At 62.0% G+C, this 56,403-nt stretch carries 53 protein-coding genes (2 of these 53 only partly in view); 27 read left to right on the top strand and 26 right to left on the bottom strand.

From position 1 onward, the window contains the following. Both AB4Y85_RS05960 and AB4Y85_RS05955 read right to left on the bottom strand, forming a co-directional pair. Positions 1-347, bottom strand: the 5' portion of a protein-coding gene (locus tag AB4Y85_RS05960; RefSeq protein ID WP_441983947.1) for a universal stress protein. It extends 79 nt beyond the left edge of the window; 347 of the gene's 426 nt are visible here — the first part of the coding sequence; it begins with the start codon at positions 345-347; its stop codon lies beyond the left edge, outside the window. 20 nt (positions 348-367) lie between these two features. Further along, a complete protein-coding gene (locus AB4Y85_RS05955) occupies positions 368-688 on the bottom strand; it encodes a 2Fe-2S iron-sulfur cluster-binding protein (RefSeq protein ID WP_441983946.1) in 321 nt (106 codons plus the stop codon). A gap of 317 nt (positions 689-1,005) precedes the next feature. On the opposite strand from AB4Y85_RS05955, the gene AB4Y85_RS05950 reads away from it, so the two are divergent. After that, complete coding sequence (locus tag AB4Y85_RS05950) at positions 1,006-5,916, top strand: hypothetical protein (RefSeq protein ID WP_441983945.1); 4,911 nt, start codon at positions 1,006-1,008, stop codon at positions 5,914-5,916. Positions 5,917-6,318: 402 nt separating this feature from the next. On the opposite strand, the gene AB4Y85_RS05945 is transcribed toward AB4Y85_RS05950, so the two are convergent. From AB4Y85_RS05945 to AB4Y85_RS05930, 4 genes are all read right to left on the bottom strand, one after another. After that, positions 6,319-6,933, bottom strand: coding sequence for an ABC-type transport auxiliary lipoprotein family protein (locus tag AB4Y85_RS05945; RefSeq protein ID WP_441983944.1), 615 nt, complete (start codon positions 6,931-6,933; stop codon positions 6,319-6,321). A gap of 78 nt (positions 6,934-7,011) precedes the next feature. Continuing rightward, positions 7,012-8,349, bottom strand: a complete 1,338-nt coding sequence (locus AB4Y85_RS05940; RefSeq protein WP_441983943.1) for an MlaD family protein — start codon at positions 8,347-8,349, stop codon at positions 7,012-7,014. A gap of 9 nt (positions 8,350-8,358) precedes the next feature. Further along, positions 8,359-9,159, bottom strand: coding sequence for an ABC transporter ATP-binding protein (locus AB4Y85_RS05935; RefSeq protein WP_441983942.1), 801 nt, complete (start codon positions 9,157-9,159; stop codon positions 8,359-8,361). A 4-nt stretch (positions 9,160-9,163) separates the two neighbouring features. Next, positions 9,164-10,276, bottom strand: a complete 1,113-nt coding sequence (locus AB4Y85_RS05930) for an ABC transporter permease (RefSeq protein ID WP_441983941.1) — start codon at positions 10,274-10,276, stop codon at positions 9,164-9,166. 119 nt (positions 10,277-10,395) lie between these two features. On the opposite strand from AB4Y85_RS05930, the gene dgcA reads away from it, so the two are divergent. Next, positions 10,396-11,379 carry an N-acetyl-D-Glu racemase DgcA gene (dgcA, locus tag AB4Y85_RS05925; RefSeq protein ID WP_441983940.1) on the top strand — a complete coding sequence of 328 codons (984 nt, stop codon included), beginning with the start codon at positions 10,396-10,398 and terminating at the stop codon, positions 11,377-11,379. Here dgcA and AB4Y85_RS05920 read toward each other — a convergent pair. The 3 genes from AB4Y85_RS05920 to AB4Y85_RS05910 form a co-directional block, all read right to left on the bottom strand. Next, entirely contained in the window at positions 11,349-12,533 is a 1,185-nt protein-coding gene (locus AB4Y85_RS05920; protein WP_441983939.1) for an MFS transporter, read from the bottom strand. The genes dgcA and AB4Y85_RS05920 overlap by 31 nt on opposite strands. A gap of 273 nt (positions 12,534-12,806) precedes the next feature. Next, positions 12,807-13,814 (bottom strand): glycosyltransferase family 4 protein, encoded by a 1,008-nt coding sequence (locus AB4Y85_RS05915; protein ID WP_441983938.1) that lies wholly within the window; start codon positions 13,812-13,814, stop codon positions 12,807-12,809. Next, complete coding sequence (locus tag AB4Y85_RS05910) at positions 13,814-14,644, bottom strand: UDP-2,3-diacylglucosamine diphosphatase (RefSeq protein ID WP_441983937.1); 831 nt, start codon at positions 14,642-14,644, stop codon at positions 13,814-13,816. Before AB4Y85_RS05910 ends, AB4Y85_RS05915 begins: the two co-directional genes overlap by 1 nt. 308 nt (positions 14,645-14,952) lie before the next feature. Between AB4Y85_RS05910 and AB4Y85_RS05905 the strand changes: the two genes are divergently transcribed. After that, entirely contained in the window at positions 14,953-15,882 is a 930-nt protein-coding gene (locus AB4Y85_RS05905; RefSeq protein ID WP_441983936.1) for a DMT family transporter, read from the top strand. 109 nt (positions 15,883-15,991) lie between these two features. Further along, on the top strand, positions 15,992-16,609 hold the full coding sequence (locus tag AB4Y85_RS05900; RefSeq protein WP_441983935.1) for a helix-turn-helix domain-containing protein: 618 nt from the start codon (positions 15,992-15,994) through the stop codon (positions 16,607-16,609). A 9-nt stretch (positions 16,610-16,618) separates the two neighbouring features. Here AB4Y85_RS05900 and AB4Y85_RS05895 read toward each other — a convergent pair whose 3' ends face one another. The 6 genes from AB4Y85_RS05895 to uraH all read right to left on the bottom strand — a co-directional run bounded on the left by AB4Y85_RS05895 (position 16,619) and on the right by uraH (position 20,913). Beyond that, positions 16,619-17,554 (bottom strand): c-type cytochrome, encoded by a 936-nt coding sequence (locus AB4Y85_RS05895; RefSeq protein ID WP_441983934.1) that lies wholly within the window; start codon positions 17,552-17,554, stop codon positions 16,619-16,621. Between the two features lie 61 nt (positions 17,555-17,615). Next, the gene (locus AB4Y85_RS05890) at positions 17,616-18,050 is read right to left on the bottom strand and encodes a c-type cytochrome (RefSeq protein WP_441983933.1); all 435 of its coding nucleotides are present in this window, start codon (positions 18,048-18,050) and stop codon (positions 17,616-17,618) included. A 141-nt stretch (positions 18,051-18,191) separates the two neighbouring features. After that, positions 18,192-18,512 carry a rhodanese-like domain-containing protein gene (locus tag AB4Y85_RS05885; RefSeq protein WP_441983932.1) on the bottom strand — a complete coding sequence of 107 codons (321 nt, stop codon included), beginning with the start codon at positions 18,510-18,512 and terminating at the stop codon, positions 18,192-18,194. Between the two features lie 57 nt (positions 18,513-18,569). Beyond that, entirely contained in the window at positions 18,570-19,016 is a 447-nt protein-coding gene (gene lysM, locus AB4Y85_RS05880) for a peptidoglycan-binding protein LysM (RefSeq protein WP_441983931.1), read from the bottom strand. A gap of 98 nt (positions 19,017-19,114) precedes the next feature. After that, entirely contained in the window at positions 19,115-20,557 is a 1,443-nt protein-coding gene (gene puuE / locus AB4Y85_RS05875; protein WP_441983930.1) for an allantoinase PuuE, read from the bottom strand. A gap of 2 nt (positions 20,558-20,559) precedes the next feature. Next, a complete protein-coding gene (gene uraH / locus AB4Y85_RS05870) occupies positions 20,560-20,913 on the bottom strand; it encodes a hydroxyisourate hydrolase (RefSeq protein ID WP_441983929.1) in 354 nt (117 codons plus the stop codon). A 199-nt stretch (positions 20,914-21,112) separates the two neighbouring features. Between uraH and AB4Y85_RS05865 the strand changes: the two genes are divergently transcribed. The 7 genes from AB4Y85_RS05865 to ligD all read left to right on the top strand — a co-directional run bounded on the left by AB4Y85_RS05865 (position 21,113) and on the right by ligD (position 30,076). Beyond that, a complete protein-coding gene (locus tag AB4Y85_RS05865) occupies positions 21,113-22,330 on the top strand; it encodes a urate hydroxylase PuuD (protein ID WP_441983928.1) in 1,218 nt (405 codons plus the stop codon). Positions 22,331-22,384: 54 nt separating this feature from the next. Next, positions 22,385-22,819 carry a GlcG/HbpS family heme-binding protein gene (locus AB4Y85_RS05860; protein ID WP_441983927.1) on the top strand — a complete coding sequence of 145 codons (435 nt, stop codon included), beginning with the start codon at positions 22,385-22,387 and terminating at the stop codon, positions 22,817-22,819. A gap of 175 nt (positions 22,820-22,994) precedes the next feature. Next, the gene (locus AB4Y85_RS05855) at positions 22,995-24,581 is read left to right on the top strand and encodes a peptide ABC transporter substrate-binding protein (RefSeq protein WP_441983926.1); all 1,587 of its coding nucleotides are present in this window, start codon (positions 22,995-22,997) and stop codon (positions 24,579-24,581) included. An 84-nt stretch (positions 24,582-24,665) separates the two neighbouring features. Then, on the top strand, positions 24,666-25,586 hold the full coding sequence (locus AB4Y85_RS05850) for an ABC transporter permease subunit (RefSeq protein ID WP_441983925.1): 921 nt from the start codon (positions 24,666-24,668) through the stop codon (positions 25,584-25,586). Between the two features lie 8 nt (positions 25,587-25,594). Continuing rightward, a complete protein-coding gene (locus tag AB4Y85_RS05845) occupies positions 25,595-26,740 on the top strand; it encodes an ABC transporter permease subunit (RefSeq protein WP_441983924.1) in 1,146 nt (381 codons plus the stop codon). Between the two features lies 1 nt (position 26,741). After that, the gene (locus tag AB4Y85_RS05840; RefSeq protein WP_441983923.1) at positions 26,742-28,388 is read left to right on the top strand and encodes an ABC transporter ATP-binding protein; all 1,647 of its coding nucleotides are present in this window, start codon (positions 26,742-26,744) and stop codon (positions 28,386-28,388) included. 98 nt (positions 28,389-28,486) lie between these two features. Then, the gene (gene ligD, locus AB4Y85_RS05835) at positions 28,487-30,076 is read left to right on the top strand and encodes a non-homologous end-joining DNA ligase (protein WP_441983922.1); all 1,590 of its coding nucleotides are present in this window, start codon (positions 28,487-28,489) and stop codon (positions 30,074-30,076) included. A gap of 174 nt (positions 30,077-30,250) precedes the next feature. Here ligD and AB4Y85_RS05830 read toward each other — a convergent pair whose 3' ends face one another. Next, positions 30,251-30,886, bottom strand: a complete 636-nt coding sequence (locus AB4Y85_RS05830) for a glutathione S-transferase family protein (protein WP_441983921.1) — start codon at positions 30,884-30,886, stop codon at positions 30,251-30,253. Between the two features lie 134 nt (positions 30,887-31,020). On the opposite strand from AB4Y85_RS05830, the gene AB4Y85_RS05825 reads away from it, so the two are divergent. The 10 genes from AB4Y85_RS05825 to AB4Y85_RS05780 all read left to right on the top strand — a co-directional run bounded on the left by AB4Y85_RS05825 (position 31,021) and on the right by AB4Y85_RS05780 (position 40,253). Further along, positions 31,021-31,842 carry a polyphosphate kinase 2 family protein gene (locus tag AB4Y85_RS05825; RefSeq protein WP_441983920.1) on the top strand — a complete coding sequence of 274 codons (822 nt, stop codon included), beginning with the start codon at positions 31,021-31,023 and terminating at the stop codon, positions 31,840-31,842. A gap of 73 nt (positions 31,843-31,915) precedes the next feature. Beyond that, positions 31,916-32,752, top strand: a complete 837-nt coding sequence (locus AB4Y85_RS05820; RefSeq protein WP_441983919.1) for a universal stress protein — start codon at positions 31,916-31,918, stop codon at positions 32,750-32,752. Positions 32,753-32,765: 13 nt separating this feature from the next. Then, complete coding sequence (locus tag AB4Y85_RS05815; protein WP_441983918.1) at positions 32,766-33,680, top strand: SMP-30/gluconolactonase/LRE family protein; 915 nt, start codon at positions 32,766-32,768, stop codon at positions 33,678-33,680. 171 nt (positions 33,681-33,851) lie between these two features. Next, on the top strand, positions 33,852-34,787 hold the full coding sequence (locus AB4Y85_RS05810; RefSeq protein WP_441983917.1) for a DMT family transporter: 936 nt from the start codon (positions 33,852-33,854) through the stop codon (positions 34,785-34,787). Between the two features lie 101 nt (positions 34,788-34,888). Beyond that, complete coding sequence (locus AB4Y85_RS05805; RefSeq protein WP_441983916.1) at positions 34,889-36,079, top strand: substrate-binding domain-containing protein; 1,191 nt, start codon at positions 34,889-34,891, stop codon at positions 36,077-36,079. A gap of 9 nt (positions 36,080-36,088) precedes the next feature. After that, complete coding sequence (locus tag AB4Y85_RS05800; RefSeq protein ID WP_441983915.1) at positions 36,089-36,868, top strand: ABC transporter ATP-binding protein; 780 nt, start codon at positions 36,089-36,091, stop codon at positions 36,866-36,868. Then, the gene (locus AB4Y85_RS05795; RefSeq protein ID WP_441983914.1) at positions 36,861-37,586 is read left to right on the top strand and encodes an ABC transporter ATP-binding protein; all 726 of its coding nucleotides are present in this window, start codon (positions 36,861-36,863) and stop codon (positions 37,584-37,586) included. The genes AB4Y85_RS05800 and AB4Y85_RS05795 overlap by 8 nt, the downstream gene beginning before the upstream one ends. Further along, complete coding sequence (locus AB4Y85_RS05790; RefSeq protein WP_441983913.1) at positions 37,583-38,608, top strand: branched-chain amino acid ABC transporter permease; 1,026 nt, start codon at positions 37,583-37,585, stop codon at positions 38,606-38,608. Before AB4Y85_RS05795 ends, AB4Y85_RS05790 begins: the two co-directional genes overlap by 4 nt. Continuing rightward, on the top strand, positions 38,605-39,723 hold the full coding sequence (locus AB4Y85_RS05785) for a branched-chain amino acid ABC transporter permease (RefSeq protein WP_441983912.1): 1,119 nt from the start codon (positions 38,605-38,607) through the stop codon (positions 39,721-39,723). The genes AB4Y85_RS05790 and AB4Y85_RS05785 overlap by 4 nt, the downstream gene beginning before the upstream one ends. A gap of 62 nt (positions 39,724-39,785) precedes the next feature. Then, entirely contained in the window at positions 39,786-40,253 is a 468-nt protein-coding gene (locus tag AB4Y85_RS05780) for a GreA/GreB family elongation factor (RefSeq protein ID WP_441983911.1), read from the top strand. Here AB4Y85_RS05780 and AB4Y85_RS05775 read toward each other — a convergent pair. The 8 genes from AB4Y85_RS05775 to AB4Y85_RS05740 all read right to left on the bottom strand — a co-directional run bounded on the left by AB4Y85_RS05775 (position 40,250) and on the right by AB4Y85_RS05740 (position 49,734). Further along, positions 40,250-41,731 (bottom strand): diguanylate cyclase domain-containing protein, encoded by a 1,482-nt coding sequence (locus tag AB4Y85_RS05775; protein WP_441983910.1) that lies wholly within the window; start codon positions 41,729-41,731, stop codon positions 40,250-40,252. The genes AB4Y85_RS05780 and AB4Y85_RS05775 overlap by 4 nt on opposite strands. Before the next feature lie 115 nt (positions 41,732-41,846). Next, entirely contained in the window at positions 41,847-42,269 is a 423-nt protein-coding gene (locus tag AB4Y85_RS05770) for a RidA family protein (RefSeq protein WP_441984016.1), read from the bottom strand. Between the two features lie 29 nt (positions 42,270-42,298). Continuing rightward, positions 42,299-43,507, bottom strand: coding sequence for an acyl-CoA dehydrogenase family protein (locus tag AB4Y85_RS05765; protein WP_441983909.1), 1,209 nt, complete (start codon positions 43,505-43,507; stop codon positions 42,299-42,301). Position 43,508: 1 nt separating this feature from the next. Then, positions 43,509-44,342, bottom strand: a complete 834-nt coding sequence (locus tag AB4Y85_RS05760; protein ID WP_441983908.1) for an enoyl-CoA hydratase family protein — start codon at positions 44,340-44,342, stop codon at positions 43,509-43,511. Beyond that, positions 44,339-44,851 (bottom strand): MarR family winged helix-turn-helix transcriptional regulator, encoded by a 513-nt coding sequence (locus tag AB4Y85_RS05755; protein ID WP_441983907.1) that lies wholly within the window; start codon positions 44,849-44,851, stop codon positions 44,339-44,341. Before AB4Y85_RS05755 ends, AB4Y85_RS05760 begins: the two co-directional genes overlap by 4 nt. 1 nt (position 44,852) lies before the next feature. After that, complete coding sequence (locus tag AB4Y85_RS05750; protein WP_441983906.1) at positions 44,853-45,620, bottom strand: SDR family NAD(P)-dependent oxidoreductase; 768 nt, start codon at positions 45,618-45,620, stop codon at positions 44,853-44,855. A 1-nt stretch (position 45,621) separates the two neighbouring features. After that, entirely contained in the window at positions 45,622-47,976 is a 2,355-nt protein-coding gene (locus AB4Y85_RS05745; RefSeq protein WP_441983905.1) for a bifunctional salicylyl-CoA 5-hydroxylase/oxidoreductase, read from the bottom strand. A 108-nt stretch (positions 47,977-48,084) separates the two neighbouring features. After that, the gene (locus tag AB4Y85_RS05740) at positions 48,085-49,734 is read right to left on the bottom strand and encodes a benzoate-CoA ligase family protein (protein ID WP_441983904.1); all 1,650 of its coding nucleotides are present in this window, start codon (positions 49,732-49,734) and stop codon (positions 48,085-48,087) included. A gap of 362 nt (positions 49,735-50,096) precedes the next feature. Here AB4Y85_RS05740 and AB4Y85_RS05735 point away from each other — a divergent pair, with 362 nt between their 5' ends. The 6 genes from AB4Y85_RS05735 to AB4Y85_RS05710 all read left to right on the top strand — a co-directional run bounded on the left by AB4Y85_RS05735 (position 50,097) and on the right by AB4Y85_RS05710 (position 55,639). After that, a complete protein-coding gene (locus AB4Y85_RS05735) occupies positions 50,097-51,272 on the top strand; it encodes an ABC transporter substrate-binding protein (RefSeq protein ID WP_441983903.1) in 1,176 nt (391 codons plus the stop codon). Between the two features lie 126 nt (positions 51,273-51,398). Beyond that, positions 51,399-52,319, top strand: coding sequence for a branched-chain amino acid ABC transporter permease (locus AB4Y85_RS05730; RefSeq protein WP_441983902.1), 921 nt, complete (start codon positions 51,399-51,401; stop codon positions 52,317-52,319). A 9-nt stretch (positions 52,320-52,328) separates the two neighbouring features. Beyond that, positions 52,329-53,360 (top strand): branched-chain amino acid ABC transporter permease, encoded by a 1,032-nt coding sequence (locus AB4Y85_RS05725; RefSeq protein ID WP_441983901.1) that lies wholly within the window; start codon positions 52,329-52,331, stop codon positions 53,358-53,360. Further along, positions 53,353-54,108 (top strand): ABC transporter ATP-binding protein, encoded by a 756-nt coding sequence (locus AB4Y85_RS05720; RefSeq protein WP_441983900.1) that lies wholly within the window; start codon positions 53,353-53,355, stop codon positions 54,106-54,108. The genes AB4Y85_RS05725 and AB4Y85_RS05720 overlap by 8 nt, the downstream gene beginning before the upstream one ends. Further along, on the top strand, positions 54,108-54,806 hold the full coding sequence (locus tag AB4Y85_RS05715) for an ABC transporter ATP-binding protein (protein ID WP_441983899.1): 699 nt from the start codon (positions 54,108-54,110) through the stop codon (positions 54,804-54,806). The genes AB4Y85_RS05720 and AB4Y85_RS05715 overlap by 1 nt, the downstream gene beginning before the upstream one ends. A 14-nt stretch (positions 54,807-54,820) precedes the next feature. Next, on the top strand, positions 54,821-55,639 hold the full coding sequence (locus AB4Y85_RS05710; protein WP_441983898.1) for an alpha/beta hydrolase: 819 nt from the start codon (positions 54,821-54,823) through the stop codon (positions 55,637-55,639). Positions 55,640-55,689: 50 nt separating this feature from the next. Here AB4Y85_RS05710 and AB4Y85_RS05705 read toward each other — a convergent pair whose 3' ends face one another. Together AB4Y85_RS05705 and AB4Y85_RS05700 are read right to left on the bottom strand one after the other, a co-directional pair. Then, on the bottom strand, positions 55,690-55,917 hold the full coding sequence (locus AB4Y85_RS05705; RefSeq protein ID WP_441983897.1) for a hypothetical protein: 228 nt from the start codon (positions 55,915-55,917) through the stop codon (positions 55,690-55,692). 117 nt (positions 55,918-56,034) lie between these two features. After that, positions 56,035-56,403, bottom strand: partial view of a hypothetical protein gene (locus tag AB4Y85_RS05700; RefSeq protein WP_441983896.1) — the 3' portion only. It continues 6 nt past the right edge of the window; 369 of the gene's 375 nt are visible here — the last part of the coding sequence; its start codon lies beyond the right edge, outside the window; the stop codon is at positions 56,035-56,037.

The following is a 56,403-nucleotide window of genomic DNA, read 5'->3' as shown; positions in this document are numbered from 1 at the left end:
ATCGTCGGACGATGCGATCCGATGACGATGAGATCCGCGCCGGTCTTCTCGGCCTCGTCCAGAATCTCGCTGTAAACCGAACCGAGACGCACCACCGCCGAGACGCGCTCCGCCGGCAGCTTCACGCTGGCGGCAAGCTCGGCGAGCTTCTTCTCGGAATCGCCCTGCTGCTCCTCGTCGAAGGCAGCCGGCATGAATTCCATGTAGGTCATCGGCACGATGGCGCGCACATAGATAAGGCGGATATTTCCCTCCGCACCTGCGGCGAGTTCCACCGCCTTGTCGATAGCGGGCTGAGCGGCTTCGGCTTCGCCGAGATCGACAGGAACCAGGATCGTCTTGAACATGGAATGCCTCCGGGCAGTGGTTAACCTTGTTTGGTGGGCGTACGAACGACGAGACCATCGAGTTCCGGGCGCACCCGGATCTGGCAGGACAGGCGCGAATTGGGGCGCACATCGAAGGCGAAATCAAGCATGTCCTCCTCCATCGGCTGCGGCTGGCCGGTGACGGATTCCCATGCCTCGTCGACATAGACATGACATGTCGCGCAGGAGCATGCGCCGCCGCATTCCGCCTCGATGCCGGGAATGCCGTTGCGAACCGCCGTCTCCATGACGGTCGCGCCCTCCTCCGCTTCTACTTCGCGGGAAGTGCCCTCGGCATCGATGAAAGTGATCTTGATCATTGCGGACCTCTGTGTGACGGCGCATATTTAAGACACAGCGCGCCGGAAGACGAGAGACGAGCGCGAAACCCGCCGTTTTTTCGCCTCATTTTACCCGGTAGTGCAGGTTACTGAGCCGTTAACGACGTTCGCAAGTGGCAGGGGACATCGGGTTTCCTTCATCATGACCGGCCGCTAAACTCGCTTGGTAAATAGTAGATTACCCTACGGAAGAACCGACTCCGGTTCCTCCGTGCCGGTTGAGGCTATGCGTGTCGTCCCATAAGGGCGGATTTGCCGGGCTTCAATCGTTATCAGTTGCGTCACGAGGGCGGATCATGGCGACCGAAAAGAAGAAGATAAAAGACCCGGCGGAGGCAGCTCTTTCGGCTGTTGAGCAAGCGCTCAATCTCGAGGAGTCGTTTGACATCCCCACCCCGGGTCATACGGAGAGCAAGTCCGCTTCTTCCGAAGACATCCGGCTGCCCGATATCGAGGCCCATGATTTCACGAGGGGTCCCTTCAATCTGGACCCCGAAGACCCGGCGGACCGTATGGAGGAACGCGAGGTCAGGGTGGATGACATGCCCCGCTCAGGCTTCGTCGCCCCCGACCGCACGTCTGTGGCCAACGACGACCGCCAGAATGTCGGCGTAATGCTTCAAGCGCTTCAGGTTCGCCCCTCCCGCAGCGCTTATGTTATGGCCATGCTTGCCTCCCTGCTCTGGCTCGGCGGCGTCGGTGCCTTCATCTATTCGCAGGGCATCGTGACGCCCGAACAGCTGCTCGCGACCTTCTCCACTTCGCAGCTGGCCCTCGGCCTGATTGCCCTGATCGCTCCCCTCTTCCTGTTCTACATCGCCGCGATGCTCACCGTCCGCTCGCAGGAGATGAAGATGGTGGCCCGCGCGGTCGGCGAAGTCGCCGCGCGCCTCGCCCAGCCCGAAAACTTTTCCACCGACGCGGTTCTCTCCGTATCGCAGGCCGTTCGCCGTGAAGTCGCCGCCGTCGGCGACGGCGTCGAGCGTGCGCTGGCCCGCGCCGGCGAACTCGAGACGCTGGTGCGCAGCGAGATCTCGACGCTGGAGCGCGCCTATTCCGACAACGAAATCCGCATCCGTTCGCTGATCGACGAACTCGTCGCGCAACGCGAAGCCATCGTCTCGAACGCCGAGCGCGTGCGCGGCTCGATCACCGGCGTGCACCAGAACCTGATCCAGGATCTCGACAGTGCCAGCGAGCGCGTCGTGGCCGCCGTGAGCGGCGCGGGCGACAAGGTCACCGGCTCGCTGGAGAGCCAGGGCGACCAGATCACGCAGGCTCTCGGCCGCGCCGGCGAGCGCGTCGTCGATGAAATGGCGAGCCGTGGCGTCGAACTCGTGGAGCGCCTGTCCGGCGCAAGCGAGGAGATCAAGACCGGCATCGCCGACGTCGGCACCACCATCACCACCGCGCTCGAGAGCAAGGCTCAGGATATCACCGGCGCCTTCGAGCGCACCGGGGACGTTCTCACACGCCACCTGCAGGAAGGCGCGAGCCAGGTTACTCGCACGCTGGCCGAGACCGGCCGCGGCGTGATCGATGCCCTCGCCCAGCAGGGCAGCGACGTACGTGAGGCCTTCGAGCAGACCGCACGCAGCCTCGAAGAGAGCTTCGTTCAACGCGGCAGCGAGATCACCGAGAAGCTGGCCGCCACCGGCGGCGTCATCGCCGACGACATTTCCGCCCGCACCACCGAAATGCGCGACCAGATTGCCGCCGCCGGCACTGCCGTCAGCGAGGAGATCGTGACGCGCGGCACATTCGTGCGTGAGCAGCTGTCGTCGACCGGCAGCTCCATCGTGCAGGAACTCGCATCGAACAGCTTGGCCCTGCGCGATGAATTCGCGACGACCGCAACCTCCCTCATCGAGGAGCTTGCAACGCGCGGCACCACCCTGCGTGAGCAGCTTTCCACCACCGGCACGGAAGTGGTCGACGAGATCATCGCTCGCGGCGGCGAGTTCCGCTTGAGCATGGCGACGACCGCAGAGGAAGTCTCTCGCGAGATTACCGCTCGTGGCAGCGAGGTGCGCGAGCATCTCGAGAGCGCCGTGCGCTTTGCGGACGAAGCCGTCGGCACCCGCGTCGAGGACCTTGCGGTCCGTCTCGAAACGGCAAGCCAGCGCGTGGCCGAATCCGTTACTGTTCAGGGCCAGGCTCTGGAGACCACTCTCGCCCAGACCGGCGAGCGCATCTCCTTCCTCATGGGTTCCAAGGTCGAGGAGTTCCAGAACTCCTTCGAGGCCCGCGGCCAAGAGTTCTCCGAGAACCTCACCCGCCATGTGGACGAAGCGCAGGTGCGTCTCGCCGATACGGGCAAGGGCGTCGTTCTCGCCATCGCCACGCAAGGAGCACGCGTCAACGAAGTGCTCAACCGCACGGCGGACACGCTCTCGACCACCGTCGACACCCGCGCCCGCGAAATGGAAGAAACTCTCGGTTCGCGCCTCGAAGCATTCGAGAGCGTCATGAGCCGTGGCGGCGAGCTGGCCGAGCGCATTTCCACCGATGTGGGCAGCCTCACCGAGACGATCGGCGGCCGCTTCGAGGAAATGGACCGCCTGATCACCGTGCAGGGCCGCACCATGGCCGAGTCCTTTGCGGATCGTGCCCGCGAGGCGACCACCGCCATCGAGACGCAGCTCACCGCGCTCGAAGAGCATGCTTCGCGCCGCACCACCGAAATCACGGTAAACTTCGATACCATCGTCGAGCGTGTGGACAACGCTCTCAACGCCCGCTCCACCGCACTGAACGAAACTCTCGTCGTGCGCACCGGTGAAATGGCCCGCGTGATGGCGGAAGGCGGACGCGAAGTCGCGAACGCTCTTCAGTCCCGCGTGGACGAAATCACCCAGGCGATCACCGCCAAGACCAACGGCATCGCGGACACGCTCTCTTCCAAGGCCGAGCAGATCGGCGAGACCCTGGAGACGCGCGCCACTGCCCTCAACCAGGTTCTCGGCGCCCGTGCCGGCGAGATCTCGGAAACCCTGGAAAGCCGTATCGCGAACCTGCATCAGGTTCTGGGCGAGCGCGCCGACGAAATCGCCGAGACGCTGGGCTCCCGCGCCTTCGAGCTCAACCAGACCCTCGGCGCTCGCGCAGAAGAGATCAGCGAGACTCTTGGCGCCCGCACGCTTGAAATCAACCAGACCTTGGGCGGCCGCGCGGAAGAGATTGCCGCGACGCTCAGCTCGCGCACCGAGGAGCTTGCCGCGACTCTCGACCAGCGTGTGGGCCAGTTCGAAGAGCGCGTCGTCAACCGCCTCGGCGGCGTGGCGGAAGCCATCGACGAGCGCGGCCAGACGGTCGTCTCCTCGCTCAACAGCCGCATCGGCGAGATCCGCTCGATCTTCGACACGCAGGGCAACTCCCTCATCGACGCCCTCAACGGCCGCGGTGAAGAGATCGGCCGCGAGGTCGCCAGCATCACCGAGACCACGCTTCGCGCCCTTGAGGATCGCAGCGGCAGCATGCTGTCGTCGCTCCAGGAGCGCACCATGGAGCTGACCTCGTCCTACATGCAGTCCACCGAGGCCATGCGCGTTGCCATCGACTCCGGCACGGAGCGCACGGTCGAAACCCTGCTCGGCACCAATGAGCGGCTGCGCGGAGAACTCTCCGACGTGCTCGGCCGCCTGCAGGATGCCGGCCGCCTGCTCCAGCAGGTCGCCTCTTCCGCCGGCAACAACCTCAGCGCCGTCGAGGACGGCCTGGGCGGACGCGTGCAGCACATCGAGGCCCTGCTCTCGGAAATCGCCTCCCAGACCAGCCGCGCCTCGGATCAGGTTGCCGATCAGGTCGATGCCCTGCGCAGCGTCTCTTCCGGCGCGATCCAGCAGGCCATGGACCTTGCTCAGAACCTCGAAGAGCGTGGTCGCGCTCTCACCGAGACCACCTATGAGCAGATGAACACGCTCACCCAGGCAGCCTCTGCCCTGGAGCGCGTGGAAAGCCGCATGACCGAGGCCCTGTCCAGCCGCCAGAGCGCCCTGGACGAGCTTCTCGGTCGCATCGAGGAACGCTCGCAGGATCTCGAATCCGTCACCCGCGCCTTCACCACCCTCGTGGAGGGCTCGCTCCAGAGCGCCGAGACCAAGGCCCGTCAGATCGGTTCCGTCCTTGCAGGCGCCGCCGAGACGACCACCTCAGCCATCGGCGAACAGTTCGAGCGCATCCGTGCCACCACGGGCATCGAAAGCGAGCGTACGGCTGCCGCCCTTCGCGGCACCTACGAGCAGGCCGCCGCCGAGATGGCGGAAGCACTGGGCAACGCCACCTCAAAGTTCCGCGAAACCATGGGCGATTTGCGCGGCATGACCGGCCAGATCCAGCGCGAGTTGGAGGCCACCCGCGCCGAGCTCCGCCGCGGTGTCGTCGAGCTGCCGCAGGAAACCCAGGAGACCACAGCCAACATGCGCCGCGTCGTCGCCGACCAGATCAAGGCTCTCAACGAGCTCTCGTCTCTGGTCTCGCGCTCGAACCGTGTGGTCGATGCGGCTCCCGCCGTTCAACCTCGCCGCGCTGCCGTGAACGAGGCGCCAGTCGCCGCCACCATGGCCGCCGTCGCGGCTGCCGTCGAGCAGCGCATCGCCTCCCCTGCCCCGGTCCAGGCCGCTGCGCCCGCCCCCGCGCCGACGGTAGCCCGTCAGCCCGAGTTACGTCCGGCCACGGCTCCCGTTGCTCCGGCTCCGGTGCGCCAGCAGACTGCTCCTGCCGAGCGTCCGGCCCTGCGCCAGGAAGCCAACGCGCCCCGTGACGCGGGCGGCGCTCGCAGCGGTTGGCTCTCGGACCTTCTGAACCGCGCCTCGCGCGACGAGGATGAAGAGCCCGTTCGCGGCCCGGCCCGCGCCCGCACCAACGGCCTCGAGTCCCTCGACTCGATCTCGGTGGACATCGCGCGGATGATCGACCACGACGCAGCCGTCGAGCTGTGGGACCGCTATCGCCGCGGCGAGAGCAACGTGTTCAGCCGCAAGCTCTACACGGCCCAGGGCCAGCAGACCTTCGAGGAGATCCGTCGCAAGTACCGCCGTGATGACGAGTTCCGTCAGACCGTCGACCGTTACGTCGACGAGTTCGAGCGCCTCCTCGCCGAAGTCTCCCGCGACGACCGCGACTCGACATTGACCAAGACCTACCTCACGTCGGAAACCGGCAAGGTTTACACCATGCTCGCCCACGCAAGCGGCCGGTTCGACTAAGAGCGGGTTTCAGCAGAATTCATGAAAAACGCGGCCTTCAGGGCCGCGTTTTTTGTTGTTTGACAGGCCGCCTCCCCGTCATTCCGGGGCGAGCGATAGCGAGAGACCGACCCGAAGGGCTGCGCCGTAGGCGTGGAAACCCATAACCACAACATTGCAGGGAAGAGCGGCGAGCGTCGCGCTTTCTTCAGAAACGTCGTGGTTATGGGTTCCGGGCTCGCCTGCGGCGCCCCGGAATGACAATGGAGTGCGCTCAATCTGCACACGATCCCGGACCGGTTTCGCCGTCCGGGATGGCTGGGACAGGCCCGGCCATGGCGTGATGCAGTTGAACCCCGAAAAACGAAAGGCCCCGAAAACCTTCGGAGCCTTAAGCATCATGTCAACTAGAGATCCGAACCCTCAGGTCGGAGCCTGTTCCTTCGAAGGCGCCTGGCTGCTTACGTCGCCCGGCTCCTCGCGGCGGGGCAAGGGGCCGCCGCTGACCCAGCGGACCACGTCGAGCATCACGACGGACAGGGCCTCGTCGAGCGCGCGGGCCGCGTTGACGGCGTCTATCGCAGCCGCAGGGACGCGCGCCTGGAAGATGCGGCCTCTCGCGATGCGGCCGGTCTGATCGCTGACGATCTTCACCGACATCTCGACTACCGCCTCGTTGGAAGGCGTCGTGATCTCGAAGCTGCGGAGTTCGGAGATCAGCTGGACATCGCCCACCGCGCCGCTGCTCGGCCGGGAGACGCCTCGGATCTGAGAGGAATTCTCGAAGGTGTTGATGAGCCGCGTCTGGATGAGCCGGGGCAGGTTGTCGGCCCACTGCCCTTCCCCGAGGAAGGAGATGGAGCCGCTCGCGTCCTTCACCAGGATCTGCTGGGTGGCGAGCGTCTGGATCGCCGCAGGCTCGTTCACCAGGACCTGAACGCCGGAGGCGCCCCTGATCCGCGAGGTTGGCGCGGAGAGATCATAGGTCGTCGGAGCCGGCCCCGAAGAGCATGCCGCCGCGAGCACGGTAAGGAACATCACCGGCGCCAGGCGCCGGAAAGGCCGGAATTGATCGGTCGAGGGAGGAGACACTGATGACCCACGCATGAGGCTTACTTAACGGCGTCCATTGTATTGTGGGAGATTAGGTTGGCCACCGAAAATAAACTGCTGTGGATTACGTTCGATGCTGCGGACCGCGCGGCTGATATCGCCCAGGGTCTTGCGGCCTTCCACTGCGAGCGCCTCGTATTCCCGCAGACCCGATTCCGTGAAGCGGCCAACCCCTGAGAGCACGCCCTCGATACCGCTGGTCCGCTGATTCAAGTCGTCGGCCAGCTCGCGGACGGAGATTGCGGCGGCGCGGATCTCGTCGAAGGCTCCCTTGCCTGACTCGCCGGAGGCAGAGCCGAGGAACTTCTCGGCACCGGCAAGCACATTGTCGATCTTGTCGGCGGATTTGTTCAGCTTTTCGGTAATCGAGCGGGCTTCCTGGATCGCCTTGTCGATATCCGGGCTGCGACGGTTAAGCGTATCGGTGAAGTTCTGCACATTGTCGACCGTGCTTCTCACCTTGTTCGGATCGACCGCCTTCGTGAGGTTTGCAATCTCGGTGATGGCCGTATCGAGCTTCGGCGCCGTCGTGTTGAGGCTGTCGATAAGGCTTGCCGCATCCTTCAGGGCGTCGCTGATCGCCTGCCGGTTCTCGCCCAAAGCCTGCGCGAAATTGTCCACGTTCTCGACGATGCGGGTCACCCGCTGCGGCTCGACCGCACGGACCACCTGATCGACATTGGTTGCCAGCGTTTCGAGCTTTTCAGCCAGCGGCCCCACCTTCTCGGCGGCCTGCCCGATCTGGGCCAGGAAGCGGTCGATGCCCTCGGCATTCTCGCCGAGCGCCTGCGAGAACCGCTCCACGTTCTGAATGGTCCGATTGATGGAACCCTCGTTGTCCGTCACGACCCGGCCCACCCGCTCCAGCACGTCATCGGCCCGGCGGGCGATGTTGCGGGCGGTCTCGATGAGATCCTGGAAGTCGGAACGGTCGGCGAAGATCGTCGGCATGGGCTGGCCGGGGCCTGCCGCCAGCGGAGGCGCGCCGGGCTCGCCGCCGGAAAGGCCGATATTCGCGACGCCCGTCAGACCCTGGTATTCCAGGCGAGCGCGGGTATCGGAGCGGATCGGGGTATTGGCATCGACCTGAACGACGGCCACCACGCGGCGCGGATCCTCGGGCAACAGGCTGATCTGGGTCACCTCGCCGACCCGAAGGCCGTTGAAAGACACGCTCGACCCCTGCGACAGGCCCGCGACCGAGCCTGAGAAGACCACACGGATGCTCTGGCGCGTCTGTCCCCGATCGCCACCGGAGAACCAGTAGACGAACCCGAAGGCTGCCGCGATCACTGCCAAGGTGAAAAGCCCGATCAGAGCGTAATTCGCACGCGTTTCCATCACTCAACCCTACGCGCCGCCGGCCATGGCCGCGCGTGCCCGTTTTCCGTGAAAATAGGAGCGGAGCCATGGGTGCTCTGAAGCCAGCAGCACCTCAATGGGCCCTTCCGCCAAAATCTTGCCGTCACCCAGTGCCGCGATCCGGTCGCAGACCGTGTAAAGGCTGTCCAAATCATGGGTTACCATGAATACGGTGAGGCCCAAAGTCCGCTGTAACGTCGCAATAAGCTCGTCGAACTCGCCTGCGCCGATGGGGTCGAGGCCCGAGGTCGGCTCGTCGAGGAAGACGATATCCGGGTCGAGCGCCAGGGCGCGGGCCAGGGCCGCGCGCTTGATCATACCGCCGGAAAGCTCAGAGGGGAGTTTGTCCGCCGCGTCCGGCTTCAGGCCCACCATCTCGATCTTGAGCATGGCGAGCTCATCGAGCAACCGTTCCGACAGGTCGAGGTGCTCACGCATGGGCACCTGTACGTTCTGCTTCACGGTCAGCGCCGAGAACAGCGCGCCTTGCTGGAACAGGACGCCCCAGTGCCTCTCCATGAGGCGGCGCTCGTTGGGCGATAGCTCGTCCAGGTTCTGGCCCAGGACCTCGATGGTGCCCGCCCGCTTGGGCACGAGGCCAAGAATGGCCCGGGTCAGCACCGACTTGCCCTGCCCCGAAGCACCGACGAAGCCGAGGATCTCGCCGCGATAGACATCGAGATCGAGGTCTTTGAGGATGGTCTTTTCCCCGAAGCCGACCTCGACGCCGCGCACGCTGATGATCACTTCACGGTCTTTTGTGGGGTCGGGATGGCGTCTCTCGAGCATCGCGTCAGTACCTGATGGCCGCAAAGAACATGGCGAAGAGGCCGTCGAGCACGATGACCATGAAGATGGCCTTCACCACCGAGGAGGTCACGTGACGGCCGAGCGACTCGGCGGAACCTTGCACCGCCAGCCCCTCCAGGGTGGCGATGATGCCGATGACCATGGCCATGAAAGGCGCCTTGATGAGGCCGACCATGAAGGTGTTGAAGCCAATGGAGGCCCGCAGACGGGTCAAGAATACGTCGGGACTGATGTCGCCGTAGATCCAGGCCGTGACACCACCGCCGAGCAGGGCCGCGATGGAGGCGATGAAGGTCAGGAGCGGCAGGCCGATCAGCAGGGCGAGGATACGCGGCAGGATCAGCACCTCGATGGGGTCGAGGCCCATGACCCGCAACGCGTCGATCTCTTCGCGCATCTTCATGGAGCCGATTTCGGCGGTGAAGGCCGAGCCGGAGCGGCCAGCCACCATGATGGAGGTCAGCAGGACGCCCAGTTCGCGCATCACCAGGATGCCGATGAGATCGACCACGAAGGGCGTGGCGCCGAACTTGATCAGCTGGAAAATGCCCTGCTGGGCGACGATGGCGCCGACCAGGAACGAGATGAGCACGATGATCGGAACGCCGCGATAGGCGATCTGCTCGAGCTGGTTGATGACCGCCGTGCCCCGGAAGCGGCGGGGGTGGAGGATAACCCGAATGAAGGCCGCGACCAGCTCCCCGAGGAAGGCCACACCGCGCACGAGATCCTGGCCCGCCTCGGAAACGGTTTTGCCCACATCGACGAGGAAATCCACGAACCGGGACTGCCTGGGCTTGGAAACGTTCTGGAAGCCGCGATAGGCCACCTCATTCAGAAGGATGTTCTGCTCCGGCGAGGCATTGACGAAATCGGCCGAAAGCCCGCTTTCCCCCAGTTCATGCCGGGTGCGGTCGAGAACCCAGGCGCCGAGCGTATCGAGACGCTTCACCCCGCCCAGATCGATGAGCACGTTGCTGCTGTCGGCTTGGGCCGCAATCTCGCCGACCAGAGCTTCGACCCGGCCGGCATGCTCCGCCGTCCACAAGCCCGTCAGCACGGCGGTGACCTTGCTACCGGCCCGCTCGATTGTCATTTGCGGCTCTTGAGCCATGGTGCTCTGCGCCACGATCATCCTTCCGGCGTTGATTCCGCTTGGTGATAGCGTGTCGTTACGCCACAAGTCGAGATGAAGTTCAAAGAGAAACCTCCAGAATGTGCACCCTGACCGTCTCCATCGACCGTTTTCCCATCGCAGGAAAGTTCACCATTGCCCGCGGGTCGCGCACGGAAGCGGTCGTGGTGACAGCCACCATCACCGAAGGAGCGGCCCTTGGTCACGGGGAATGTGTGCCCTATCCCCGCTATGGCGAGACCGTCGAGGGCGTGGCAGCGGCCATCGAAGCGATCAGGCCACAGATCGAGGCCGGACTGACGCGGGAGGCTCTGCAAAGCCTGATGCCTCCCGGCGCCGCCCGCAATGCCGTGGACTGCGCCCTGTGGGATCTCGACGCCAAGCGCTCCGGCATCCGCGCCCATGTGACCGCCGGCCTGACCCGCTGGCTGCCGGTGACCACCGCCTACACAATCAGCCTCGATACGCCCGAGGCTATGGCGGAGGCTGCCGCGAAGGCCGCTGTCCGGCCGATCCTCAAGGTGAAGTTCGGCGGTCCGGAAGGCGACCTCGAACGCATCCGCGCGGTGCGGAAGGCGGTACCGGACGCGACCTTGATCGCCGATGCCAACGAAGGCTGGACGGAAGAGAACATCGAGGCGCATCTCGCCGCCTGCGCGGAGGCGGATTATGCGCTGGTGGAACAGCCCTTGCCTGCGAAAGCGGACGGTTATTTAAGCCGGATCGAGCGTCCGGTGCCCATCATGGCCGATGAGAGCGTCCATGACCGCCCGAGCCTCCAGCGGCTCGTCGGGCTCTATGACGTGGTCAACATCAAGCTCGACAAGACGGGCGGCCTTACGGAAGCCCTGGAGTTGGCCGATGCAGCGGAGGCTCTGGGCTTCTCGCTGATGATCGGCTGCATGGTCGGCACGTCGCTTGCCATGGGCCCCGCCATGGTGCTTGCGCCCCGCTGCCGCTTCGTCGATCTCGACGGCCCGCTCCTTCTGGCGCGGGACCGGGAGCCCGGCCTCACATACGAGGGCAGCCTCGTCTATCCACCAGAACCGGCTCTTTGGGGCTGAGATCGCAGCATGCGGATCACGACGAGGGTCAGGATGAAGCCCATGGCTCCCAAAGGCGCCATGGCGGCGAAGACGAGCCCGCCGGCCTCGCTGTAGATGACCCCGCTCGCGATGGTGGACGAAGCCGTCGCGAGAGCCGTCAGGGAGCCGAAGATGCCTTGCGCCCGTCCCCGGACGGATTTCGGAGAATGCGCGGCCAAAGCCGCCATCATACCGATATGCGTCGCGGCGAAGGACAGGCAGTGCATCATCTGAAGCACGAGCGTCAGTTCGAGCCCCGGACTGAGCGACATGACCGTGAAGCGGATCACGGCGGCGGCGGAGCCGATGAGGATGAGCCCCACGCCAGAGCTGCGCCCCACCGTGTGGCCGAGGAACAGGAATACGACGATCTCGGCCATGACGCCCACGGCCCAGAAATAGCCGATCGCCGCATCGGTGAAACCGAGCGAACGCCAATAGATGCTGGCGAAGGCATTGAGCGCCCCGTGGGTCCCTTGCGTGAGCGCGCCCGCGATCATCAGCACCCACAAGACCTTGGGAAGCCTGGACGATACCGGCTCAGCCTGATCGGTCGGGACGGCAGCCTGCTCCGGCACTTCATCGGACACTGCATTCAAGGTCGCGGCTACGGCAAGCAGCGGAATGAACGTGAGCATGACGATGACCACATTCGGTCCGAAGCCGCCCACGAGATAGCCCGTTGCGATATTGGTGATGAAGAAGGCGATGGATCCGCTGCCGCGGATGCGCCCGTAATTCAAGCCGGCATGCCGCTGGATCGCATTGGTGGAAACGAGATCGTTGCCCGGAATGACGGCGGCCTGCGCGAAGGCCACGAGGGCGACGAGCGCGATGATCGCGACCTGGTTGTCCAAGAGCAGGAAGATGGGAAAGCACAGCATCTGGCCCAGATGGCTCACCAGGAGGAGCCGCTTTGCGCCGAAGGACCTATCGGCGAGATCCAGAAGAGGAGCCGTGGCGATGACGCGCACGATGATCGGGATCGCCACCACGAGGCCGATCAGCGACGGCGAAAGACCCTTGCTCTGCAGCCACAGGGGGAAGAACGGCAGATAGACGGCGTGACTCATGAAGCTCGCCGCCTGCAATACGCAAAGCCGCAGCTCGATGGCCCTGGTCGAGGAAATCAAAACGAAGCCTTCTCAGATGGCAGCGGAATCGCGGCGCATTCTGGTGAATTACGCCGGTAACGGGCAGGAGCCAATACCTGTAAGCATACCGATGTTGAAGATGGGAAATAGACGGGCGGCTCCAGGTGTCCGGGCGCATTTTTTGCATCTGACCGTTATCGCGCCCCCCACCCCGTCATGGCCGGGCTTGTTCCGGCCATCCCGATCAGAAGGGTGTAGCGCTCATAAGTATCGAGATCACCGGCCCAAGGCCGGTGATGACGTGGGAGAGCGTCACCCCGCCGCGTGCGCGGCCTCGATGTTGGTGAAGAACTGCCTTGCGCTCTCGCGCCAGGTGAAGCTCTCCGCGTAAGCCCTGCACCGGTCGCGGGGAATATCGAGCGCCGCCAGGGCCGCTTTCCTCAAATCGGTATCGAGAACGCCGCAGCCGGAGGAGCCGATCACGTCGAGGGGTCCGGTCACCGGAAAGGCCGCGACGGGAAGCCCCGATGCGAGAGCTTCGAGCAGCACGATGCCGAAGGTGTCGGTCAGGCTCGGGAACACGAAGACATTGGCGGAGGCATAGATCTGCGCCAGTTCCACGCCCGAGCGGGTCCCGAGGAAATAGGCCTCCGGGTATTGCCGTTCGAGCTCGGCGCGGGCCGGCCCGTCGCCGACGATCACCTTCGTGCCCGGTAGGTCGAGGGAGAGGAAAGCCTCGATGTTCTTCTCGACCGATACGCGGCCTACAAAGAGGAAGAGCGGCCTCGGCAGGCCCATGGATTGCCTCTGGCGAGGATGGAACAGCTCCGTGTCCACGCCGCGCGTCCAGCGCAGGATGTTCCTGAAGCCACGCCCGATGAGTTCCCGCTCCAGGGAAGGCGTGCTGACCATCACGGCCTTGGCGTCGCGATGGAAGCGCCTGAGGAATCCGTAGGACCAGGATTCCGGAATTGGCGCCCGCGCCGCGAGATATTCCGGGAACCGCGTATGATAGCTCGTCGTAAACCCCCAGCCCTTCCGCCGGCAGACATGGCGGGCCGCGTGGCCGAGAGGCCCTTCGGTCGCGATATGGATGTGGGTGGGTTCTCTCTCCCCGATCAGCCGCGCCATCTGCCCCGGCATCACCATGGACAGGCGGATTTCCGGATAGCTCGGCATCGGCACTGAGCGGAAGAGCTGCGGCGTCAGGAACATCACTTCGGCTCCGAAGGCCGGTGCCTGCTCGGCCATGTATTCGAGGGAGCGCACGACCCCGTTGACCTGTGGCTTCCAGGCATCCGTCACGATGAGGAGGCGCATCAGGCAACCCGCTGATCGAGGACGGGAGCGGAGATTTCCACCGGGCTCGGCTCGATTTGAGGCGCTACGATCTGCTGGCGAAGCTCGTTCCAGCGGATCAGCTCGAGCGAGCCGTCCCAATGCTCGATGACGGCCGTGCAGGATTCCACCCAGTCGCCGGTATTCACGTAAGCCACCTTGAACGAGTTGTGCATGGCGGCATGGTGGATGTGGCCGCAGATCACTCCGTCCGCCTGCTGGCGTTCGGCTTCCGCCGCCAGAAGCTCCTCGAAGCGGCTGATATAGTTGACCGCGTTCTTGACCTTCATCTTCGCCCAGGCCGAGAGCGACCAATAGGTCAATCCTAAGCGCCGGCGGATGATGTTGAGATAGGTGTTGACGAAGAGCGCCGTCGTATAGGCCCAGTCGCCCAGAAGCGCGATCCATTTCGCGTGCATGACTACGAGGTCGAACTGGTCGCCGTGAATGACGAGATACCGCTTGCCGTCGGCGGCCTCGTGGATGGCGTGCTCGGCCAGCTCGATGCCGCCGAGACTGACGCCGATATAGTCGCGCAGGAACTCGTCGTGATTGCCGGGGACATATACGAGCGAGGTTCCCTTGCGCACCTTGCGCATCAGCTTCTGGACCACATCGTTGTGGCTCTGCGGCCAGTACCATCCCGTCTTCAGCCGCCAGCCGTCGATGATGTCGCCGACGAGATAGATGGTCTCGGCATCGTAACGCCTCAGGAATTCGAGCAGCGCATCGGCCTGGCAGCCCTTGGTGCCCAGATGAAGATCCGACAGAAACAGCGTGCGCACACGGACAACGTCCACATCCCTCGGCATCCGGTGTCCTTTCCTCGGGTACAGCATCGGACTAGAAAGCGGATCTGCACTTTTTGGATCGATCCGATGCTTTCTCTCTAAGTAAGAGCCTCGTTCGCACGCAAAGCCGGGGTCACTTTTGCGCACGATGCTCCGACAAATTCACCAAACCGGATTCGCGTCTCGTCTCCGTGACGGTTGCTTTGCAATTTTGTGACAAACGGCCAAGGTTCCATGCGCTCAGCGCAAGGGCGAAAGCCCCATAAAGGCTTTCCCTCAAGCTCGCATCGTGGTTGTGTGCGATCCTCATTTTCGAAGTGAATCGTCTCGTGAAACCGCTTCTGGGCATCTCACTCAAAATCGTCTCCGCCCTCTTCTTCACGATGATGTCGGCAACCCTGAAGATCCTGACGGCCCGGTATCCCACCGGCGAGGTCATGTTCTTCCGCGCGTCCTTCGCGATGATTCCGCTGCTGATGTGGCTGGCCTGGCGAGGCGATCTCCCGCGCGCGCTGCATACCGAGAACGCCTTCGGCCATTTCAAGCGTGGTATCCTGGGCTCGGCCTCCATGTTCTGCGGCTTCGCGGCCCTGTTCTACCTGCCGCTGCACGATGCCATTGCCATCGGCTATGCCTCGCCGCTCATGGTCGTCATCCTGGCGGCGATCCTCCTGAAGGAACAGGTCCGCATCTATCGCTGGTCGGCGGTGGCGATCGGCCTCGTCGGCGTCCTGATCATGCTCTCGCCCTATCTCTCGCTCGGGTCCTTCAGCGCCGGTCTCCAAAGCGGCCCAACACTTGGTGCCCTGCTGTGCCTCACCGGAGCCACGCTCTCGGCGGGGGCCATGATCCAAGTGCGCCGCCTGACGGCGACCGAGCGAACCGGCGCCATCGTTTTCTACTTCACCATCACGTCGTCAGGGCTTGCCCTGCTCAGCCTGCCCTTCGGCTGGGCCATGCCCACATGGCCGGACCTTGCCCTCTTCATGCTCGCCGGCCTATTCGGCGGCATCGGGCAGATCCTTGTGACCGAATGCTATCGCTGGGCCGATACATCGGTGATCGCGCCGTTCGAATATACGACCATGATCTGGGCGCTCCTGCTGGGCTGGATCGTCTTCTGCGACCTACCCACTTCCACCGTGGTGACGGGCGCGGGCATTGTCGCAATGACAGGCCTCTTCATTGTCTGGCGCGAGCATCGGCTGGGCCTGATGCGCAAGCGTGAGCTGCAGGCGGCCCCCCAGAAACCCGTCTAAGGCTCGAAATCCAGGCAAGCGACACTCGGGAACTTGACCCGCCCCATCACTTACCCCAAAACCGTTCTGAGAAACGAACGTTCGTTTTGTCGGAACAGAGGCAACGGGTATGGGCGTCGAAGGCAAAGAGCGGCATAGAGAGCTGGAAACCGGTGCGCAGGTTTTGTCCGGAAACATGGGCAAGACCATCCAGCGGCTGCGCAAGGCCTATAACCTCTCCCTGTCCGAGCTTGCCGAGCAATCTGGTGTCGCCAAGTCGATCATCAGCCAGATCGAGCGCAATGAGACCAACCCGACTCTCGCCACCATCTGGCGCCTTAGCCAGGCCCTGGACGTGTCCATCGAGCGGGTTTTAGCCTCCGCCGACGAAGAACCCTTCATCGAAAAATCCTCGAAGGCCGATACGCCGATCCTCGTCTCCGAGGACGGCAAGATGCGCCTCGCCATCGTCGGCTGGCTCAAGACCATCGAATGGCTGCAATGGTACGACGTGCAGTCGGAACCGGGCGGCATGCTCGATTCCGACAGCCATCAGCGCGGCTCGGTCGAATGTCTTTCCGTTCTGGACGGCGAGTTCGAGGTCGAGGTCGGCGGCGTGACTCAGCAGGCCAAAGCGGGCGAGACGCTCCGCTATCGCTGCGACCGTCCACACATCGTGCGCTGCATCGGCGACACCCCCGGGCGCGCCAGCATGGTCTGCATCCTCAAAGCGGCGGTCATGGACTAACCCCAGGCCTCAACGCTTGGGGGCCACGTAGCCCTGCTTTCCCGGCAGAGAGAGAATGTACTCAGCCATCGCCTGACGATCCGATTCCGGCAATTGCGCCGTGTTGTGCACCACCGAGCCCATGGGACCGCCGACCGTATCGAAATTCGGCGTTTCGCCGGTGGTCAGGAGCGTCACGAGATCCGCATCCGTCCAGCCGCCGATGCCGCTAGGATGCGGCGTGATGTTGGGGACCGAACCCCTGCCCTCCGGATCGGGCCCGCCCGCAAAGCGGCGACCCTCGATGATCGCGCCGGCTAAATTGCGCTCGCTGTGGCACTCGGCGCAATGGCCGGGGCCGTTCACCAGATAGGCACCCTGGTTCCAGCTTTCCGATTTGGACGGATCGGGCGCGAAGGGCTTGCCATCCAAGAAAGCGAGCTTCCAGAGACCGACGCCACGACGGATGTTGAAGGGGAACGGCAATTCGTGGTCGGGCGCCTTTCCCTCGACGGCGGGAAGCGTCTGCATGAAGGCGAAGAGATCCCCGAGGTCAGTGCGGCTCATGCGCTGATATGAGGTATAGGGAAAGGCCGGGTAGTAATGGCGCCCGTCGGGCGAGGTCCCCTCCTGCATGGCGCGGATGAAATCCGCCTGGCTCCATGAGCCGATGCCGTCCTGCTTGTGGGGCGAGATGTTCGGAACGTGGAAGATGCCGAAGGGCGATTTCAGGGCATAGCCGCCGCCGAGGCGCAGCTTGTCGTCCTGGTTGGGCGTGGCATGGCAGGAGGTGCAGCCGCCCGCAAAGAACATCACGCGCCCGTTTTCGGCATTTGGCGCGTGGTTGGTATCAGGAGCCGGCGCCGGGGAGCGGATAAGGCGATAGGCCGATGGCGATGTGAGCGCCATGAAGCCCAGAACTCCGATGCCGGCGATGGCCGCCAGCCCCACGATCGCTTTACGCATTGCCATTCCTGTCGTGAAGCGGGCAGCCGTTTCGGCCGCCCGTTCTCAAACCTTGGTCAGATCAGCTCTTCTTGCGGAAGTCGTTATGACAGGCCCCGCAATTCTGCATGACCTTGGGCATTTCCGCCTTGAAGCTGGCCTCGTCCTTGATGGAGGCCATGGCGGTCTGCGCATCCTGACCGAACTTGGTCAGGGCTGCATCGAACTTCGCCTTGTTCTCCCAGATGGAGGGCAGGGCTTCCGTCTTGCCTACATCCTTGGAGTTGTCAGGGAAGAGTGTAGTCGCCTTATGGGCGTTGTCCGAAAAAACCTTGAGACCGGCTTGCACCTTCGCGAGATCGAAGGGCTCCTGGCCGCGCAGCATGCCGCCGATGGGACGCGTCTGAGCGCCCATCTGCTTCATCAGGTTCTGGCGCTGCTCGACCACATCGCTCTGTGCGATGGCCGCAGTGACACCCAGCGCCAGAAGGCTGGCGACAAAAATCATAGGCTTCATATAGTGATTCCCCATCTTACCGTACGGTGGACGTCTTTTAGCCTTGTCCGTCCCCGTCAGGAGGGACATTAGCGCATATCTCCTTACAGTTGCGCACTGGACTTTAGAACAAATCTACGTGAGGAGCCGGACGTTCCCGCCTTACTCCACCGGTTCGCCCGCAGCCGCCCAATCCTTGAACCCGCCCTTGTAATGCTCGCGGATATCCCTGCCCGCCCCTTGCGCGAATTCGAGCGCCCGGACCGACCGGACACCGGCAGCGCAGGAGAAAACGATCCGCTTGCCCTCCGGCAGAGAGGCAGGGTCGAAGGCGGACAGGGGGTGCGAGACAGCGCCGGGAATGTGGCCTGCGGCGAACTCATGAGGCTCGCGCACATCCACCACCAGGATCGAGCCTTGCTCAAGGCCTTTCTTGATGTCCTCGCGGTCGAGATCGACGACGTTCGGTGCTGATGCGTTCATGAGCAGTTCCTCCCTGAGATGCCCGATACATACCGGTTTCCCAGGGAGGTGCGCAACTTAAGCCAACGGCGGAATGCGCAGCACCCAGCCGGGCTGAATCATGTCCGGGTTCTTCACCGGCGGCGAGTTCGCCTTGACGATCTCGGTATACTTGGCGCCCTTGCCCTTGCCGTAATGCTTCTCGGCGATCTCCCACAGGGTATCGCCCTTCTGCACCGTATACATGGTGGACTGCGTGGCAGGCTGAGCGATCTGCAATTCGGAGGTGTCCACCTCGGCGACCCCATAGGTATTGCCGAGGGAGAGGATGAGCTTCTCCGCCTCCTCCTGGCTCATGGCCTGGCCGGAAAGCTTCACCTGGTCACCGTTGACCTGGATCCCGAGCTTGCTCGCATCGAAGCCATGCCCCTGCACTTCCTGCTGCAGCTTCTCGGGCGTCGCGGCGTTGGCGCTGCCGCCGAATATCTTGGCGCCCGCTTCCTTGATGAACTTGAACAGACCCATGCGCTCCTCCTTCTTCTCGCATTGGCCATGATGCAGCCAAGCTGAAACGAAGACGCGCATTCGCCGGAAACGGTTCCGCCCGGACGTATAAGGTCTGTTCAAGCCAATGTGGAGAACACGTCCGCGAGCGACGGCAGGCGATCCTTGAGGCGCAGGAGCGCGATCAGCTCGATCTGCACGACAGCCGTATCGAACTCTGTTTCGGGATCATGGTCGACACGCTGCTCGAACGCATCGAGGATTTCCTCCCTCGAGCGGCCTTTGATAGCCATGATGAAGGGGAAACCGAACTTGCGTCTGTAGTGGTCGTTGAGTTCGAGAAAGCGATCACGTTCCTCCTCCGTCAGGCTGTCGAGCCCGGCGGATGATTGCTCGTTGCGGGAATCGCTCGTGAGGTCGGCGAGCTTCAGACGCCCGGCGAGATCGGGATGCGCGCGGATGAGCGCGAGTTTCTGTTCTCGCGTTGCTTCCGACAGCACATGGACCATTGCCGCATGCAGGCCCTCCGCCGTGTCCTGCGCGGTGGTGAGACCCGCATCATATACACGCTCCGCGATCCAGGGCGAATGCTCGAACACATCGCCATAGAGTTCAATGAAGAGCCGCTTGCTCATGGTGCTGGGCTTGAGGCCTGCCGGCCGATGATGGCGCATCCAATGCCGCGCGATATCGATGCGCCGCGCCACCCACACGTCTTCATGCGATGCCACATAATCCAGGAAGCGCGCGAGCGCCGCCGCCCGGCCGGGACGTCCGACGATGCGGCAATGGAGCCCGACCGACATCACCTTCGGCGCTGTCTCGCCCTCGGCATAGAGCGTGTCGAAACTGTCTTTCAGGTAAGCGAAGAACTGGTCGCCGGAATTGAAACCCTGCGGCGAGGCAAAGCGCATGTCGTTGGCGTCCAACGTATAGGGCACGATGAGCTGAAGATCCTCGCCGTGCTCTTCCCAATAAGGTAGCTCGTCCGCATAGGAATCCGCGCTGTAGAGGAAACCGCCCTCCTCCGCCACCAGACGGTTCGTGTGCTCCGACGTGCGCCCCGTGTACCAGCCGAGCGGACGCTCTCCCGTCACCTGCGTGTGGATTCGGATCGCCTCTTTCAGATGCGCGCGCTCCTCTTCCGCCGTGAAGTCGCGATAGTCGATCCATTTGAGCCCATGGCTCGCGATCTCCCAATCCGCTTCCTTCATCGCGGCCACCGCTTCCGGATTGCGCATGAGAGCCGTCGCCACGCCGTAGACGGTGACGGGCATGTCGCGCTCGGTGAACAGGCGCCAGAGCCGCCAGAACCCGGCACGGGAGCCGTATTCGTAGATCGATTCCATGCTCATGTGACGCTGGCCGGGCCAGGGCTGCGCGCCCACGATCTCTGACAGGAACGCCTCCGATGCGCGGTCGCCGTGCAGGATATTGTTCTCGCCGCCCTCTTCGTAATTGATGACGAACTGCACGCAGATCCGCGCCTTGTTCGGCCAGCGCGGATGAGGCGGGTTACGTCCGTAGCCGGCGAGATCGCGGGGATAGGAGGTCTCGGGCATCGTCAGCTTCCTCGATAGGTGGAATAGCTCCAGGGCGAGACGAGGAGCGGAACATGATAATGGCCGTCAGGCTCGGCGATGGAGAAACGGATCGGCACGATATCCAGGAACGGCGGATTGGCCGCCGTCGCTCCGACCTCTTTGAAATAGGCGCCGACCTCGAAGACGAGTTCGTAAGTGCCCGTGCGGAACGCCTCGCCGATCATGAGCGGCGTGTCGGTGCGACCGTCGGCATTCGTGACCGTGCGCAGGACGGAGCGGCGGCTCTCTCCTTCAAGGGCGAAAAGCTCGATGGCGATGCCCCTCGCGGGCTTGCCGTTGACGGTATCCAGGACGTGGGTGGACAGGCGGCCCATGAAACCTCGCATGACGTGATGGTCCGTTAGCCTCTGGAATCTTTAGATCACCGGCTCCTCCGTCAAGCGCTCCCTGGGGCGGACGGCAATGCAGACTGCTTCTGGATCACGCTTCCTGTTGAAAAAGCCACCAAGCGGGCCTTTCGCAAATGGGGGCGCCGCCCTAGGCTATGGGTTCCTTTAGCTTTCAAGTGGCTGCATGATCGACCCGCAAATTTCCGAATGGATCAGCCAGATCCTTCGCTGGACCCACGTAATCACGGCAATCGCCTGGATCGGCTCTTCCTTTTATTTCATCCATCTCGATCTCAGTCTCAAGACGCGGGAAGGCCTCCCCCACGGGGTCGGCGGCGAGGCATGGCAGGTCCATGGCGGCGGCTTCTACAACATGCGCAAATATCTCGTTGCGCCGCCGGAACTCCCCAAGGAGCTGACCTGGTTCAAGTGGGAGAGCTATTCCACCTGGATCAGCGGCTTCTTCCTGATCGTGTGGGTCTATTACCTCCAGGCCAATCTCTACACCATCGATCCGGCCGTCATGGCCCTGGAGCCCTGGCAGGTCCCCGTCATCGGCCTCGGCGGCATCGCCCTGAGCTGGCTGGTCTATGAGGGCCTGTGCCGCTCAGCCCTCGGCAAGAATGGGCTCGTGCTCGGCATTGTGCTGTTCGTCTACATCCTGCTCGCGGCCTTCATCTTCACGCAGGTCTTCAACGGCCGGGCGGCGTTCCTTCATACAGGCGCGATGATCGCCACCTGGATGTCGGCCAGCGTCTTCTTCGTTATCATCCCGAACCAGAAGAAGGTCGTCGCCACCCTGCTGGCCGGAGGCTCGCCAGACCCGAAACTCGGCAAGGAAGCCAAGCTCCGCTCCACCCACAACAACTACCTGACGCTGCCCGTCATCTTCCTGATGCTCTCGAACCATTACCCGCTGGCGTGGTCCTCGCGCTATTCGGTGGCGATCATCGGGCTCATCCTGATCGCGGGCGCGGTGATCCGGCACTTCTTCAACTCGCAGCACGCGGGCAAGGGATCGCCCTGGTGGACATGGGGCGTGGCGGCGGCCAGCGTAGCCCTCGCAATCTGGCTCTCCATCATCGGCAAGCCGGGCAACGCCAACATGGCAGACGCTTCTGCGCCGGTCGAAGTCGCGGCCTCCTTTGACGAGGCCGTCCTCGCGATCCAGTCGCGCTGCTCCATGTGCCACGCGGCCGAGCCGGTCTGGGAGGGCATTCCCGTCGCCCCGAAGGGCGTGCGCCTCGATACGCCCGAGGAAATCGAGCGGCACGGGGAGATGATCCGGGTTCAGAGTGTACTTACCCACGCCATGCCGCCGAACAACATCACCGAAATGACGCTCGATGAGCGTAAGGCCGTCGCCACCTGGCTTGCCGCTAAGGAAACAGCGACGCGCTGATCGCTCGCTGCGCATTGCCGACGTCTAACCACAAGAAACCCACAGGAGGATTCCATGTCCGAACTGACATTGCAGGCTGCCCAAACCATCGTCACGACCACCATCAAGACCGCCCGCGAAAAGAACCTGAAGCCGATCTCGGTCGTGGTCTACGATGAACGCGGCGCCCTCAAGGCTCTCCTCTCCGAGGACGGCACCAGCCTCAAGCGCGCCGAGATCGCCATGGGCAAGGCCTATGGCGCCCTGGCGCTGGGCGTAGGCTCGCGCGCCATTCACAAAATGGCGACCGACCGGGCCTATTTCGTCGCCGCGGCGACCCATGCGATCGGCGGCCAGCTCGTTCCCGTCCCCGGCGGTGTGCTGATCAAGGATCCCCAGGGCAAGATCCTCGGAGCGGTGGGCGTCTCGGGCGATACATCGGACAATGACGAGATCGCCGCGGCCGCAGGAATCGAAGCCGCCGGACTGGTCTTCGACGCCGGAGCCTGATTTTTTTCTCCACATCTCAAAGCCTTGCCAGCCTTGGGTTTCATTGTTACTCAGGGATAGTACTGGACATAAACAGTTGATTGATCAACAAATAGGACAAGGTTACTGCCACGTCGGGTAGAACCGAAAAATTCTCTCAACTACGGAAACGAAAACCAGAAAGGGAACGCATCCGATGTCATCATGGATTAAACGCACGGCTCTCGCAGCCGTAGCCACGGTTGCCCTCATGGGCGCCGCCTCGGCCGAGGTCGTCTACAACCGAGCTAATTCTGGCGAGCCAGAGACGCTCGACACCCACAAGACCTCGACTGTGCAGGAATCCCATATCCTGCGTGACATGCTCGAAGGCCTGCTCACCTACAACGCCAAAGGCGAGGCGATTGCCGGCCAGGCCTCCAAGTGGGAGATCGCCGACGACGGAAAGACGTACCGCTTCACGCTGCGCGACGGCATCAAATGGTCCAACGGCGACCCCGTGACAGCGGAAGATTTCGTCTATTCCTATCGCCGCATCATGGATCCGGCGACGGGCGCGAAATACGCCAACATCCTGTTCCCAATCCTCAACGCTGAGAAGATCAACAAGGGTCAGGCCAAGGTCGAGGAACTGGGCGTCAAGGCCGTCGACCTCAAGACCCTTGAGATCAAGCTCGAAGCACCCACCCCGTACTTCCTCGAGCTTCTAACCCACCAGACCAGCCTTCCGGTGCACCGTGCCTCTGTCGAGAAGTTTGGCAAGGACTTCGTGAAGCCCGGCAACATGGTGACGAACGGCGCCTACAAGCTCGTTGAGTTCGTACCGAATTCGCACATCAAGCTCGTCAAGAACGAGAACTACTACGACGCCAAGAACGTCAAGATCGACACGGTCATGTTCTACCCGACCTCCGACTTCGCGGCGATGGTCCGTCGCTATGAAGCCGGCGAGCTGGACACCACCGACGACGTGCCTGCCGACCAGATGAAGTCGCTCAAGGAGCGCTTCAAGGATCAGGTCAAGCTCGGCCCGTATCTCGGCACCTGGTACTTCGTCGTGAACTCCTCCAAGGCTCCGTTCAACGACGTGCGCGTGCGCCAGGCTCTCTCCATGCTCATCGACCGCGAGTTCATCGCCGAGCAGATTTGGGGTCAGACCATGCAGCCCGGCTACTCGTTCGTTCCTCCGGGACTGAGCAACTACGGCGAGCCGGCTTACCTGGACTACAAGGACATGTCGCCGATCGACCGCGAGGAAAAGGCGAAGGCTCTTCTCAAGGACGCAGGCTTCGGACCCGGCAAGCCGCTGAAGGTCGAGATCCGCTACAACACCACTGACAACAACCGCAACTCGGCCATTGCCATTGCCGAGCAGTGGAAGCAGGCCGGCATCGAAGTTTCCTTCATCAATACGGACGGCAAGACCCACTTTGCCCACCTGCGTGATGGCGGCGACTTCGACGTGGCCCGTTACGGCTGGATTGCCGACTATTCCGACCCGAACGTGTTCCTCTTCCTACTCAAGAGCGACAACAAAGGCTTCAACTACGGCAAGTACATCAACGCCGACTACGACAAGCTGATCGATCAGGCCGCCAAGGAACTCGACCTCCAGAAGCGCGCTGCCATCATGAAGCAGGCAGAAACCATCCTTGCCAAGGATATCCCCTGGATCCCGATCATGTACTACGGCAAGAGCAACCTGATCTCGCCGAAGATCCAGGGCTTCGTGCAAAACTCACGCGGTGTTTATCCGACGCGTTTCCTCTCGAAGACGCAGTAAAATAAATAGTCGGAAAGGGGCGGCCTGAAGATCAGGCCGCCCTATTCTTTTATCCGTTATCGCGTTTCAACGGAGGAGCCTGCCGTGCTCTCCTTCATCTTGCGCCGTCTTCTTTCGGCCGTCCCGACGTTGTTCATCATCGTCACGATCTCGTTCTTCCTTATTCGCCTCGCCCCCGGCGGCCCGTTCGACCTCGAACGCCCGCTCGAAGCGAAGGTGATGGAGAACCTCAATAAGATTTATCAGCTCGATAAGCCGCTCATCGAGCAGTACTGGCTCTATCTCGGCGCCGTCATGCGCGGCGATTTCGGCCCGTCCTTCATCCTGCGGGACTTCTCCGTCAGCGAATTGTTTGCGCGTGGCCTGCCTATCTCGGTGACGCTGGGAGGCCTTGCCCTGTCCTTCGCGGTCCTCGTCGGCGGCACGCTCGGCGCTATCGCCGCATTCCGCCAGAATAGCACCGTCGATTACATGGTCACCGGCATAGGCGCTCTCGGCCTGACCATCCCGAGCTTCGTCGTGGCGCCGGTCTTCCAGATCATCTTTGGCCTTACTCTCGCCTGGCTGCCCTTGGCCGGCTGGGCAAATGGAAGCTTACGCAACCTCGTCATGCCCGTGCTCGTGCTGGCCCTGCCCCAGATCGCGGTGGTGTCGCGCATGACCCGCGCGGCGATGATCGAGAACCTGCGTTCCAACCACATCCGCACCCTGCGCTCGCTTGGCTTGCCGACCCGCGTGATCGTGGTCCATGCCCTGCGCGGTGCGGCCCTGCCGGTCGTCTCTTATCTGGGCCCTGCGGCAGCGGCGCTGCTCACCGGCTCGGTGGTGGTCGAAACCATCTTCGGCCTGCCGGGCATCGGACGCTACTTCGTCGAAGGCGCTCTCAACCGCGATTACACCCTCGTCATGGGCACGGTCGTCGTGGTCGCCGTCTTCGTTCTGCTCTTCAACCTCGTGGTCGATATCCTCTACGCGCTTATCGATCCGCGCATCCGTTACGATTGAGGTGGATCATGGCTGAAGGCGCTGTTCTTCCTATCGAAGTCACAACCGGTCCGGTCGTCACCGGCCGCTCCCTCTGGGTCGAGGCGCGCGGACGCCTCGTCCGCAACCGGGCCGCTCTCACCAGCATCATCGTGCTGAGCCTAGTCGCCCTTGCCTGTATCTTCGGTCCCTTCTTCACCGGGCACCCCTTCGACCGGGTCTATCCCGATTACGTGAAGGTTCCGGCGAGCATCGAGGCCTATCCCAAGGCCGATCAGGTCGAGCCCAACATCGAGCGCATCGGCTCGCGTGTGCGGGCCAAGGCGGAGAACATCAATATCGACGATGGCGTCGTGCACATGACCCTCGTTAGCACCAGCACCCGCCCCATCGACGAGCGGCTGCTCGCCTATTTCGAGCGGTCCGATCTCTTCGGCACGGCCAAGGTGGTGGAGCGGCAGGACGAGGGCCGCAAGCTCATCGTCGACGTGCCCGTACGCCAACAATATTTCTTTTTTGGCACGGACACGAACGGGCGCGATCTCCTGACCCGCACCATGAAGGCGGGACAGATCTCGCTGGCCATTGGTCTGCTCGCGACTCTCGTCGCCATTCTGATCGGCGTGATCTACGGCGCGACATCGGGCTATCTTGGTGGGCGTGTCGATCTCGTGATGATGCGCATCGTCGATGTCCTCTATTCCCTGCCCTTCATCTTCTTCGTGATCATGCTGGTCGTCTTCTTCGGCCGCAATTTCATCCTCATGTTCATCGCGGTGGGAGCGGTGGAATGGCTCGACATGGCCCGTATCGTTCGCGGCCAGACGCTCTCCATCAAACGCCAGGAATACGTGCAGGCGGCGGAAGCGCTCGGCGTCGAGACGAAGGGCATCATCCGCCGTCACGTGATCCCGAACACCCTCGGTCCCGTCGTCGTCTACATGACGCTGCTCGTGCCGAAGGTGATCCTGCTGGAAAGCTTCCTTTCCTTCCTCGGTCTCGGCGTCCAGGAGCCCAATACCAGCCTCGGCGTGCTCATCTCGGAGGGTGCCAAGAACATTCAGGGCGCTACCTGGATGCTGATCTATCCGTCCATCACGCTTGTCGCGATCCTGTTCTGCCTGAACTTCATCGGCGACGGCTTGCGCGATGCTCTCGACCCCAAGGATCGATGACATGATCGCTGACATGACAGAATCCGTTCTTTCCGTCCGCAACCTTCACGTCCGCTTCCGCACCGGCGACGGCATTCTCCATGCCGTGAAGGGCATCGACCTCGACATCCCGCCCGGCGAGACCGTCGCCATCGTGGGCGAGTCCGGCTCCGGCAAGAGCCAGACCATGATGTCGGTGATGGGCCTTCTCGCCTCGAACGGCTGGGCCGAAGGCTCGGTGAAGTATCGCGGCCAGGAGCTTGTCGGCCTCTCGCCCGACAAGCTCAACGCCTATCGCGGCTCGAAGCTCACAATGATCTTCCAGGAGCCGATGACCTCGCTCGATCCGCTCTACCGGATCGGCGAGCAGCTGGCGCTTCCGCTCACCACCCATGGCGGCCTGAGCAAGTCAGCCGCGAGAAAGCGCGCCATCGAGCTTCTGGAGCTTGTGCGCATTCCCGATCCCGCGCGTCGCATCGACGCCTACCCGCACGAAATGTCCGGCGGCCAGCGCCAGCGCGTGATGATCGCCATGGCGCTCGCCAACAATCCGGACGTGCTCATCGCCGACGAGCCGACAACGGCCCTCGACGTGACGGTGCAGGCGCAGATCCTTGAGCTTCTGCGCGACCTTCAGAAGCGCCTCGGCATGTCGATCGTGTTCATCACCCATGATCTCGGCATCGTACGCCGCTTTGCGGATCATACCTATGTGATGAAGCGTGGCGAGGTGGTCGAGAGCGGTCGCACGGCCGACCTCTTCGCCGCTCCCAAGCATCCCTATACGCAAATGCTCATCGATGCGGAGCCGAGAGGGAGCAAGGAGCCTGCACCCGCGAACTCGCCCGTGATCCTCGACGCCCAGAATATGGGGGTGACTTTCACGCTCGAGAAAAGCTTCTTCGGGAAGGCCACCCATATCCTGCGCGCCGTCGATGACGTGAGCCTCACGGTGCGCGCCGGCGAGACGGTGGGCGTGGTGGGTGAATCCGGCTCCGGAAAGTCCACCCTCGGCCGCGCCATCCTTAAGCTGCAACCTGCCTCCGGAATGGTGCGCTTCGAAGACCGCAACCTCGCCCCGCTCGACCGCGCGGGTATGCGCCCCTTGCGCCGTCATCTTCAGCTGGTGTTCCAGGATCCGTTCGGCTCCCTCTCCCCGCGCATGACCTCGGGTGAGATCGTGACTGAGGGCCTGCTCGTCCACGAGCCCAGCATCTCGCGCAAGGAGCGTGACCGCCGCGCGGCTCAGGCCTTCGAGGAGGTGCAGCTCGATCCGGCCTGGCGCAACCGCTTCCCGCACGAGTTCTCCGGCGGCCAGCGTCAGCGCATCGCCATTGCCCGCGCCATGATCCTGCATCCCAAGCTCGTTGTGCTCGACGAGCCGACCTCGGCCCTCGACCGCTCGGTGCAGAAGGAAATCGTGGAGCTGCTGCGCGGCCTGCAGAAGGCCCACGGCCTCGCTTACGTCTTCATCAGCCACGACCTCGCGGTCGTGCGTGCGCTCTCCGATGAGATCATGGTGATGAAGAGCGGAAAGGTCGTGGAGCGAGGCACGGCGGAAGAGATCTTCGAGCGTCCCCGCGAGGACTACACCCGCGATCTCATTGCCGCCGCGTTCCTGACCGAGCTCCAAAAGGCCGAAGCTCAGGGCGCGCCTCTGGCGTCCTGATCTCGGAACCGAACCCCATGGCACGGATTTGATCTTTGTTCACCGCGTGATCTCGTGCGGTGAACCGGTACCCACTTCACCGGATCATGCTCTGCACCATGGCAAAGCTCGCAAGCTATCGCGCCAAGCGCGACTTCACCAAGACATCCGAGCCGTCGGGGAAAGCGCCTCGGCGCAAGGGTTCGTCCTTCGTCATCCAGAAGCATGACGCCTCCCGCCTGCACTACGATTTCCGCCTCGAACTCGAAGGCGTCCTGAAGAGCTGGGCCGTCGCCAAGGGGCCGAGCCTCGTCAAAGGCGAAAAGCGCCTCGCGGTCGAGGTCGAGGACCACCCGCTCGCTTACGGAAGCTTCGAGGGCACGATTCCCGCAGGCCAATATGGCGGCGGCACGGTTCTGCTCTGGGACCGAGGCACCTGGGAGCCCGAAGGCGATCCGCATGACGCCTACGAGAAAGGCCGCCTCACCTTCCGTCTCGACGGCGAGAAGCTGCACGGCACCTGGCATCTGGTCCGCATGGCGAGGCGCCCGCGCGAGAAACAGCCGTCATGGCTCCTGATCAAGGCCGAGGATTCCTATGCCCGCTCCGAGGACGATCCCGACATTCTGGAAGAAGCGCCGCTCTCCGTGAAAACCGGCTGTTCCATTGAGGAGATCGCGCCGGCTCGTGCGAAGAAAGCCGCTGCCAAAAAGCCCGCATCATCCAAGAAGGCCGACACGGTAAAATCCGAAAAGCCTGCCGCAAGCGCAAAGAAAGCCTCTTCATCTGACAAGGCGAAGTCTCCGAGCGTCGAAGTCGCGGGCGTTCCGCTCACCAGTCCTGACCGCCTGCTCTGGGAGGATCAGGGGCTTACGAAGCAGGAGCTGGCGGAATTCTATACCGGCATCGCCGAGTGGCTGCTGCCGCATCTGGTGAACCGTCCCCTCACCTTGATCCGCTGCCCCGCAGGTATGGAGAAAAAGTGCTTCGTGCAGCGCCATTCCTGGGCCAGCATGAGTTCGTTCATCCATGCCGATCATGTCAGTGACGGTAAGGAGAAAACCGAAATCCTCACCGTCAGGGACATCCAGGGCGTCGTCGCGCTTGTGCAATCAGGCGTTATGGAAATGCATGTGTGGGGAGCGACACTCGCCGATCCCGAGCGCCCCGACCGCCTCATCTTCGATTTCGATCCCGATGAAGGTCTGGAATGGCCGCATGTGATCGAAGCCGCATTCGCCATACGCGATCGCTTGAAATCCTTGGGGCTGGAAAGCTTCGTGAAGACCACCGGCGGCAAGGGTCTGCATGTTGTGGTGCCGATAGCGCCGAAGGCTTCGTGGAAGGATGCCCTGTCCTTCACACGCAGCATCGCGGAAGCAATGGAGGCAGATGAGCCGGATCGCTACACATCCATGTCCGTGAAGCAGGAGCGCAAGGGCAAGATCTTCATCGATTATCTGCGCAACAACCGCGAGGCATCTGCCATCGCTCCCTACTCGACCCGCTCACGCCCCGGCGCACCTGTTGCAACGCCGATTGCATGGGGGGAGTTGACGCCCGATCTCAAGCCGAACGGCTTCACGGTCGAGAATTTAGGAAAGCGCCTGAAGGCTTTGCGAAAAGACCCATGGGCGGCTATCGGCAAGATCGATCAGGAGCTTCCCGGCAAGCCGAAGACCAAGCGCTTGTCGCGTAAAAATTCGTAACCCCTGTGTCATTCCGGGGCGCCATAGGCGAGCCCGGAACCCATAATCGTGACGGTGCAAGGAAGAGCGTAGTTTCATCCACTTGCTTCATTCCGCATCTGCAGTGTTTATGGGTTCCGGCTCTCGCTAGTGCTCGCCCCGGAATGACAAAGAGTGGTCCACGTCCTGAAGATCTCAGAACAAAGGCGCCCGAATCCCTTCCACGCGGAATGTCTCCTGTACAGCGGGACGCGCAGCAACGCGCTCGGCCAGAGCATTGAGATTGGGAATGCTCCTTGCCGGACGGGGCATGAAGCGGCTCCAGCGGATCAGCATGAAGAGGAAGAGATCGGCGGCGGAACAATGATCGCCCAGAAGCCAGGGATTGTCGCCGAGCTGTTCGGAGATGACATCGAACATGCGGTTGAGCCGTTCACCTGCGGCCTGCTTCACGCTGGGTGCGGCGGCTTCGTCGCTCACATGCTCGTGCGGATAGAACCACGCGCGGAATTCCACCTGCGGCGTATTGGTGAGGTGAATCATCCATTTGTAGAATTCAGGCCGCTCCTTCGTTCCCAGTCGCGGGGCAAGCCCGGAATCCGCGAACTTGTCCGCGATATGGATCGCAATCGCAGCGGTTTCGAACAGGACGATATCGTCATCGATCAGGACCGGTATGCGACCGTTCGGGTTGAGCCTGAGATATTCATCATTCTTATGCGCGTCGCCCTGCCGGTCGATGAAGCGCAGCTCGAACTCCGCGCCAGCCTCTCTCAGCATCATATGGGGCAGGAGGCTAGCTAAGCCTGGATAATAATAGAGAGCGAGCATTGACCGCGCCTTTCGAGGTTCCGAACAATCCGTAAGCGTTCGCCACGGCTTGGTAAAGATGAGCGGCCCCAGGATCCAAACCTTCCTTTCACGCGTCCTCGCCCTATCGTTTGACTGACATGGAGGCACGGGTGATGAGCGACTTGAAGGACCTGATGGAGAAACTGCAGGTCAAGCCGGGCGAGAAGGCGAAGTTGAAGGATCGTGATCCACGGGACTTGTCCTTCTTCGATGAAGAGGAGGAGACGAAAGGGGCAACCGCCGCTCTCGCGAAGGAGATCGACGTCCTTCAGGACCGCCTCTATGCGGAAGGCTCGCGCTCTCTTCTCGTGGTGCTTCAGGGCACCGATACCGCAGGCAAGGACGGCACCATCCGAGGCGTGTTCAATTCGACCGGACCCTTGGGCGTTATCGTCACCCCCTTCGGGCCGCCGACCAGGACAGAGCTTGCCCATGATTATCTATGGCGGATACATGCCGCCTGCCCGCGACGAGGCACCATCGGCATCTTCAACCGCTCGCATTACGAGAGCGTGCTCATCGAGAAGGTCAAGAAGCTCTCGCCGGCCAAGGACATCGAGCAGCGTTACGACGAGATCAACGCCTTCGAAAAGCACCTGGCCGAGAACGGCACGACGATCCTGAAATTCATGCTTCACATCTCGAAGAGCGAGCAGAAGGAGCGTCTGCAGGAGCGCCTCGATGATCCGACGAAGAACTGGAAGTTTAACCCCGCAGATTTGGAAGACCGTAAGCTCTGGGACGAATATCAGGAAGCCTATGAAACCATGCTGCACCGCTGTTCGACACCTTGGGCGCCATGGTATGTGATCCCCGCCAACCGTAAATGGGTGCGCAACGCCGCCGTCGCGAGAATCGTGAAGGGCATGCTCGAGGCCATGGATCCGCAATACCCCAAGCCGAACTGGAACCCTGGAGACTTCACGATCCTCTAATATCTCCCACCTTCGTCGAAGGCACTCTTCGAAGGCACTTGCCGAGACGGGGGTTCAGCGCGACAATAATCTCATGAAAAGCATCCTCGTCCCGATCGAAGACCATGGCCATATCGAGCCCCAGCTCGAGACCGCTCTCATGCTGGGCCGCACCTTTGACAGTTATGTCGAAGGACTGGCGATCACCCCCGATTACCCGGTCGTCCTGCCGGTGGATATCGCCATCGGCGTCCCCTCCCCGATCACCCCCGAAAACCGCATGGAAATGGCCCGCACCTGCCGGGAGCGGTTCGAGGGGATCATGACGACGAAGCAGATTTCCCGCTCCACCTCGGGCCTGTCGGGCCTGAGCTTCGGCTGGCGTCAGGACAGCCTGACGGAAGACGCCTTCCTGGGCGCGTATGGTCGCGTATTCGATACCATCGTGGTCGGGCGGCCCGACGGCTCCGATGGGCAGACCCGCCTTTCAACGGTCGAGGCAGCCCTTTTCGAGACCGGACGCCCCGTGCTGATCGCCCCACCGGTCGCTCCGCGCACTTTCGGCGAGATCGTGGTAATCGCCTGGAACCGAAGCACCGAGACGGCGCGGGCCGTTCTGGGCTCCATGCCACTGCTCAAGAAGGCCCGGCGCGTGATCGTGCTGGAAATCGAGGATTGGGGTGTGCCCGGCCCCTCGGGCGCGGAGCTCGTCCGGTCGCTGCGGATGCACGACATCCCTGCTGAAGCCATGATGGCGACCGACCCGTCCGACAAGCCGGGCGAGGTCATCCTGGCGGAATCTGCCGGGCTCGGCTGCGATCTCCTGGTCAAGGGCGCCTATACCCAAAGCCGCCTCAGACAGATGTTCTTCGGCGGCGCGACGAGCCATATCCTTGGCAACACCACGATTCCGGTCCTCATGGCTCATTGAGGCGAGGCGCTCAGTGATCAAGGATCCTGCCGTTATCCTGGACGACCGCTTCAAGCGGCTGATCATCGGCTCCGCGCGGCTCGAAAAGCTGGCGGACGGATGCCGCTGGGCGGAAGGTCCCGCCTATTTCCCGGCCGGCCGCTATCTGGTCTGGAGCGACGTGCCCAATGACCGCCTGATGCGGTTCGACGAGACTTCGGACACGGTCAGCATGTTCCGCTCCCCGTCCGGCTACGCGAACGGCAACACGGTGGACCGCCAGGGCCGCCTCGTCACCTGCGAGCACGGCAACCGGCGGGTGACGCGCACCGAGCATGACGGCTCGATCACGGTCATCGCGAGCCATCACGACGGCAAGCGTTTCAACAGCCCTAACGACGTTGTTGTGAAGTCGGACGGCTCGATCTGGTTCACGGACCCGGCTTACGGCATCGACTCGGATTATGAGGGGCATAAGGCGGAGAGCGAGATCGGCGCCTGCCATGTTTATCGCGTCGATCCCAATGACGGTGCGGTCAGAATCGCGGCGGATGACTTCGTCAGGCCCAACGGCCTGGCCTTCTCCCCAGACGAAAAGATTCTCTACGTGGTCGATACCGGCGCGACCCATGTCGATGATGGGCCGCGACATATCCGGGCATTCAAGGTCGGCGATGATGGCAGCCTGTCGGGAGGCAATGTATTCGCCACCTGCACCGAAGGGCTCTTCGACGGTTTCCGTCTGGACGAAGCCGGGCGGATCTGGACCAGCGCGGGCGACGGCGTTCATTGCTTCGAGACGGACGGCACGCTGATCGGCAAGATCCTGGTGCCGGAGGGCGTCGCGAACGTAGTCTTCGGCGGCGTGAAGCGAAACCGCCTCTATATCTGCGCCACCACGTCGCTTTACGCGGTCATGCTTCCCGTCAACGGCGCAAAGACTTTCTGAAGCAGAGCATTTTTCGGCGAAGTGGACCCGGTTCGCCGTCAAAAGTGGACCCGGTTCGCCGTCAAAAAATGCGGCCTAATAAGAAAGAGAGACGATTCCACGCATGTGGAAGCGGCTCTAGTGCTTCCGTAGACTTGTATCGCGGGGGCGCTTCCACCATGAATGCGCTCCATGAGCCACACAGTTTCGAGACCAGCGCAGAAGATTCGTTCCGGTGCCATGCTCGGCATCGGGCTGATGCTGCTCGGCGTCTTCCTCTTCGCCATGAACGACGTCATGGGCAAATGGCTCGTGGCGACCTATTCGGTAGGGCAGGTCCTGCTGCTTCGCAGCGTTGCCGCGCTGGCGGTTCTTTTGCCGCTGATGCAACGGCAAAAGGTGCCGTTTGCGATACCGCCTCAGCCGGGGCTGCATGCGCTGCGCATCGTTCTATCGACGGGCGAGGTCGCCTGCTTCTATTGGGCCGTGACCTATCTACCGCTGGCCGATGTGATGACCTATTATCTGGCCGGACCGATCTATGTCGCCGCATTTGCCGCATTCTGGCTCGGCGAGAAGATTGACACGCCGCGCATGCTCGCCATCGGCGTCGGATTCGTCGGTGTGCTGATCGCCCTTCGGCCCTCGCCCTCCACTTTCTCCCTGCCCGCGCTCGTGGCGCTCACGGGCAGCGTCTCCTACGCGCTGCTCATGGTTACGACGCGCAAGCTGCGCGAGACGCATGATGCAACGCTGGTGCTGGGGCAAATTCTTGGAGCGTTGCTCTTCGGCATCGTCATGGCCCCCCTCGCCTGGGTGACCCCAAGCGCACTCGAACTGACAGGCCTCTTTCTGCTCGGCATCGTGTCCATGGGCGGACATGCCTGCGTCAACCGCTCGCTCAAGAGCGCGCCTGCTTCCGTGGTCGCGCCCTATCAGTACACACTCATCATTTGGGCCATCTTGCTCGGCTATCTCGCGTTCGGCGATGTCGTCGAGTTCTGGACGCTGGTGGGTGCCGCTGTCATCTGCATAGCCGGCTTGGTACTCATCCTTCTCGAAAGGGAAGCGGCGCGGCGCGGTCGGGTCGCGAAGGACATTCCACCTCCGGTGCTGCCGGAAAGTTGATTGGCACGATGTTCCGCTCTCCACAGACTGCCCAAGAAACGAACTTGACAGAAACTGAGGCGAGACGATCAATGACGAAACAAAAATACACGGGGAGTCCGATGCGCCTATCGCTCAAAATCGCTGCCGCAACGGCAGGAATCTTTTTCGCCAGCTCTGCTTTCGCGCAGGACATCAAGGTCGCGCTGATCGCCGGTAAGACCGGTCCGCTCGAGGCTTATGCCAAGCAGACCGAAGCCGGCTTCATGATGGGCCTGGAATATCTCACCAAGGGCACGATGGTCGTCAACGGCCGCAAAATCCAGGTGATCGTGAAGGACGACCAGCTCAAGGCCGATCTCGCCAAGACGCTGCTGGAGCAGGCTTATAACGACGACAAAGTAGACCTCGCCGTCGGCACCACCTCGTCCGCTGCCGCTCTCGCGATGCTGCCTGTCGCCGAGGAGAATGGCAAGGTTCTGATCGTGGAGCCCGCGGTGGCCGATGCCATCACAGGCGACAAGTGGAACCGCTTCATCTTCCGCACCGCTCGCAACTCGACGCAGGATGCTTACGGCGCTGCCGCCGCCATTCCGGCAACCGGCGACGTAACTATCGCGACGCTCGCACAGGATTACGCCTTCGGCCGTGACGGCGTCGCAGCCCTCAAGAACGCGCTTGCCGAAATCCGCCCGAATGCGAAGGTGGTGTTCGAGGAATACACTCCGCAGAATGCGACGGACTTCACCGCTTCCGCGCAGCGCATCTTCGACGCGCTAAAAGACAAGCCGGGCAAGAAGATCATCAACATCATCTGGGCCGGTCAGCACCCGCTGCCGAAGATCGCCGACCTGAAGCCGGAGCGCTTCGGCATCGAGATCGCGCCCGGCGGCAATATCCTGCCCGCCATGCAGATCTACAAGAACTACCCCGGCATGGAAGGCGCGGTGTATTACTACTATGCCTTCCCGAAGAACGAGATGAATGATTGGCTCGTCGCCGAGCACCAGAAGCGCTTCAACTCTCCGCCGGACTTCTTCACCGCAGGCGGCTTCGCGGCTGCTTCCGCAGTGGTCACCGCCATCCAGAAGGCAGGCGGCACCGATACCGAAAAGCTGATCACGGCCATGGAAGGCATGACCTTCGAGACGCCGAAGGGCTCCATGACTTTCCGCAAGGAAGATCACCAGGCACTGCAGGCCATGTATCACTTCAAGGTCAAGGCGAACGGCAAGGATGCCAACGATCTGCTCGACCTCGTCGACACGATCCCGGCCGACAAGATGCCGATCCCGGTTCGCAACAAGCGCTAAGCACAAGCTGTGACCCCATCATCGACGACAACGCCCGCGCTGGAAACACGCGGGCTTACCATTCGGTTTGGCGGTCATGTGGCCGTCAACGACGTGTCGTGCCGGTTCACCCCCGGCACGCTCACGGCCATTGTCGGTCCGAACGGCGCCGGCAAGACAACCTTTTTCAACCTGATCTCAGGCCAGCTGCGTGCCAGCGCCGGTCAGGTGCTGGTCGAGGGAGAGGACATCACGTCCCTGCCCGCCTCCGCGCGCGCCAAACGCGGTCTCGGACGCGCCTTCCAGCTGACCAATCTCTTTCCGCAACTGACAGCCCTCGAGAATGTGCGTCTCGCCGTTCAGAGCCGCGCCAATGCTGGCGGATCGCTGTTCACCATGTGGAACAGCCGACGCGATCTCATCGAGAAGGCGGATCACATTCTCGAGCGCGTGCGCCTCGCCGATAAGCGGAACGTCGCGCCGAAAGCGCTCTCGCATGGCGACCAGCGCAAGCTCGAAGTGGCCCTTCTCATCGCCATGGAGCCGAAGATCTTCATGTTCGATGAGCCGACCGCCGGCATGAGCGTGGACGAGGTGCCGACCGTGCTCGAGCTCATTCAGGACATCAAGCAGCGCAGCGACGCCACCGTGCTTCTCGTGGAGCACAAGATGGACGTTGTCCGCTCGCTCGCCGACCGTATCATCGTGCTGCATAACGGCGCCCTCGTCGCCGATGGCGACCCGGCGGAGGTCATCGCCTCACCCGTGGTGCAGGAAGCTTATCTCGGCGTGGAGGCAAGCCATGGCTGAGGCCCTGCTGGAACTCACCGGCGTTCACACGCATATCGGCCCTTATCACATCCTGCACGGCGTCGATTTCGCCATTCCCGCAGGCGAGCTGACGATGCTGCTCGGCCGCAACGGCGCGGGCAAGACGACGACGCTGCGCACCATCATGGGATTGTGGCAGGCCTCTTCCGGCACGATCCGGTTCGACGGCCGCGACATCACGAAAAGCAGCACGCCGGACATCGCCCGCTCCGGCATCGGCTATGTGCCGGAATCCATGGCGATCTTCACCGATCTCACCGTGCGCGAGAACATCGTGCTGGCAGCCCGCAGCGGTCCGGTCGATTCCACGCGCCTGGACTGGATGCTTGGGCTCTTCCCGGCTCTCAAGCGTTTCTGGAACCTGCCTGCAGGCAACCTCTCGGGCGGGCAGAAGCAGATGCTCGCCATTGCCCGCGCCATCGCGGAGCCGCGCCGCCTGCTCCTGATCGACGAACCGACCAAGGGCCTCGCGCCCGTCATGGTGCGCAGCATGATCGAGGCCTTCAAGGCGCTGAAAGCCGCAGGCGAGACGATCCTGCTGGTCGAGCAGAACTTCTATGCAGCCACGCAGCTCGGCGACAATGTCGTCGTCATGGATGACGGGCGCATCGTGCATACCGGCCCCATGATCGACATGGTGACCGACAAGAACCTGCAGCAGCGCCTCCTCGGCCTTTCCCTGGATGCCCATCAATGACCGACATGGCTGCCCAAACCACCGCATCGTCCGAGCCATTGCCGCGCACCAAGACGGATTGGATGCCGCTCGCGCTCGTACCCGCCCTCGCCTTGCTCGCCCTGCCCTTCATAGGCAGCGGCTCGACCTGGGTGACGCTGACCGTCGCAGGCCTTGCGATGGGTATGATGATCTTCCTCATGGCGTCCGGCCTCACGCTGGTCTTCGGCCTGATGGACATCATCAATTTCGGCCACGGTGTATTCATCTCGCTCGGCGCATACGCGACCCTCATCGTTGTTGGGCCGCTCGCAGGCTGGGGACAGGCTGACTCCGTCTGGTTGAACCTGGGACTTCTCTTCCTGTGCATCCTCGTCGCCATGACGGTGACCGGCATTGTCGGCGCGGTGTTCGAACGCGTCATCGTGCGCCCCGTCTACGGCAGCCATCTCAAGCAGATCCTGGTCACCATGGGCGGCCTGATCGTCGCCGAGCAAGCGATCCATGCGATCTGGGGCGCTTCGCCCATTCCGCTTCAGCTGCCGCAAACCCTGCGCGGCGCCTTCGTCATCGGCGACATCGTGATGGAGCGCTACCGCGTGGTCGCGGTGTGCATCGGGCTCGTAGTCTTCATCGGCATGCAGCTCCTTCTCAACCGCACACGCATCGGCCTTCTGATCCGCGCGGGCGTCGAGAATCCTGAAATGGTGGAAGCGCTCGGCTACCGCATCCGCCAGCTCTTCGTCAGCGTGTTCGTGGCGGGCTCAGCTCTCGCCGGGCTCGGTGGCGTCATGTGGGCTTTCTACCGCCAGACGCTCACTGCCGGCATGGGCATGGAAGTGATGGTGCTGGTCTTCATCGTCATCATCATCGGCGGTCTCGGCTCCGTCGGCGGCTGTTTCGTGGGCTCGATTCTGGTGGCGCTCGTCGCGAACTATGTCGGCTTCATCGAGCCCAAGCTCGCCCTTATCTCCAATATCCTTGTCATGGCTCTCGTGCTGATCTGGCGTCCGCAGGGCCTCTTTCCGGTAGCGCGCCGATGAGCACTTCCTTCAGCCCACCTCTCGCCTTCGACGAGAGCCGCAAGCGCGGCGGCATCCTGAACAGCCTTCTCTCGTCGGATTACCCGCGCTCAAAAGCGCTGAGCCTGATCCTGATCGGGATTTTTGTGGTGCTGGCGCTCACGCCCTTCCTGTTCTCCGGCAGCCAGCCCTTGAGCACGGCGGCGAAGATCTGCGTCTTCATCGTGCTCGTGGCAAGCTTCGATCTGCTGCTCGGCTATACGGGCATCGTGTCCTTCGCCCATACGATGTTCTTCGGCATCGGCGGCTACGGCATCGCCATTGGTCTCGAACGTCTTGGAGCCACCTGGACGTCGGCAGGTATCGGCCTTCTCGTCGCGCTGGCTCTCTCAGCCGTTCTGGCTGTCGCCATCGGGCTCCTGTCGTTGCGTGTCCGCGCGATCTTCTTTTCCATGATCACACTCGCGGTAGCATCCGCCATGGCCGTGCTGGCCTCGCAGCTTTCCACCCTCACCGGCGGCGAGGACGGTTTGTCCTTCCAGCTGCCCTATGCTCTTCGCCCCGCCTTCAGGCTGTTTGCGGAGCCCGTCTTCAGCGTCGTGATCAATGGACGCCTAGTGGCTTATTACCTGCTCTTCTTCGTCTCGCTCGGCATGTTCCTGCTGCTCCTGCGCATCGTGAATTCTCCCTTCGGACGTGTACTTCAGGCGATCCGCGAGAACGAGTTCCGCGCCGAGGCGCTCGGCTACAGGGTCGTCGCCTACCGCACCGCAGCCTCCGTCATCTCTGCCCTTGCCGCCACCGTCGCTGGAGCGCTGATGGCCCTTTGGCTGCGTTATAACGGGCCGGACACCACCCTCTCCTTCTCAATCATGATCGACATCCTCCTCATGGTCGTCATCGGCGGCATGGGAACGATGTATGGAGCCGTCATTGGCGCTGCCCTCTTCGTCCTCGCGCAGAGCTACCTTCAGGTGCTCATGGGCGTCGGCAGCACGGCCCTAGCGGGCATTCCGCTCCTGCCCAACCTGATCCATCCGGATCGTTGGCTGTTGTGGCTTGGCGCACTGTTCATCATCAGCGTCTATGCCTTCCCGGGAGGCATCGTCGGGCGCCTGCAACAAAGCAAGCAATAAAGGCTGAGGCGGAAACTTAGCAGGCCTCAGACGTTTTCTTCCGAAACAGCGGAGGAAGCCTGATGAGCCGTGCGTTTGTTCGCGAAGCCGAAGGCGGAGAAGCCTTCGAGAACCTGCCCGACCGGACCTTGAGCCCGCACCACCTCGTGACGGCAAACGGCCTAGCCCTCATGGATGGAGCGATCGAGCGCCTGACACGCAGTCTCGAAGCCGCCAAAACCGGGGATGACAAGGCTGAAATTGCCCGTGTCTCCCGCGATCTGCGCTATTGGTCGGCCCGGAGGGTTTCGGCCGAGCTCGCCTCGCCTCCGACCGATGCAACCCGTGTCCGCTTCGGCGCCCGCGTGACCTTCGAGCGCAAGGATGGAAAGCAGCAGAGTTACGAGATTGTCGGGGAGGACGAGGCCGACCCCACGAAGGGGAAGCTGTCCTATGTCTCTCCCCTTGCCCAAGCTCTGCTCGGCAAAGAAGTGGGAGATACCATTCCAGTCGGATCCACCACCGCCGAGATCACCGGGATCGAAATTTAGGCGCCTTCGTTGAGGGATGCGTAATAGGCGCGTTTGGCCTCGTACATCAGTAGGTCGGCGCGCTTGACCACGGCTTCCAGCCGCTCTCCGGGCTCGCTGGTCGCCATACCCATCGAGAAGCTGAGAGGCAGGCCGGAATAGAACTGGTTGTTGACCTCGAGCAGGTTCTCGATGCTCTCCATGACGACGAGGCCATCTCGCTCATCCGTACCGGGCAGCAAAACGGCAAACTCATCCCCACCGATCCGGGCCGCATAGGAAGGCTTGTCGACAGCCTTGGCCAGCACCTCGCCGGCACGCCTCAGCAGGGCATCCCCTGCCGCGTGGCCGAGCTGATCGTTGGCTAGTTTCAGGCCGTTCAGATCGATGATGATGATCGTGACGGGTAAAGGCCCCTTGCGCTCAAGGCGGTTGAGCTCATCCACATAGAAGGAGCGGTTGTAGAGCTTCGTCAGCACGTCGTGCTTGCCGAGATATTCGAGATAGGCCTCGGCGCGCTTGCGGGCGGTGATGTCCGTCAGAGCCAGTTGAACCTGCGACCAGTCATGTTCGTAGCCGGGCAGCACGGAGAATTGCAGGTGCAGATGCAGCTCATCGCCGGCCAGAGAGTAATTCACCACCTCGCGCTGCTGGAAGATGCGGCCATGCCATAGATCGATCAGCTGCTCGCGGAAATGCTCCTGCATCTCCTCGCGAAGAACCTCTCCGAGATTGCCGAGCAGGTGCGCCTTATCCTCCGCGGCGAAGAGTTGGAGGGTGTGCTTGTTCACGTCGATCACGCGGATTTCGCTCACGCAGCGCGCGACGAATTCGGGATGCACGTCGGTGAAGGTCCGGAAATCGCTGATGCCCTGGCGACGCACATCGTCGAGCAACTGCTTCACCGCGCTGAAATCCTCAACCCAGAGCGACACGGGTGAATGCTCGAAAAGACCGCGGGCATAGATCTCGCTCCTGGCGAGCTTGCGCTGTGCCATCTCCCGCTCGGTCACATCTTCGATGGCAACCAGAACCCGATCCCATTTGTCTTCGTGTCCCGGCAGGATCGATCCGTTGAGCTGAATATCCAGACGCTTGCCGGAGAGAGTGTAGTTGACCGTATTGCTGCAGAATTCGAGCTTGCCGTCCCACAACTGCACCAGCTCATCGATATGAGCGTTGAGCATGTCATTGCGGAAAATGTTGCCGAGGTTCGAAACGAGGTGCGGCAAGTCATCGGCTTCGAACAGAGACAATGTCTTGCGGTTCACCTTGATCACGCGAATGCAGCCCGAGCAGGCGCGCACTCTTTCAGGGTCCGCCAGCAGATGACTGCGCAGTGAAGTGACGCCCGCGGCCCGCCACTCGTCGAAGAGCTGCTTCAGGCCGCTATAATCCTCAAGCCAAAGGGAAACGGGTGCCAGCTGGAACATGCCGGCATCGTCCTGGCTCTCGCCTGAAAGCTGAGCCTTGAGAATGTTTGCATTGGAGTGAAGCATGGGAGGCCTGCGAGATTAGTCGTCTTGGCCGCACTTCACCGCCTCAAGGCGATGTAATACTAGATCAATGCATTCAATTTTTCGGCAATGGCAGCTTACCGAGAACGAAATATTGTCAGGTGTGGACTTGCTGCACCTTGGCCGTTGGCACAATCGCGGTGGCCTCGATTTCGAGGCGGGCCTTTTTCTCTACGAGACGAACCACCTGGACGAGCGCCATGGCCGGAAAATGCGCCCCGAACACCTCACGGTAGGCACGGCCGAGGTCACGCAGATTTGCGAGATATTCTTCGATATCCACCACATACCAGGTGAGCCGCACCAGATGGCGCGGCTCTGCCCCGCCTTCGGCCAGGATCGCGCGGATGTTTTCGAAGATCTGCCGCCCCTGGCTGACGAAATCTTCGGCGAGATTCTCGGTCTCGTCCCAGCCGATAATGCCGCCCGTGACGAGCAGCCTTCCCTCGGCGAGCATGCCGTTGGCATAGCCCTTCGGGGTCGGCCAATTCTTGGGATTGAGGACTTCAGGACCGTCCATGTCCGATGCAGCAATTGCGTTCTGAATCGTCACTTTCCATTCTCCTGCCGACCTTCGGCCACGCCACGCTTCGGCACCATCTTCACGAGTTCACGCGCGATGACGACCTTCTGAACTTCAGTCGCGCCTTCATAGATGCGCAAAGCCCTGATCTCGCGGTAAAGCTCCTCAACCTTGACGCCCTTCGTCACGCCGAGCCCCCCGAAAATCTGAACGGCCTTGTCGATGACGGCTTGCGCTGATTCGGTAGCGTGCATCTTGGCCATTGCGGCCTCACGCGTGACACGCGCCGCACCCTGATCTTTCGTCCAGGCTGCGCGATAGACGAGAAGCGCCGATGTGTCCACAGCCGTCGCCATATCCGCGAGGGCTGCCTGGGTCAGCTGGAGATCCGCCAGCGGCGCGCCGAAGAGTTGACGAGAGGATGCGTGCCGCAAGGCGTCATCCAGCGCTCGACGCGCCAGTCCGAGAGCCGCTGCTCCCACGGTCGAGCGGAAAATGTCGAGCGTCGCCATGGCGACCTTGAAGCCTTCGCCCGGACCGCCGATGCGCTGCGAGAGCGACACGCGACAATTCTCGAACCGCAATGTCGCGAGAGGATGAGGCGCAATCACCTCAATCCGGTTCTCGATAGTCAGTCCCGGCGTTTCAGCATCGACGACGAATGCTGAGATACCCTTCGCCCCAGGCGCTTCACCCGTTCGCGCGAAGACCACGTAGTGATCGGCAATGCCGCCATTCGAAATCCAGGTCTTCACGCCATCGATGCGCACATGATCGGGCCCATCCGGCACAGCCGTCGTGCTCATGGCGGCCACGTCAGATCCGGCATCGGGCTCCGACAATGCAAAGGCCGCAATCGCCTCACCCTGCGCCACGGCGGGAAGATATCTGCGCTTCATCTCTTCTGACCCGAAGAGCGTGATGGGACCTGTTCCAAGGCCCTGCATCGCAAAAGCGAAATCAGCCAATCCATCCCGATAGGCCAGCGTCTCTCGAGCGAGGCAAAGAGAGCGCACATCGAAACGATGATGGAGCCCGCCATAGGCTTCCGGCACGACCGCCTTCAGCCATCCGCCCTCGCCCAAGCGCCGCACAAGACGGCGACACGAAGCATCGACGTTGTGATGCTCGACAAGCGGGTGAATTTCGCGCTCGGACCATTCCTGCAACGCCGCCGTGAAAGTGCGGTGCCGCTCTTCGAAGAACGGCCAGGAGAGAAAGCTTGCATCCAGCATGTCAGTCTCCCTGGAACACCGGCTTTTCTTTTGCGGCGAAGGCACGATAGGCGCGGGCGAAATCTTCCGTCGTCATGCAAAGTGCCTGGGCCACGGCTTCGGCCTCAATGGCTTCCTCGACAGACATGGCCCATTCCATCGCAAGCATGCGTTTGGTCATAGTGTTGGCGAAGGTCGGACCGGTTGCAATGGAGCGCGCAAGTTCCTGCGCGGATTGCAGCACAGCCGTGGCATCTACGATGCGGCTGAAGAAGCCCCAGCGCTCACCCTCCTCCGCGTTCATGAAGCGCCCCGTATAAAGCAGTTCCGAGGCACGCCCCTGGCCGATGATACGCGGAAGAATGGCGCAGGCGCCCATGTCACAGCCCGCCAAGCCCACCTTGTTGAACAGAAAAGCCACCTTGGCGCCCTGCGCTGCCACGCGAATGTCCGACGCCATGGCGATGATCGCGCCCGCACCGGCGCAAATTCCCTCGACGGCGGCGATAACCGGTTGAGGTGCGGCGCGCATGGCTTTCACGAGCTCACCCGTCATTCGCGTGAACGCCGTAAGCTCTTTCGTACTCATTTCAACCAGGGGTCCGATGATCTCGAACACATCGCCGCCGGACGAGAAATTGCCGCCCGCACCCGTGACGACGATAACCTTAACCTGCTCATCCTTCGCGCAGGCATGGAAGAAATCCGTCAGCTCGCGATAGCTTTCGAAGGTCAGCGGGTTCTTCTTCTCGGGACGGTCGAGCGTCACCGTCGCAACAGGGCCATCGACGGACAGGCGGAAATGCTGCGGCCGATAATCGGAGAGCGGAAGCGTCGTCGCATTGGCGTAGATCACGAGCGATCTCCTTTCATGATAGCATTGCGCGCGGATAGCTTGGTCTTGGCAAGGAGGCGCATCAAATCCTTCTGATCCTTCTGCGTCAGATCTCCGAACAATTCGGCAATCCAAGATTCATGCTCGGTCGCCATGGTGCGAAACTCAGTCCGGCCGCTCTCAGTGAGGCTAATGACAAGCGCGCGCCTGTCTTCGGGAGAGACGCGGCGGTCGAGATGACCGGAGGTAACGAGCCTCTCCACCAATCCCGTCAGGTTTCCGTTCGAAACCATCATGCGCTTGGACAGATCGGACAAGGTCATGCCATCCGGCGCCTTGTCGAGCTGCGCCATGAGGTCGAAACGTGGAAGCGTGACGTCGAAGCTTTCACGCAGCCGGCGTCGAACCTCACCTTCAATGAGCGTCGAGCAGGTCAAAAGCCTGAGCCACAAGCGTAGCTCGTCCCGATGATCCTCCGGCATCTCGACTGCCTTTGTTTCGGCATCGAGCGGTATCATGCGGTCGTCCATATCAAACCTCTCCGCCGGCGACGGCGATTGCCTGCCCCGTCACCGAGCGCGCGCCCTCGCTGCATAACCACAACACAGTCTGAGCAACTTCGGACGGCTCGATGAGCCGCCCTTGGGGGTTGTGTTTCGTCATTTCTTCGAGAGCCTGCTCGCGCGTGCGCCCCGTCTTCGCGATGATGCGATCCAGGCTCTCCGCCACGAGGTCCGTGTCGGTGTAGCCGGGACAGACCGCATTCACGGTCACCCCAGTTCGGGCTGTCTCAAGGGCGAGAGCCCGAACGAAGCCGATGACGGCGTGCTTGGCCGCGCAGTAGGCGCTCACATAAGGATAGCCTTTGAGCCCCGCCGTCGACGCGATGGCGATAACACGCCCGAAGCGCCGCTCCGTCATGCCGCCCAGCACCGCCTGCGTGACATTCGTGACGCCGAGCAGGTTCACATCGAGCATCTGGCGGAAGAGTTCGGGCGTCGATTTCGTGAATGGGGCAGAGACAGCCGTTCCCGCATTGGCGACAAGAAGATCCACCGGACCGTTTCGGGACACAGCATCGGACACAGCCGCCTGCACCATGTCGAAATTGGAAACGTCAGACACGATTGCCGCATGCGCCGCGCGGTCAGCGACCGCACGTTCAAGCGTTTCCGCCTGACGCCCAAGGATCGTCACGGTCGCACCCGCTTCCGTGAGACTACGAGCGATGGCGAGGCCGATGCCACGCCCGCCGCCGGTCACGAGAGCATGCCGACCTTTCAGGGACTCGATATTCATCTCATTCCGCAGCGAGGGATTTCCCGCCGCTCTCCATTTTCAGCTCGGCCCTCGTCTTCGGCTTCGCCTTGATCTTCAGCTCTTCCAAATCCTGCTTCTCACGAACGGAGTTGCGGAAGATCTGGTCCTTGCCCGGCAGGTATTGCGGCGGGCTGTGAATGTCCTTCACCCCATACCAGGCCGCGGCTTTCATGGTGAAGAACGGATCGACGAGATGCGGCCGTCCGAGAGCCACGAGATCGGCCCGTCCAGCAGCCAGGATCGTGTTGACCTGATCGGCGGTCGTGATGTTGCCCACGCACATGGTGGACACGCGCGCCTCGTTTCGGATCTGATCGGAAAACGGCGTCTGGAACATGCGCCCATAGATGGGCCGCGCCTCGCGCACCGTCTGCCCTGTCGAGACATCGACGAGATCGACGCCATGCTCGGAGAAGACGCGCGCAATTTCGACCGCATCGTCGCTCCCGATTCCGCCCTCGGCCCAATCCGTGGCGGAGATGCGCACAGACATGGGCTTATGCGAGGGCCAGGCCGCCCGCATGGCATCGAAGATTTCAAGCGGGAAACGCAAGCGGTTCTCAAGCGATCCGCCATATTCGTCCGTGCGCCGGTTGGTCAGCGGCGAGAGGAAGCTTGCGAGCAGGTATCCGTGCGCGCAGTGCAATTCGAGCATATCGAATCCCGCGCGCTCGCCTCGCTCCGTCGCATCGACGAACTGGGCCTTGATCCGGTCCATATCCTCACGGCCGACTTCACGCGGAACGCGGCTGTCGGGGAAATAAGGGATGGGCGAAGCCGAGAAGATATCCCATTCGCCGTCTTCAAGCGGCCGGTCCATGCCATCCCACATCAGCTTCGTCGCGCCCTTGCGGCCCGCATGACCTAGCTGGAGGCAGATCTTGCCGGCGGAATTGGCGTGCACGAAATCGACGATGCGCTTCCAGGCCGCCTCCTGTTCGTCATTCCACAATCCGGTACAGCCCAGCGTGATCCGCGCTTCCGGCGATACACAGGTCATCTCCGTGAAGATCAAGCCGGCGCCACCCGTCGCGCGCGATCCGTAATGGACCAGGTGCCAATCGCCCGGCACGCCATCTTTCGCCGAATACATGTCCATCGGCGACATGACGACCCGGTTCGGAAGCACCATGTCCCGCAACCGGAACGGTTGGAACATTGGCACCGTCGGCCTGCCGGTCGATACATCGAAGCCCTGGCGCTGAACCTGCGCCGCGAAAGTGCGGTCGACAGCATCGACGAATTCCGGAGCGCGCAGGCGCAGGCTGTCATAGGTGATCGCCTTCGCACGCGTCATCACGCCAAATGCGAATTGCACCGGGTCGAAATCCCAGAAGCGCGCCACATGCTCGAACCAGACGAGCGAGACATCGGCCGCGTGCTGTGTCTTCTCAACTTCTTCGCGCCGCCCCGTCTCGTAAAGGGACAATGCACCATCGACACTCGGCTCGCGCCGGAAGGCTTCATACAGAGCGATGGCGTCCTCCATGGCGAGCTTCGTGCCCGAGCCGATGGAGAAATGCGCCGACGCCTTGGCGTCACCCAGCAGCACCTTGTTGCCGAGAACCCAACGCTTGCTGCGGATCATCGGGAAGTTGCGCCAGATCGAGCGGTTCGTGAGGATGCGGTGCCCGTTCAGGAACCATCCGAAGATCCGCTCCATGAGTGCCGCAGACTCTTCCTCGCTCATCCAGGCAAGTCCGGCGCGCTCGAAGGTATCGGGGTCGGTTTCGAAAACCCAGGTCGAGCGATTCGCCTCATACTGATAGGCATGGGCGATGAACGGCCCCCATTCCGTCTCCTGGAAAATGAAGGTGAAGGCATCGAGAGGCTTCGTCGAGCCCATCCAGGCGAATTTGTTGGGCCGCAGATCCACCTCGGGCTGAAAATGCTCCGCATAGCGCTCGCGAAAACGGCTGTTGATGCCGTCGGCAACCACGACGAGATCGGCATCTGCGAAAAGGCTCTCGTCATCCACATCCACATCATAGCGGAGCTTCACGCCGAGCTCGGCGGCGCGATCCTGGAGGATGAGCAGCAGGGTCCTGCGCGAACAGCCGCAGAACCCGTTCCCGCCGATGCGATGCTCGTTCCCCTTGAAGTGAATGGCGATGTCGTCCCAATAGGCGAACTCGCTGACGATCCGCTGGTAGCTCGGCAGGTCATATTTCTCGAAATTGTCGAGAGTGGCATCGGAGAAGACGACACCGAAGCCGAACGTCTCATCGGCGCGGTTGCGCTCATAGACCGTGATGTCGGCATCCGGCTTCTGTTTCTTCATCAGAATCGCGAAATAGAGCCCCGCCGGGCCGCCACCGATGATCGCCGTCTTCATGTAAGCCTACCTACGAAAACCGAAATTATTTTAAGCTTAAAGTATTTTCCGGGCAAGAGGCCTGAGGCAATTACGCCGAAAGGCTTAATCCTCGGATGCTTCGGCCCTTCAGACCGCGGTGGATTCCGGCTGCTTCTGCTCCTCCTGTGCCAAGCGGCGCAGCTCGAACCTTTGCAGTTTGCCTGTCTGGGTTCGCGGCAAAGCCTCGACGTATTCGATGGCCCGCGGGTATTTGTAGGGAGCGATCTCGGCCTTCACATGCTCCTGCAGAGCCTTCGTGAGGGCGGGATTGGGTTCATGACCGGGCCTCAGCACGACATAGGCCTTGACGATCATGCCGCGCCCATCGTCGGGCGCTCCGACAACGCCGCATTCGGCCACTGCAGGATGTGTTAGAAGCGCGGCTTCCACGTCAGGACCCGCAACATTGTATCCGGAAGAGATAATCATGTCGTCGGAGCGGGCCTGATACCAGAAGTACCCGTCCTCATCCATGAGGTAGGTATCACCGGTGATGTTCCAGCCGTTCTGCACGTATTTGCGCTGACGCTCATCGGCGAGATAACGGCATCCGGTCGGGCCGCGCACGGCAAGGCGCCCGATGCTGCCGGGAGGAAGGTCCCTCCCGTCGTCGCCAATCACCTTGGCCTCGTAACCGGAAACTGGCCTGCCGGTCGCACCAGGGCGGATTTCATCTTCTTTAGCTGCGATAAAGATGTGCAGCATTTCCGTCGCGCCTATGCCGTCCATCAGCTTGATATTGGTCGCTGCCTGCCATGCATCGAATGTCGCCTTCGGCAGCGCCTCTCCGGCGGAGACACATTTGCGTAAGGAGGAGATGTCAAAGCCTTCGAGCTTCGACAGCATGGCGCGGTATGCGGTTGGCGCCGTGAAGCAGATCGTCGCCTTGTATTGTTGAATGGCAGGGAGAAGATCGTCCGGGCCGGCCCTCTCAAGCAACACGGTCGATGCGCCCATCCGCATCGGGAACAGGACGATGCCGCCGAGACCGAAGGTGAAGGCCAACGGCGGCGAGCCGATGAAGCGGTCGCTGGACTCCGGACGCAGGACATTGCGGCCATAGCCATCGCAAATAGCGAGCATATCGCGATGGAAATGCATCGTGCCCTTCGGCTCACCGGTCGTGCCCGAGGTAAAGCCTATCAGGCACACATCGTCCGCAGCCGTATCCACTGCCTCGAACTCAGGCGAGGCCTCCGCCAGCATGGCATCGAGGCTACCGGGCGATCCATTGCCCCAGTAAACCACATGCTGAAGATCGGGAGATATCGCCTTGGCGCGCTCCATCTCATCGGCGAGACGGTAATCGCAAAGCGCGATGCCGATCTTCGCCTTCACGATGGGATAGGCGATCTCCTTGGCGCGCAGCAGGGGCATGGTCGCGACCACGACGCCGCCCACTTTGAGAACCGCGAGATAGGTTGCCACCATCATGGGATTGTTGGCGGAGCGCAGCAGCACGCGGTTGCCCGGCACGAAGCCCAGCTTGCTCACGAGGACATTGCAGATGCGATTCACCCGCTCCTGCAGAGTGCGATAGGTCAGGGTCTCATTGGGGGAAATGATGCAGATCTCATCGCCCCTGCCCTCATCGACCCATCGGTCGAGGAAGGCAACGGCACAGTTGAGACGTTCGGGATATTGCAGCTCGGGGCGCGTGAACCGGAAGCTAGGCCACTGATCGCTCGGCGGAAGATTGTCCCGCGCGAAGGTATCCACATGCGCCGTGTCCGCCATCGTCCGCTCCTCTGTTGTCCTGCCACGGATGCGTTTCGTGAGCCACGAACGGCTGAGGTTTCCTAGGGCGCGCAGAGGCGATCCCCGGCCTCGATGCACATGATGGATCACGCTCTCGCCATCTCGCCTTCCACTGCGGAAAAATCCGCTTGAAGAACTCTACGAATATTTTAATCTTAAAACAATCCTTGGCAATCCCCAAGGTTTCGGTTCACGATAGAAAGCCTTGAACAAAGGGAGTGTTCGTCAGGAAAAAATTGCGGCACATTAGCGCCGCCTTTCCGGCGAGGCCCAGGTCCCGCCGGCATAAAGACAACGCACCACAATGCAGTGCACGGGAACAGCCACTCGGGAGACAATCGATGAACGTGACTATGAAAACCCTTGGCCTGGCCGCGGCTCTCGGCCTCTCCGCCGCGCCGGCCATGGCCCAGGAGAAACTTAAAGTCGGCCTGCTGCTGACCCTCTCCGGCCCTTCCGCCGTGTTGGGCCAGCATGCCCGCGACGGCTTCCAGCTCGCCATGAAGGATCTCGGCGGCAAGCTCGGCGGGCGGGATGTGGAGGTCGTGATCGTGGACGACGAATTGAAGCCCGACGTGGCGGTCACGAAGGTGAAGGGCCTTCTGGAGCGCGACAAAGTTGATTTCGTGGTCGGCCCGATCTTCTCCAACGTGGCGGTAGCCACCCACAAGCCGATCGTCGACGCCAAGACGTTTTACATCAGCGTGAATGCCGGCCCGTCGAACCTGGCTGGAAAAAGCTGCAACCCCTATTTCTTCGCGACCTCCTACCAAAATGACCAGAGCCATGAAGTTCTCGGCAAGGTCGCGCAGGATCGCGGGTACAAGAAGGTCTATCTGCTCGCGCCGAACTACCAAGCCGGCAAGGACGCGCTCGCTGGTTTCAAACGCCACTACAAGGGCGAGATCGTCGAGGAATCCTACACTCCCCTCAACACGCTCGACTTCCAGTCGGAGCTTGCCAAGATCGCCTCGATGCAGCCTGACGCAATCTTCACCTTCATGCCCGGCGGCATGGGCGTGAACCTCGTCAAGCAGTACCGCGCGGCGGGACTGGCGGACCGTATCCCGTTCCTCTCGGCATTCACGGTCGACGAAACTAACCTGCCTGCGCAGCAGGATGCGGCCATCGGCATGCTCAGCGGCTCGAACTGGGCGCCGAACATGGACACGCCGGAGAGCAAGAAGTTCGTGGCTGCCTTCGAAGCGGCATACAATACGGTTCCCGCGGCCTACGCCATGCAAGCCTATGACGCCGCTCTCCTGATCGATTCCGCCCTCAAGGCTACCGGCGGCAAGACCGATGACAAGGAAGCGCTGCGCGCCGCCATCAAGAAAGCCGACTTCAAGTCCCTGCGCGGCGACTTCAAGTTCGGCGCCAACGGCTTCCCGATTCAGGACTTCTATCTGGTGAAGGCGGCAAAGCGAGCCGACGGCAAGCTCGAGACCGAGATCGTCGAAAAAGTGTTCGACAATTATACCGACGCCTATGCCAAGGAATGCACGGCGACGAACTGAGCTCGGCGTATCCGATACTCGATCCATCCCGGCATCGGTCGGGATGGATCAGGCCAAGCGATCACTCTTTCTAGAGCCTGCGGGTCATAACCCGCATGATGGAAGCCCCATGCCGGCAAAGCGCCAATGACCGCCACACTTCTGCTCATTCAGGCTCTGAACGGCCTGCAGTTCGGGCTCATCCTCTTCCTGATCGCAGCGGGCCTCACATTGGTCTTCGGCGTCATGGACTTCATCAACCTCGCCCATGGCGTTCAGTATATGGTCGGCGCCTATCTCGTCGCCGCCTTCAGCGCATGGACAGGCAGCTTCGGGTGGGGGTTGCTGCTCGCGCTGCCAACAGCGCTCGCCTTTGGCCTGCTTCTCGAAGCTCTCGTCTTCCGTCATCTCTATGATCGCGATCACCTCGATCAGGTGCTCGCGACCTTCGGCGTCATCCTGTTTCTGAATCAAGGCGTGAAGTTCGTCTGGGGAGCAGCCCCGCTCAGCGTGCCGGTGCCGGACCTCTTGTCCAGCTCCATAGAAATCGCACCGGGCCTCCTCTACCCGGTCTACCGCCTTGCCATCATCGCGGCGGGCCTTGCAGTTGCCTGCCTCCTTTACGTGCTCGTCAGCCACACGCGCATCGGCATGCTGGTGCGGGCGGGAGCAAGCAACGCGCAGATGGTGTCGGCGCTGGGCGTGAACATCAAGCGCCTCTTCATGGTCGTGTTCGGCTTTGGCGCCATGCTGGCGGGGTTTGCGGGCGCGATGGTCGCTCCGATCCTCTCCGTGGAACCCGGCATGGGCGACAATATCCTCATCCTCGCCTTCGTCGTGATCGTGATCGGCGGCATCGGCTCCATTCGCGGCGCGTTTCTGGCAGCTCTCCTGATCGGTCTCGTCGACACGCTCGGACGGTCATTCGCCCCAAATCTGCTCAGGATTGTGCTGGACCCGTCGGCCGCCAGCCAGACCGGCCGCGCCATCGCACCGATGCTGATCTACATCTTCATGGCTGCCGTGCTGTTCTTCCGCCCCTCGGGCCTTTTTCCCGTCAAACGCTAAGGTGGATCGATGGCCGAAATAGCGCACATGCAAACCGCCTCGCCTTCGACCCCATTCAACAGAACTCTCGTCGTTCCCATCGTCCTGTTCGCCGCCTTCGCGGCGGCTCCCTTGCTTGCTGCCGTATCTGGCGCGGAAGGCTATGTTCTTTCGCTTCTTACACGCGTCATGATCTTCGGCATCGCTGCTCTGTCGCTCGACCTCATCCTCGGCTACGGCGCCTTGGTGAGCTTTGGGCATGCCGCCTTTCTCGGCATCGGCGGCTATGCGGTCGGCATCCTGGCAAGTCATGGATTCGAAGATGCACTGATTCAAATTCCTGTGGCGTTGGCGGCATCCGCCATCTTCGCCCTGGGGACGGGCGCAATCTCACTGCGCACCAAGGGTGTCTATTTCATCATGATCACTCTGGCCTTCGGTCAGATGCTCTTCTTTCTCGCCACCTCTCTCGCAGCCTATGGCGGCGACGATGGCATGACCCTGACGTCACGCTCTCTCCTGGCCGGATCGGATGTTCTGGAAGGCGATCTGGCATTCTACGTTTTCAGTTTTCTCTGCCTCGTCGGAACCTATTGCCTGTCCCGATCCATCGTCGCATCCCGCTTCGGACGCGTTCTGAGAGGTACGCGAGAAAATTCCGTGCGCATGGAAGCGGTCGGCTTTCAGCCCTTCCGCTATCAGCTGACCGCCTATGTCATCAGTGGCATGATGGCTGGCCTTGCAGGCTTCCTGCTGGCCAATCAGGCCGAGTTCGTGAGTCCTGCCTACATGACATGGCAGCGTTCGGGCGAGCTGATCTTCATGGTGGTTCTCGGCGGCCTCGGTTCCCTGCATGGAGCGGTGATCGGCGCGGCCGCCTTCCTGCTCCTCGAAGAGTTCCTGCCGGAAATCCTGCACAATCTGGCTTTTTTTATGAACGATGACATACGTTATCGTCTGGCCGAGAACTGGAAGATGGTATTCGGCCCACTTCTCATCCTCACCGTCCTATTCGCCCGTGGCGGCATCATGGGCATGCTGCGGAGGACCGACCATGGTTGAGACGCTCCTTCATGTGCAAAATCTGAAGAAGACATATGGCGCCCTGACAGTCACCGATGATGTCAGTCTCGCCATCAGGCCTGGGGAGTTGCATGCCATCATCGGCCCCAACGGCGCCGGCAAGACAACGTTGATCCACCAGATCTCCGGCACATTGGAATCTGATTCCGGACAGATCACCTTCGCTGGTGAGGACGTAACGAGATTGCCGATGGCGCAGCGCGCGAGACGAGGGCTCGCGCGATCTTTCCAGATTACGTCCATTCTTCCAGGCTTCTCCGCTATGGAGAATGTCGCGCTGGCCATTCAGGCACGCGCTGGATCGAGCTTTCGGTTCTTCGGCAATGCCTCGCAGGAAAGGGCGTTGAACGAGCCGGCCATGGAGTACCTCACGCAGGTGGGGCTCGGCTCGCGGGCGTCCATTCCAGCGGGTCTTTTGTCTCACGGCGAAAAACGGCAACTCGAACTCGCCATCGCACTCGCAACCAACCCCAAGCTCCTCCTGCTTGACGAGCCGCTGGCTGGAACGGGGCACGACGAGTCCCTGCGCGTCGTCGAGACGCTGAAGCGCCTGAAGGATCGTCTCACCATCATCCTGATCGAGCATGACATGGATGCGGTGTTCTCGCTTGCCGACCGTGTCAGCGTTCTCGTCTATGGCCGCGTGATCGCGACTGATACCCCGGAGCGGATCAGGGCCAATGCAGAGGTGCGCTCGGCCTATCTCGGCGAAGAGGAGATGGCCTGATGCTTTCCGTTCGTCAGTTGCAGGCCGGATACGGCGCAGCCCAGGTTCTGTTCGACGTTTCCCTGGATATCGGGGCCGGCGAGGTCGTTACCCTTCTCGGACGAAACGGCATGGGCAAGACCACGACAATCCGCTCCATCATGGGGCTTCTTCGCCCGCGCGGCGGCGAAATACGCTTCGATGGCACCGCCGTCACGGGGCTTGCTCCCTACAAGGTCGCCAAGAGCGGAATCGGTATCGTTCCCGAGGGGCGTCAGATCTTTCCCACCCTCACTGTCGAGGAAAACCTGATCGCGACAGCTGCCGACCGAACAGGCTCGCGCCGCTGGACGCTGAACGCGATCTACAGCCTCTTCCCTCGCCTCAAGGAGCGCCGCAGCAATCTCGGCACGCAACTGTCAGGCGGCGAGCAGCAGATGCTGGCGATCGGCCGTGCGCTCATGACCAATCCGAAACTGCTCATTCTCGATGAAGCAACAGAAGGCCTCGCTCCTTTGATCCGTGCGGAGATTTGGACCTGTCTGAAGCGGCTGAAGGCGGAACATCAATCCATTCTCGTGATCGACAAAAACATCAAGGCCCTTGCAAATTTTGCAGACCGCCATGTGATCATCGAAAAAGGACGTTCTGTCTGGTCCGGCACGAGCGCCGAATTGTTGGCGGACCATTCCATCACGGATCGCTATCTCCACGTATAGCCGAGGTCTCTCACATGACCAGCCATATCGATCTCGAGACCGAATACAACAACCGCGCCCGTGTGCCGGACCATCCAACGCATATTGCGGGCTGGCAGAAGGACGCCGCGGCTTATCGCCAGAGTACGAAATGCGAATTGGATCTCGCTTACGGCGATGGCGAGCGTCATCACGTCGATTTCTTCCACCCTGCAGATGGAAGAAATGATGGGCCGGTCATCCTCTTCATTCACGGCGGCTATTGGCAGTCCCTCGACAAATCCTATTTCAGCCACCTCGCCCGCGGCGCCAACGAACGCGGCTTCAGCGTGGCAATCCCGAGCTACGATCTCGCACCGGCAGCATCTCTTTCTCAGATCATCGCATGCATCGAGAGCGCCGCGAATTTCGTGATGAGGCGCACGGGTCGTTCTCTTGTCGCGACCGGCCACTCGGCAGGCGGGCACCTCTCGGCCTGTCTGATGGCAAGGCCCGCCACCCTCACGAGACCCGTCAATGCAGCGATACCGATTTCAGGTTTGTTCGAGCTTGCTCCGCTGGTGCCGACGTCCATCAACAAGGCGCTCGGCCTGTCCGTAGAAGAGGCACGGCGCTTGAGTCCGTTGGAGTGGACGCCGCCTGCCGGAGGACATCTCGCTGCCATCGTCGGCGGCGCGGAAAGCAGCGAATTTCTCCGTCAGTCCCGCTTGATCGCTGATCGGTGGAGTCATGAAGGGATTGCAACTCATTATTATGAGGTGCCAGGAGCCCATCATTTCGATGTCATCGCCGGCCTCACGGATGCGAGCGATCCTATCGTCCGGATCCTTAGCCAACTGGCGGCTTACGCCTAGCGCGTTATTGCGATCCTAGCGGTCGCTTGCCCTCGCAGCGAAAGTAACCTTCATTCGTCGGCACGAAGCTGATCGACGATGCCTTGGCTCATATAGGGGTGCCCAGCTTCGTTCAGCGCCCGGTCCAAGGCCTCGATTGCGGTGAGAATCTTTGTCAATTCGTCCGCCATCTCCACGGAAGGCAGCGGTGCTTCCGAGATCTGACGAGCTACTTCCCTCCGTCGTTTGACGAGGCTCTCGCGCGCAGAGTTCAGTTCCTGGATTTCCTCGGACGTCATGGGGCTCCTCGTCGTTACCGATCCTCTCAAGGATAATTCCGTTCGGCTGAATACGTTCACAGACGAGAAGAAGCAAGGGATGCAGGGCTCGGAGAAGAGCGAATGGACACGGGCGAACTACAAGCTTCGACGACGCAGGACGGGTCCTCGTGATTGCTCCGGCTGGCCGGACCTACGCAATTCGAAAACGGCATCCTGCAAAGCATCGACGGCGGCAACCGCCTGTGCCCGTGACGATGCGATCAACGCAGGATCGCGGGAGGCGAACCGATTGGCTATATAAGCCAAACGATTGCAACGCTCGGCCACCAAGCGCCGCGCTTCTTCAAGACGCCTCTCCGCCTTCACGGGAACGGCGACATCGTCGCATACCGATAGAACATCCCGGGTCAAATTTTCGGCCGAATACAGCCCCGAATATTCCTTGATCAGGGCGCGGACAATGCTCAGCGAACTACGGATTTCCTGTCGCAGAAGTGTGTCGTT

Origin of the sequence: Microvirga sp. 2YAF29 (genome assembly GCF_052114605.1) — a bacterium.
Taxonomy (GTDB): Bacteria; Pseudomonadota; Alphaproteobacteria; order Rhizobiales; family Beijerinckiaceae; genus Microvirga.
This window is presented reverse-complemented; position numbering and strand designations above follow the sequence as displayed.

Coding starts and splice junctions, on each gene's coding strand:
- AB4Y85_RS05955 (WP_441983946.1), bottom strand. CDS start 688: ATGATCAAGATCACTTTCATCGATGCCGAGGGCACTTCCCGCGAAGTA.
- AB4Y85_RS05950 (WP_441983945.1), top strand. CDS start 1,006: ATGGCGACCGAAAAGAAGAAGATAAAAGACCCGGCGGAGGCAGCTCTT.
- AB4Y85_RS05945 (WP_441983944.1), bottom strand. CDS start 6,933: ATGTTCCTTACCGTGCTCGCGGCGGCATGCTCTTCGGGGCCGGCTCCG.
- AB4Y85_RS05940 (WP_441983943.1), bottom strand. CDS start 8,349: ATGGAAACGCGTGCGAATTACGCTCTGATCGGGCTTTTCACCTTGGCA.
- AB4Y85_RS05935 (WP_441983942.1), bottom strand. CDS start 9,159: ATGCTCGAGAGACGCCATCCCGACCCCACAAAAGACCGTGAAGTGATC.
- AB4Y85_RS05930 (WP_441983941.1), bottom strand. CDS start 10,276: ATGACAATCGAGCGGGCCGGTAGCAAGGTCACCGCCGTGCTGACGGGC.
- dgcA (WP_441983940.1), top strand. CDS start 10,396: ATGTGCACCCTGACCGTCTCCATCGACCGTTTTCCCATCGCAGGAAAG.
- AB4Y85_RS05915 (WP_441983938.1), bottom strand. CDS start 13,814: ATGCGCCTCCTCATCGTGACGGATGCCTGGAAGCCACAGGTCAACGGG.
- AB4Y85_RS05910 (WP_441983937.1), bottom strand. CDS start 14,644: ATGCCGAGGGATGTGGACGTTGTCCGTGTGCGCACGCTGTTTCTGTCG.
- AB4Y85_RS05900 (WP_441983935.1), top strand. CDS start 15,992: ATGGGCGTCGAAGGCAAAGAGCGGCATAGAGAGCTGGAAACCGGTGCG.
- AB4Y85_RS05895 (WP_441983934.1), bottom strand. CDS start 17,554: ATGCGTAAAGCGATCGTGGGGCTGGCGGCCATCGCCGGCATCGGAGTT.
- AB4Y85_RS05890 (WP_441983933.1), bottom strand. CDS start 18,050: ATGAAGCCTATGATTTTTGTCGCCAGCCTTCTGGCGCTGGGTGTCACT.
- AB4Y85_RS05885 (WP_441983932.1), bottom strand. CDS start 18,512: ATGAACGCATCAGCACCGAACGTCGTCGATCTCGACCGCGAGGACATC.
- lysM (WP_441983931.1), bottom strand. CDS start 19,016: ATGGGTCTGTTCAAGTTCATCAAGGAAGCGGGCGCCAAGATATTCGGC.
- puuE (WP_441983930.1), bottom strand. CDS start 20,557: ATGCCCGAGACCTCCTATCCCCGCGATCTCGCCGGCTACGGACGTAAC.
- uraH (WP_441983929.1), bottom strand. CDS start 20,913: ATGGGCCGCCTGTCCACCCACGTCCTGGATACCGTCAACGGCAAGCCC.
- AB4Y85_RS05865 (WP_441983928.1), top strand. CDS start 21,113: ATGATCGACCCGCAAATTTCCGAATGGATCAGCCAGATCCTTCGCTGG.
- AB4Y85_RS05860 (WP_441983927.1), top strand. CDS start 22,385: ATGTCCGAACTGACATTGCAGGCTGCCCAAACCATCGTCACGACCACC.
- AB4Y85_RS05855 (WP_441983926.1), top strand. CDS start 22,995: ATGTCATCATGGATTAAACGCACGGCTCTCGCAGCCGTAGCCACGGTT.
- AB4Y85_RS05845 (WP_441983924.1), top strand. CDS start 25,595: ATGGCTGAAGGCGCTGTTCTTCCTATCGAAGTCACAACCGGTCCGGTC.
- AB4Y85_RS05840 (WP_441983923.1), top strand. CDS start 26,742: ATGATCGCTGACATGACAGAATCCGTTCTTTCCGTCCGCAACCTTCAC.
- ligD (WP_441983922.1), top strand. CDS start 28,487: ATGGCAAAGCTCGCAAGCTATCGCGCCAAGCGCGACTTCACCAAGACA.
- AB4Y85_RS05830 (WP_441983921.1), bottom strand. CDS start 30,886: ATGCTCGCTCTCTATTATTATCCAGGCTTAGCTAGCCTCCTGCCCCAT.
- AB4Y85_RS05825 (WP_441983920.1), top strand. CDS start 31,021: ATGAGCGACTTGAAGGACCTGATGGAGAAACTGCAGGTCAAGCCGGGC.
- AB4Y85_RS05820 (WP_441983919.1), top strand. CDS start 31,916: ATGAAAAGCATCCTCGTCCCGATCGAAGACCATGGCCATATCGAGCCC.
- AB4Y85_RS05810 (WP_441983917.1), top strand. CDS start 33,852: ATGAGCCACACAGTTTCGAGACCAGCGCAGAAGATTCGTTCCGGTGCC.
- AB4Y85_RS05805 (WP_441983916.1), top strand. CDS start 34,889: ATGCGCCTATCGCTCAAAATCGCTGCCGCAACGGCAGGAATCTTTTTC.
- AB4Y85_RS05795 (WP_441983914.1), top strand. CDS start 36,861: ATGGCTGAGGCCCTGCTGGAACTCACCGGCGTTCACACGCATATCGGC.
- AB4Y85_RS05790 (WP_441983913.1), top strand. CDS start 37,583: ATGACCGACATGGCTGCCCAAACCACCGCATCGTCCGAGCCATTGCCG.
- AB4Y85_RS05785 (WP_441983912.1), top strand. CDS start 38,605: ATGAGCACTTCCTTCAGCCCACCTCTCGCCTTCGACGAGAGCCGCAAG.
- AB4Y85_RS05780 (WP_441983911.1), top strand. CDS start 39,786: ATGAGCCGTGCGTTTGTTCGCGAAGCCGAAGGCGGAGAAGCCTTCGAG.
- AB4Y85_RS05775 (WP_441983910.1), bottom strand. CDS start 41,731: ATGCTTCACTCCAATGCAAACATTCTCAAGGCTCAGCTTTCAGGCGAG.
- AB4Y85_RS05770 (WP_441984016.1), bottom strand. CDS start 42,269: ATGGACGGTCCTGAAGTCCTCAATCCCAAGAATTGGCCGACCCCGAAG.
- AB4Y85_RS05765 (WP_441983909.1), bottom strand. CDS start 43,507: ATGCTGGATGCAAGCTTTCTCTCCTGGCCGTTCTTCGAAGAGCGGCAC.
- AB4Y85_RS05755 (WP_441983907.1), bottom strand. CDS start 44,851: ATGGACGACCGCATGATACCGCTCGATGCCGAAACAAAGGCAGTCGAG.
- AB4Y85_RS05750 (WP_441983906.1), bottom strand. CDS start 45,620: ATGAATATCGAGTCCCTGAAAGGTCGGCATGCTCTCGTGACCGGCGGC.
- AB4Y85_RS05745 (WP_441983905.1), bottom strand. CDS start 47,976: ATGAAGACGGCGATCATCGGTGGCGGCCCGGCGGGGCTCTATTTCGCG.
- AB4Y85_RS05740 (WP_441983904.1), bottom strand. CDS start 49,734: ATGGCGGACACGGCGCATGTGGATACCTTCGCGCGGGACAATCTTCCG.
- AB4Y85_RS05735 (WP_441983903.1), top strand. CDS start 50,097: ATGAACGTGACTATGAAAACCCTTGGCCTGGCCGCGGCTCTCGGCCTC.
- AB4Y85_RS05730 (WP_441983902.1), top strand. CDS start 51,399: ATGACCGCCACACTTCTGCTCATTCAGGCTCTGAACGGCCTGCAGTTC.
- AB4Y85_RS05725 (WP_441983901.1), top strand. CDS start 52,329: ATGGCCGAAATAGCGCACATGCAAACCGCCTCGCCTTCGACCCCATTC.
- AB4Y85_RS05720 (WP_441983900.1), top strand. CDS start 53,353: ATGGTTGAGACGCTCCTTCATGTGCAAAATCTGAAGAAGACATATGGC.
- AB4Y85_RS05715 (WP_441983899.1), top strand. CDS start 54,108: ATGCTTTCCGTTCGTCAGTTGCAGGCCGGATACGGCGCAGCCCAGGTT.
- AB4Y85_RS05710 (WP_441983898.1), top strand. CDS start 54,821: ATGACCAGCCATATCGATCTCGAGACCGAATACAACAACCGCGCCCGT.
- AB4Y85_RS05705 (WP_441983897.1), bottom strand. CDS start 55,917: ATGACGTCCGAGGAAATCCAGGAACTGAACTCTGCGCGCGAGAGCCTC.